Annotated in this window: 53 protein-coding genes and 1 other RNA gene (1 of these 54 running past the window's edge); 15 read left to right on the top strand and 39 right to left on the bottom strand. The window is 58.4% G+C overall.

Annotated elements, in window-relative coordinates:
* Positions 1-255 precede the first annotated feature (255 nt).
* A complete protein-coding gene (locus ACTG3T_RS08385) occupies positions 256-2,430 on the top strand; it encodes a malate synthase G (protein WP_439101818.1) in 2,175 nt (724 codons plus the stop codon).
* Positions 2,431-2,497: 67 nt separating this feature from the next.
* Here the strand turns inward: ACTG3T_RS08385 and ald are convergent, their stop codons facing one another.
* The 5 genes from ald to ACTG3T_RS08410 all read right to left on the bottom strand — a co-directional run bounded on the left by ald (position 2,498) and on the right by ACTG3T_RS08410 (position 8,939).
* Positions 2,498-3,619, bottom strand: a complete 1,122-nt coding sequence (gene ald / locus ACTG3T_RS08390; RefSeq protein WP_439101819.1) for an alanine dehydrogenase — start codon at positions 3,617-3,619, stop codon at positions 2,498-2,500.
* Positions 3,620-3,704: 85 nt separating this feature from the next.
* The gene (locus ACTG3T_RS08395; protein ID WP_439101820.1) at positions 3,705-4,580 is read right to left on the bottom strand and encodes a glycosyltransferase family 2 protein; all 876 of its coding nucleotides are present in this window, start codon (positions 4,578-4,580) and stop codon (positions 3,705-3,707) included.
* 3 nt (positions 4,581-4,583) lie between these two features.
* A complete protein-coding gene (locus ACTG3T_RS08400; RefSeq protein ID WP_439101821.1) occupies positions 4,584-6,455 on the bottom strand; it encodes a hypothetical protein in 1,872 nt (623 codons plus the stop codon).
* 32 nt (positions 6,456-6,487) lie between these two features.
* Complete coding sequence (locus ACTG3T_RS08405; protein WP_439101822.1) at positions 6,488-8,401, bottom strand: hypothetical protein; 1,914 nt, start codon at positions 8,399-8,401, stop codon at positions 6,488-6,490.
* 103 nt (positions 8,402-8,504) lie between these two features.
* A complete protein-coding gene (locus ACTG3T_RS08410; RefSeq protein ID WP_439101907.1) occupies positions 8,505-8,939 on the bottom strand; it encodes a pilin in 435 nt (144 codons plus the stop codon).
* A gap of 379 nt (positions 8,940-9,318) precedes the next feature.
* On the opposite strand from ACTG3T_RS08410, the gene pilB reads away from it, so the two are divergent.
* The 4 genes from pilB to coaE are packed head-to-tail and all read left to right on the top strand — an operon-like array spanning position 9,319 to position 13,838.
* Positions 9,319-11,040, top strand: a complete 1,722-nt coding sequence (pilB, locus tag ACTG3T_RS08415; protein ID WP_439101823.1) for a type IV-A pilus assembly ATPase PilB — start codon at positions 9,319-9,321, stop codon at positions 11,038-11,040.
* Positions 11,041-11,096: 56 nt separating this feature from the next.
* On the top strand, positions 11,097-12,314 hold the full coding sequence (locus ACTG3T_RS08420) for a type II secretion system F family protein (RefSeq protein WP_439101824.1): 1,218 nt from the start codon (positions 11,097-11,099) through the stop codon (positions 12,312-12,314).
* 40 nt (positions 12,315-12,354) lie between these two features.
* On the top strand, positions 12,355-13,233 hold the full coding sequence (locus ACTG3T_RS08425; protein ID WP_439101825.1) for a prepilin peptidase: 879 nt from the start codon (positions 12,355-12,357) through the stop codon (positions 13,231-13,233).
* Entirely contained in the window at positions 13,230-13,838 is a 609-nt protein-coding gene (coaE, locus tag ACTG3T_RS08430) for a dephospho-CoA kinase (RefSeq protein ID WP_439101826.1), read from the top strand. Before ACTG3T_RS08425 ends, coaE begins: the two co-directional genes overlap by 4 nt.
* A gap of 34 nt (positions 13,839-13,872) precedes the next feature.
* On the opposite strand, the gene mutT is transcribed toward coaE, so the two are convergent.
* The 21 genes from mutT to rsmI all read right to left on the bottom strand — a co-directional run bounded on the left by mutT (position 13,873) and on the right by rsmI (position 37,974).
* Complete coding sequence (gene mutT / locus ACTG3T_RS08435; RefSeq protein ID WP_439101827.1) at positions 13,873-14,301, bottom strand: 8-oxo-dGTP diphosphatase MutT; 429 nt, start codon at positions 14,299-14,301, stop codon at positions 13,873-13,875.
* Positions 14,302-14,307: 6 nt separating this feature from the next.
* Entirely contained in the window at positions 14,308-15,537 is a 1,230-nt protein-coding gene (argJ, locus tag ACTG3T_RS08440; protein ID WP_439101828.1) for a bifunctional glutamate N-acetyltransferase/amino-acid acetyltransferase ArgJ, read from the bottom strand.
* 18 nt (positions 15,538-15,555) lie between these two features.
* Positions 15,556-18,276, bottom strand: a complete 2,721-nt coding sequence (secA, locus tag ACTG3T_RS08445) for a preprotein translocase subunit SecA (RefSeq protein WP_439101829.1) — start codon at positions 18,274-18,276, stop codon at positions 15,556-15,558.
* 280 nt (positions 18,277-18,556) lie between these two features.
* The gene (gene lpxC / locus ACTG3T_RS08450; protein WP_439101830.1) at positions 18,557-19,477 is read right to left on the bottom strand and encodes a UDP-3-O-acyl-N-acetylglucosamine deacetylase; all 921 of its coding nucleotides are present in this window, start codon (positions 19,475-19,477) and stop codon (positions 18,557-18,559) included.
* Between the two features lie 100 nt (positions 19,478-19,577).
* Entirely contained in the window at positions 19,578-20,759 is a 1,182-nt protein-coding gene (gene ftsZ, locus ACTG3T_RS08455) for a cell division protein FtsZ (RefSeq protein WP_439101831.1), read from the bottom strand.
* Positions 20,760-20,822: 63 nt separating this feature from the next.
* Positions 20,823-22,055, bottom strand: coding sequence for a cell division protein FtsA (gene ftsA, locus ACTG3T_RS08460; protein ID WP_439101832.1), 1,233 nt, complete (start codon positions 22,053-22,055; stop codon positions 20,823-20,825).
* Positions 22,055-22,870, bottom strand: coding sequence for a cell division protein FtsQ/DivIB (locus ACTG3T_RS08465; RefSeq protein ID WP_439101833.1), 816 nt, complete (start codon positions 22,868-22,870; stop codon positions 22,055-22,057). The genes ftsA and ACTG3T_RS08465 overlap by 1 nt, the downstream gene beginning before the upstream one ends.
* The gene (locus ACTG3T_RS08470; protein ID WP_439101834.1) at positions 22,870-23,817 is read right to left on the bottom strand and encodes a D-alanine--D-alanine ligase; all 948 of its coding nucleotides are present in this window, start codon (positions 23,815-23,817) and stop codon (positions 22,870-22,872) included. The genes ACTG3T_RS08465 and ACTG3T_RS08470 overlap by 1 nt, the downstream gene beginning before the upstream one ends.
* Positions 23,814-25,238 carry a UDP-N-acetylmuramate--L-alanine ligase gene (gene murC, locus ACTG3T_RS08475; protein ID WP_439101835.1) on the bottom strand — a complete coding sequence of 475 codons (1,425 nt, stop codon included), beginning with the start codon at positions 25,236-25,238 and terminating at the stop codon, positions 23,814-23,816. The genes ACTG3T_RS08470 and murC overlap by 4 nt, the downstream gene beginning before the upstream one ends.
* Entirely contained in the window at positions 25,235-26,308 is a 1,074-nt protein-coding gene (gene murG, locus ACTG3T_RS08480) for an undecaprenyldiphospho-muramoylpentapeptide beta-N-acetylglucosaminyltransferase (protein WP_439101836.1), read from the bottom strand. Before murG ends, murC begins: the two co-directional genes overlap by 4 nt.
* Positions 26,305-27,471 (bottom strand): putative lipid II flippase FtsW, encoded by a 1,167-nt coding sequence (gene ftsW, locus ACTG3T_RS08485; RefSeq protein WP_439101837.1) that lies wholly within the window; start codon positions 27,469-27,471, stop codon positions 26,305-26,307. The genes murG and ftsW overlap by 4 nt, the downstream gene beginning before the upstream one ends.
* Positions 27,468-28,817, bottom strand: a complete 1,350-nt coding sequence (murD, locus tag ACTG3T_RS08490; protein WP_439101838.1) for a UDP-N-acetylmuramoyl-L-alanine--D-glutamate ligase — start codon at positions 28,815-28,817, stop codon at positions 27,468-27,470. The genes ftsW and murD overlap by 4 nt, the downstream gene beginning before the upstream one ends.
* Positions 28,818-28,837: 20 nt before the next feature.
* On the bottom strand, positions 28,838-29,920 hold the full coding sequence (mraY, locus tag ACTG3T_RS08495; RefSeq protein WP_439101839.1) for a phospho-N-acetylmuramoyl-pentapeptide-transferase: 1,083 nt from the start codon (positions 29,918-29,920) through the stop codon (positions 28,838-28,840).
* Positions 29,914-31,290: a UDP-N-acetylmuramoyl-tripeptide--D-alanyl-D-alanine ligase gene (locus ACTG3T_RS08500; protein ID WP_439101840.1), complete on the bottom strand. Its 1,377-nt coding sequence runs from the start codon at positions 31,288-31,290 to the stop codon at positions 29,914-29,916. Before ACTG3T_RS08500 ends, mraY begins: the two co-directional genes overlap by 7 nt.
* Positions 31,287-32,762, bottom strand: coding sequence for a UDP-N-acetylmuramoyl-L-alanyl-D-glutamate--2,6-diaminopimelate ligase (locus ACTG3T_RS08505; protein ID WP_439101841.1), 1,476 nt, complete (start codon positions 32,760-32,762; stop codon positions 31,287-31,289). Before ACTG3T_RS08505 ends, ACTG3T_RS08500 begins: the two co-directional genes overlap by 4 nt.
* The gene (locus ACTG3T_RS08510) at positions 32,759-34,483 is read right to left on the bottom strand and encodes a peptidoglycan D,D-transpeptidase FtsI family protein (RefSeq protein ID WP_439101842.1); all 1,725 of its coding nucleotides are present in this window, start codon (positions 34,481-34,483) and stop codon (positions 32,759-32,761) included. The genes ACTG3T_RS08505 and ACTG3T_RS08510 overlap by 4 nt, the downstream gene beginning before the upstream one ends.
* Positions 34,480-34,758, bottom strand: a complete 279-nt coding sequence (gene ftsL, locus ACTG3T_RS08515) for a cell division protein FtsL (protein ID WP_439101843.1) — start codon at positions 34,756-34,758, stop codon at positions 34,480-34,482. Before ftsL ends, ACTG3T_RS08510 begins: the two co-directional genes overlap by 4 nt.
* Positions 34,755-35,681, bottom strand: a complete 927-nt coding sequence (gene rsmH / locus ACTG3T_RS08520) for a 16S rRNA (cytosine(1402)-N(4))-methyltransferase RsmH (protein WP_439101844.1) — start codon at positions 35,679-35,681, stop codon at positions 34,755-34,757. The genes ftsL and rsmH overlap by 4 nt, the downstream gene beginning before the upstream one ends.
* Complete coding sequence (gene mraZ / locus ACTG3T_RS08525; protein ID WP_008294505.1) at positions 35,682-36,137, bottom strand: division/cell wall cluster transcriptional repressor MraZ; 456 nt, start codon at positions 36,135-36,137, stop codon at positions 35,682-35,684. It abuts the gene before it with no gap.
* 468 nt (positions 36,138-36,605) lie between these two features.
* An RNA gene (gene rnpB, locus ACTG3T_RS08530) (RNase P RNA component class A) lies at positions 36,606-37,045 on the bottom strand.
* 89 nt (positions 37,046-37,134) lie between these two features.
* On the bottom strand, positions 37,135-37,974 hold the full coding sequence (rsmI, locus tag ACTG3T_RS08535; RefSeq protein ID WP_439101845.1) for a 16S rRNA (cytidine(1402)-2'-O)-methyltransferase: 840 nt from the start codon (positions 37,972-37,974) through the stop codon (positions 37,135-37,137).
* Positions 37,975-38,042: 68 nt separating this feature from the next.
* Between rsmI and ACTG3T_RS08540 the strand changes: the two genes are divergently transcribed.
* From ACTG3T_RS08540 to ACTG3T_RS08555, 4 genes are all read left to right on the top strand, one after another.
* Entirely contained in the window at positions 38,043-39,866 is a 1,824-nt protein-coding gene (locus ACTG3T_RS08540; protein WP_439101846.1) for a penicillin-binding protein activator, read from the top strand.
* 87 nt (positions 39,867-39,953) lie between these two features.
* Complete coding sequence (locus ACTG3T_RS08545; RefSeq protein WP_439101847.1) at positions 39,954-40,319, top strand: YraN family protein; 366 nt, start codon at positions 39,954-39,956, stop codon at positions 40,317-40,319.
* Positions 40,320-40,370: 51 nt separating this feature from the next.
* Positions 40,371-40,913: a phosphoheptose isomerase gene (locus ACTG3T_RS08550; protein WP_439101848.1), complete on the top strand. Its 543-nt coding sequence runs from the start codon at positions 40,371-40,373 to the stop codon at positions 40,911-40,913.
* 7 nt (positions 40,914-40,920) lie between these two features.
* Positions 40,921-41,538, top strand: a complete 618-nt coding sequence (locus tag ACTG3T_RS08555) for a BON domain-containing protein (RefSeq protein WP_439101849.1) — start codon at positions 40,921-40,923, stop codon at positions 41,536-41,538.
* A 28-nt stretch (positions 41,539-41,566) separates the two neighbouring features.
* Here the strand turns inward: ACTG3T_RS08555 and ACTG3T_RS08560 are convergent, their stop codons facing one another.
* The 7 genes from ACTG3T_RS08560 to zapE all read right to left on the bottom strand — a co-directional run bounded on the left by ACTG3T_RS08560 (position 41,567) and on the right by zapE (position 47,925).
* Positions 41,567-41,962, bottom strand: a complete 396-nt coding sequence (locus ACTG3T_RS08560) for a ClpXP protease specificity-enhancing factor (protein WP_439101850.1) — start codon at positions 41,960-41,962, stop codon at positions 41,567-41,569.
* A gap of 21 nt (positions 41,963-41,983) precedes the next feature.
* Positions 41,984-42,589 carry a glutathione S-transferase N-terminal domain-containing protein gene (locus ACTG3T_RS08565; protein WP_439101851.1) on the bottom strand — a complete coding sequence of 202 codons (606 nt, stop codon included), beginning with the start codon at positions 42,587-42,589 and terminating at the stop codon, positions 41,984-41,986.
* A gap of 283 nt (positions 42,590-42,872) precedes the next feature.
* Entirely contained in the window at positions 42,873-44,903 is a 2,031-nt protein-coding gene (locus tag ACTG3T_RS08570; RefSeq protein WP_439101852.1) for a ubiquinol-cytochrome c reductase, read from the bottom strand.
* A complete protein-coding gene (gene petA / locus ACTG3T_RS08575; protein ID WP_439101853.1) occupies positions 44,903-45,526 on the bottom strand; it encodes a ubiquinol-cytochrome c reductase iron-sulfur subunit in 624 nt (207 codons plus the stop codon). The genes ACTG3T_RS08570 and petA overlap by 1 nt, the downstream gene beginning before the upstream one ends.
* Before the next feature lie 329 nt (positions 45,527-45,855).
* Positions 45,856-46,248 (bottom strand): 30S ribosomal protein S9, encoded by a 393-nt coding sequence (rpsI, locus tag ACTG3T_RS08580; protein WP_008294494.1) that lies wholly within the window; start codon positions 46,246-46,248, stop codon positions 45,856-45,858.
* Positions 46,249-46,256: 8 nt separating this feature from the next.
* Positions 46,257-46,685, bottom strand: coding sequence for a 50S ribosomal protein L13 (gene rplM / locus ACTG3T_RS08585; RefSeq protein WP_439101854.1), 429 nt, complete (start codon positions 46,683-46,685; stop codon positions 46,257-46,259).
* A 142-nt stretch (positions 46,686-46,827) separates the two neighbouring features.
* Positions 46,828-47,925, bottom strand: a complete 1,098-nt coding sequence (zapE, locus tag ACTG3T_RS08590) for a cell division protein ZapE (protein ID WP_439101855.1) — start codon at positions 47,923-47,925, stop codon at positions 46,828-46,830.
* A 153-nt stretch (positions 47,926-48,078) separates the two neighbouring features.
* On the opposite strand from zapE, the gene ACTG3T_RS08595 reads away from it, so the two are divergent.
* Positions 48,079-48,558 carry a YhcB family protein gene (locus tag ACTG3T_RS08595; protein WP_439101856.1) on the top strand — a complete coding sequence of 160 codons (480 nt, stop codon included), beginning with the start codon at positions 48,079-48,081 and terminating at the stop codon, positions 48,556-48,558.
* Positions 48,559-48,606: 48 nt separating this feature from the next.
* On the opposite strand, the gene ACTG3T_RS08600 is transcribed toward ACTG3T_RS08595, so the two are convergent.
* Entirely contained in the window at positions 48,607-49,368 is a 762-nt protein-coding gene (locus tag ACTG3T_RS08600) for a Nif3-like dinuclear metal center hexameric protein (protein ID WP_439101857.1), read from the bottom strand.
* Positions 49,369-49,442: 74 nt separating this feature from the next.
* Between ACTG3T_RS08600 and ACTG3T_RS08605 the strand changes: the two genes are divergently transcribed.
* Entirely contained in the window at positions 49,443-50,537 is a 1,095-nt protein-coding gene (locus ACTG3T_RS08605) for a trypsin-like peptidase domain-containing protein (protein ID WP_439101858.1), read from the top strand.
* Between the two features lie 25 nt (positions 50,538-50,562).
* On the opposite strand, the gene hisD is transcribed toward ACTG3T_RS08605, so the two are convergent.
* From hisD to ACTG3T_RS08630, 5 genes are all read right to left on the bottom strand, one after another.
* Positions 50,563-51,855 (bottom strand): histidinol dehydrogenase, encoded by a 1,293-nt coding sequence (gene hisD / locus ACTG3T_RS08610; RefSeq protein WP_439101859.1) that lies wholly within the window; start codon positions 51,853-51,855, stop codon positions 50,563-50,565.
* Positions 51,855-52,505 (bottom strand): ATP phosphoribosyltransferase, encoded by a 651-nt coding sequence (gene hisG, locus ACTG3T_RS08615; protein ID WP_439101860.1) that lies wholly within the window; start codon positions 52,503-52,505, stop codon positions 51,855-51,857. Before hisG ends, hisD begins: the two co-directional genes overlap by 1 nt.
* 21 nt (positions 52,506-52,526) lie before the next feature.
* Entirely contained in the window at positions 52,527-53,789 is a 1,263-nt protein-coding gene (gene murA / locus ACTG3T_RS08620; RefSeq protein WP_439101861.1) for a UDP-N-acetylglucosamine 1-carboxyvinyltransferase, read from the bottom strand.
* Between the two features lie 15 nt (positions 53,790-53,804).
* Complete coding sequence (locus ACTG3T_RS08625; protein ID WP_439101862.1) at positions 53,805-54,047, bottom strand: BolA family protein; 243 nt, start codon at positions 54,045-54,047, stop codon at positions 53,805-53,807.
* A gap of 128 nt (positions 54,048-54,175) precedes the next feature.
* Positions 54,176-54,877 (bottom strand): MlaC/ttg2D family ABC transporter substrate-binding protein, encoded by a 702-nt coding sequence (locus tag ACTG3T_RS08630; protein WP_439101863.1) that lies wholly within the window; start codon positions 54,875-54,877, stop codon positions 54,176-54,178.
* Between the two features lie 240 nt (positions 54,878-55,117).
* Between ACTG3T_RS08630 and ACTG3T_RS08635 the strand changes: the two genes are divergently transcribed.
* The 4 genes in view from ACTG3T_RS08635 to lptC are tightly spaced (at most 6 nt apart) and all read left to right on the top strand, a layout consistent with a single transcriptional unit that may run on beyond the window.
* Positions 55,118-56,098 (top strand): calcium/sodium antiporter, encoded by a 981-nt coding sequence (locus tag ACTG3T_RS08635; RefSeq protein WP_439101864.1) that lies wholly within the window; start codon positions 55,118-55,120, stop codon positions 56,096-56,098.
* A gap of 6 nt (positions 56,099-56,104) precedes the next feature.
* On the top strand, positions 56,105-57,082 hold the full coding sequence (locus ACTG3T_RS08640) for a KpsF/GutQ family sugar-phosphate isomerase (protein ID WP_439101865.1): 978 nt from the start codon (positions 56,105-56,107) through the stop codon (positions 57,080-57,082).
* Positions 57,079-57,594: a KdsC family phosphatase gene (locus ACTG3T_RS08645; RefSeq protein ID WP_439101866.1), complete on the top strand. Its 516-nt coding sequence runs from the start codon at positions 57,079-57,081 to the stop codon at positions 57,592-57,594. Before ACTG3T_RS08640 ends, ACTG3T_RS08645 begins: the two co-directional genes overlap by 4 nt.
* Positions 57,591-57,671 carry the start of an LPS export ABC transporter periplasmic protein LptC gene (lptC, locus tag ACTG3T_RS08650; protein WP_439101867.1) on the top strand. Its footprint extends 498 nt past the window's final position, so only the first 81 of its 579 coding nucleotides appear in the window; its start codon is at positions 57,591-57,593; its stop codon lies beyond the right edge, outside the window. The genes ACTG3T_RS08645 and lptC overlap by 4 nt, the downstream gene beginning before the upstream one ends.

Raw genomic sequence — 57,671 nt, forward strand, 5'->3', positions numbered from 1 at the left:
ATCCCGCCCCTGGAGCTCAAAATGGCCTGGAGCCCCTTACTTCAGCATAACCCCGGTAACCGCTGGCTGCGCAAACTGATTGTGGAAACGGCAAGACACATCGTTGCCACCGACAAAGCTGACGACGGCACTCATTCAGGCAGTGAATGACGGTGATAAAAACTATCGGCTTTGGGAATTATTACGCAGCGATTAACATCGCTCTTTTTTTAGTGCGAGCCTGAGTTCGCAAACAAAGAGCAAGGAGTTTCCGCCATGACAAATCGCGTTTCACGCGCAGGGTTACAAGTTGCACCGGTCATCGCAACACTGTTGGAAGATGAAATTTGTCCGGGTATCAATGTAAATGCCGATGGTTTTTGGGCGGCGCTTGCGCGCATTATAGAGGACCTTCGTCCACGCAATATTGAGTTGCTGGCCATCCGTGAACGCATGCAGGAACAAATTGATGAGTGGCACCGCGAGCATCCGGGTGCCGACTACGACCGGGCCGCCTACAAAGCGTTTTTGCAGGATATCGGCTATCTCCTCCCCGCGCCCGCGCCGTTTTCCATAGCCACCGAGAACGTTGACCCGGAGGTCGCTACCATCGCCGGGCCGCAACTGGTCGTGCCTGTTATGAACGCCCGCTACGCACTCAATGCCGCCAATGCGCGGTGGGGCAGCCTCTACGATGCCCTTTACGGTACGGACGTGATTTCTGAGGAGGACGGGGCCGAGCGAGCGGGCGGTTACAACCCCGTGCGCGGTGCAAAGGTGATCGCCTGGGCCCGTGATTTTCTCGACAAGCACTTCCCCCTGGAAACAGGCAGTCATCATGACGCTTCACGGTATGCAATTAGTGACGGCGCTCTGGTAGTAGAGATGGATAACGATCGCGAAAGAACCAGTCTCGCTGATGATGCGCAGCTTCGCGGCTACCGTGGAGCAGCGGAAGCTCCTCACGCCATACTGCTTAAGCACAACGGCCTGCACGTGGAGATACAGATTGATCCGTCCAGCCCCATTGGCGCCGAAGATAAAGCGGGTGTGAAAGATCTGCTACTGGAGTCAGCAATCAGCACGATTCAGGACTGTGAGGATTCCGTGGCCGCGGTGGACGCCCAGGACAAAGCCATCGTCTACGGCAACTGGCTGGGCCTGATGCGTGGCGATCTGAGTGAGCAGTTTACCAAGGGGGGACAGAACCAAACCCGTAAACTCAATCCAGACCGTCGTTACACAGCCATTGATGGCAGTGAGCTCGTGCTACCGGGCCGCAGCCTGATGTTCGTACGCAACGTCGGTCATCTTATGACCAACGAAGCGATTCTTGACAATGACGGCAATGAGATTGCGGAAGGCATCATGGATGCCATGTTTACCGCGGCGATTGCTCTCCATGACCTTAAGGGTGACGGAGATATCCATAACTCCCGTTGCGGCAGCGTGTACATCGTCAAACCCAAAAAGCACGGCCCCGACGAAGTGAGCTGTACCGTGGACCTGTTTGCCCGCGTCGAGGACGCATTGGGCATGCCCCGCAACACGATCAAACTGGGCATCATGGACGAGGAACGGCGCACGACAATCAATCTTGAGGAATGTATTTATCGCGCGAAGGAACGCGTGGTGTTTATCAATACGGGGTTTCTGGACCGCACGGGCGACGAGATTCACACCAGCATGGCCGCCGCGGCCATGACACCCAAAGGGGACATGAAGTCCGAACCCTGGATCAGCGCCTACGAGGATCACAACGTCGATGCCGGTCTTGCCTGTGGACTTCTGGGACGCGCCCAGATCGGCAAGGGAATGTGGGCCATGCCCGACCTGATGGCCGCCATGCTGGAGGCAAAAATAGCTCACCCCAAAGCCGGCGCCAGCACGGCCTGGGTGCCCTCTCCCACCGCCGCAACGCTCCATGTCACCCACTATCACGATGTGGACGTCGCTGCTGTGCAGTCACAGCTCAAAGAACGGGAGCCCGCTTCCGTTGACGATATCCTCGCTATTCCCCTACGCGGCGCGGCGGATATGAACGCCGAAGACATCCAGCGAGAACTGGACAATAACGCCCAGGGCATTTTGGGTTATGTGGTTCGCTGGGTTGACCAGGGCGTCGGCTGCTCCAAGGTGCCTGACATTCACAACGTGGGCTTGATGGAAGACCGCGCGACCCTGCGGATTTCATCCCAGCACATCGCCAACTGGCTCACTCACGGGGTGTGCAGTGAAAACCAGGTCCGCGAAACCCTTGAGAGGATGGCGACGGTGGTCGACAAACAGAATGCCAGCGATCCAGTGTACAAGCCCATGGCGCCGGACTTCGACCATAGCGTGGCCTTTCAAGCAGCCTGCGATCTGGTTTTTCTCGGCACTAAGCAGCCCAGCGGTTATACCGAGCCGGTGCTTCATGCGCGGCGGCGGGAGGCTAAGGCGGCAGCGTAGCGCTGCCGTGGCGTGCTATCTGAGGGGTGATCCAGCCTACCGCTCAGTTGCTCAATGAAGGGGAACTTTAAAGGTTCGCCAGCGCCTGCATCGGCGGCAGATATTCGTAGCCCAGGGCTTCAGACACCGCCTGGTAGGTCACCTGCCCGCCATGCACGTTCAATCCGTCTCGAAGATAGCGATCATCCTCGAGTGCTTTTTTCAGGCCCTTGTTCGCGAGAGCCATAATGTAAGGGAGCGTTGCGTTCGTAAGCGCCAAGGTGGATGTTCTCGCAACGCCTCCCGGCATGTTGGCAACGCAGTAATGCACGACATCGTCGACGATATAGCAGGGATCCTGATGGGTTGTGGGACGGCTTGTCTCAAAGCAGCCGCCCTGATCAATGGCAACGTCAACCAGCACAGAGCCGGGCTTCATACGGGAAACCAGGTCCGCAGAAATCAATTTGGGCGCTGCGGCACCGGGAATCAGCACAGCACCCACAACGAGATCCGCCTCCAGAGCATGTCGTTCCAGGGCATCGCGGGTCGAGTAGAGTGTTTTCATGCGGCCCCCAAATAGCGTATCGAGCTCCTTCAGACGGGTGATGGAGCGATCGACGATGGTGACGTCAGCTCCCAGCCCCATGGCCATGCGTGCTGCGTTGACGCCCACCACACCGCCGCCGATTACGAGAACGCGCGCAGGCTCGACTCCTGGGACTCCACCCAGCAACGTACCGCTGCCGCCCTGCGCTTTTTCAAGACTGTGACAACCCGCCTGTATCGCCATGCGCCCGGCGACTTCACTCATGGGAGCCAAAAGCGGCAAGCCACCTTGAGCACTGGTCACCGTTTCATAGGCAATCGCGCTAGCTCCCGACGCCACCAGCAAGCGCGTCTGCTCCGGGTCCGGCGCCAGATGCAGATAGGTAAACAGCAGCTGGCCGGGGCGCAGCATTCGACACTCGTCAGGCTGCGGTTCTTTAACCTTGACGATCATTTCTGCCTCGGCAAACACGGACTGCGCGTCTTTTCCGATGAAGGCGCCTGTCGCCTCGTACTGGGAATCATCGAATCCGATAGAAGCACCACCGCTGGTCTCTATAAGGACTTCATGTCCGGCATGCACCAACTCGCTGGCTCCCGCGGGCGTAAGGCCGATCCGATACTCGTGATTTTTGATTTCTTTAGGAACGCCAATGAGCATGTTGACTCTCTCCGAAAAAGAACGAAAACGGCGCGTATGGTAGTCGCAGCGTGGAAATCGCGCCCTACCTCTTTAGGGTGACTCCCTAATCCTCGTCCAAGCCCACGTCTTTATACTGGAGATTTGTTAATTGCTCCGATAGCAGGCCAAGGAGAAATATGATGACACCAGAAGAAACCAACAGAGCAGTCATATTGGTAAACCGCCAAGAATCACTCACGATCGCGGTCGCAACGTAGTTAAACAAGCCCAGGCCTGCCGTCAAAACTGAAAACGGGAAATACACTTTCAGCGGTGAGTAAAGGGTTCCCACCTTAAAAATAATCAGCAGAAAACGCAGGCCATCGCGGAGTAAATTGATGTGTCCCTTGCCCTGTCTTTTGGCAACTTTAATCGGCAAAAAGCCTACGGAATAGCCCGCGCGATAGAACGCCATGGTGGATGTGGTGGGATAGCTGAATCCGTTAGGCAGCAGGTAAAGAAAACTTAAAAACTTCCGACGATTTACCGCGCGGAAGCCTGACGTAAGATCATCAATAGGCTGCCCGACCATCCAACTCGCAAACTTATTGTAAAAGTTATTCGCGCCCCAGCGCGCAACGCTGGCCTGAGACCCCAATCCTGATCGTGCCCCGACCACCAGATCAAAGCCTTCTTCGTACTTGTAAAGCAAACGCTCCACGTCCGCGGGATCATGCTGCCCATCGGCATCCATAAACACCAAGACGTCGCCATTTGCTGCGCGCGCACCGCGCTTGATGGCAGCACCGTTACCCTTGCTATAGGGCTGGGCTACCACAATAGCGCCGGCGTCAGCGGCGGCTTTGCCTGTGCCGTCGGTGGAGCCGTCGTCGACTACAACGAACTCGTAGTCGGGCTGCAATAAGCGAAGCTTCCCCACTACGGAAGCAATCGTACTGACTTCATTTCGCGCCGGTATGACAATGGATACGCTTAACAAAAACTATTCTCCTGTGCCGTAAAGCATCAACGTCTTACTCTGCTCAACGCTGAGCTGCCCGTCGTCGTCAAGTTTCAACAGTTTTCGCCTCGTTTCCTCACACATGCCTCCTATCTGTGTCGCCCTGCAGAAATGTAAATTCATTAACATAAGCTGAATGTTTTCCGGAGCTAACAATAAAGCCTTCTTTGTGTACCAAGACGCATTCTCATAGCGTTCCAGTGCATTTTCCAAAACGGCCAAGGTCGATAGCAGGGGTTCAAGCTCAACAGCCAACGCTGCGCTGGCAGCCAACGCATAAAGCTGGTCGGCAAGTTTAAGCACGGTGCCACGATCGCAGGTATCGTCGTAAATCCCCGTTATAACTAACTGCATTGCCTCGCGTGCAGCTCTATCTTGCAGACCCGCAAAATCCTCCAGGCTGCCAAAATCATACCCGTCAAGGAGCTGGCCCGAAACGCAGGAAAGAGCCAGTACGTAAACGGTTCTATTTAAATGATAACCCGGGTGGGCCTCGGGGTACGCCCTGTCAGCGTATTTCATTGCAAGCTCAAGATCCCCGTATTTAGCCTGCAAAAGGGCCATGGCTCGATTCGCTCGCGGCGATTCTGGATGCCCGTTCACCTCCAATAACGCAATCATCTCGGGCTTGGACCACACGTGCGCCAGCGCCCCCGTCTGTACCAGCAGCCACGCGCCGTAAATCAATAGCCAGATTACTAAAGGCACTTTTACTGCGGGAGCTTTCTTTATACATGCGCCGACCCCAAACCCCAGCGCGAGGGCGAGACCCACGCTCGGGAAATAATTCCGGTGCTCAAAGTACGGCTCAAGGGCTAGCACCGATGACTCTACTGAATGCCCAAGCAAGAAAACTGCCGCGCACAACAGTACCTGCGCTCCCAGTGGCTTGTGTCTCCACCAAAAGCCCATGACCAGCAAAGCGGAAAAACACAAAATACTCATTGCGGTGGAAGTCGGACTGAACAATCCACTCGACAGCATAAAGTCATCATGGACCAGTCCCATACGTCCGGTATCTGGAGCATAGAATTGAGAAGAGTAGTCAAGCAGTATTCTGGGCTGGCTAAGCACCCGCTCTGCAACGGTGAAGCTACGAACCTCATAGCCCGCCACAATCCAGGACCAGTTAACAGCCAAAACACAGATCGCGGCTATCAAGAAAACAGCAAATGTCCTGGCGGCTGCCACACGCACCGCGTACGCCCGGGCCGAACCCGAAGTCACCGGGCAGAGTGCAAGCAGACTCGGGACGATCAGCATCAGCGTGGCTGCGTTCTCTTTTGTAAAAATTGCGAGGGTCGCGGTGACCAAGGCGGCACAAGCCCAGAAAAAGTGCGTCTTCGAGGCCGCACCAAAGCACCTACGCCACCGCAAGCTCAGCAAAAGAGTTAGAAGCATGAAGGAGCCGGCTAAGAGGGTCATGCGTTGAACATGGTAAAGCACCGTGGACAGCTGCAATGGTGTCCAGCACCAGACCATCGCAACAAGGAGCGCGCAGACCCGAGGCGAGGCCAGCTCAAACCTTGAGAACACAGCTAGCGCAAGAAGGTAAACCAGGACCGTGTTTACGACATGAATTCCAAGGTTAACTGCCTTCCCCGTGGCTGGACCTGCACCAAGAACCGAGGCCTCCGCAACGAAAGACGCCATCGCCACCGGGCGCCCCAGGGGGCCCGACGTATTCCCAAGGATTATGGATAACGTTTCGGCAGTGTCCAGAATGTCGGAATTGATCACCGGGATGTTGGACCGGTCATCAAGAAGAGCGGGGCCCTCGATTCCCGGACCATAGGCCCAAATCACCAAGACGGCGATGAGGCTAACTAACAGAAACGAAAAAGGCTTAGCCAAAACACTGCCCCCGCCAAACCTAAATAAAGCCATTATTCGATAGCCCGAATCATGGGCTTAAGGAAAGTACGTCGCTCGTCAAAGCTCAATAGCTGCAGTATGGCGTCGATTGCTTTTCCGTGCTCTCCCACCTCGCTGTAAACCTCAATCAATCTTGCGTAAACAGCCGCTATGGGAGGCTCCTCCTCAGCCAGCTTTTCGTAAATTTGTTGCACATGCTTGGGACCGCCACCGGTCAATCGAGCCCGGAGGCCTGCCATAAAGGAAGGGTTCCCCATGTCTTCACTAAAAGAGTCCAGCAGACTCGCCCGCTCTTCTGCATTCATAGTGCAGGTAGCGTCCAGCAGACAGTCGGCAAGAAAGCTGAGGGCCGCATAGTCTTCGGCCTGAAGCTGCCCCTTAGCAAGCGCCTGGATCAATAACTCAGCCCATGGCTCGCGACCAGCTAATTGCGGAAAGATGGAACTATCAATTCTCAACAAAAGGGCGAGTGCGGCAATGTCCGGCACATCAGCCCGAGCAAGCTCCTTGAGCCGCTCCCGGGCTTCCACCAGTCGCGCCTGCTTCAGCAAAACGGCGTCAGTGCCGGAATCGTCAACACTGCTAGTGTCAAGGAGAGCCGCAGCGTATAAAAACTTTGAGCGTGGCGATTCTGGCGAATGGCGATAGGCGTGTTCGTAGATGCTTTCCCGCGACGACCAAATCTGGGAGCGCAAGGTCAGTGTCACCAGTGACAAACCCAGCAGGAGCAACATAACCACAAATGTTAGTCGCTCTTTCTCAAAGCGCTGAGCTAATTTGAACGCTGCTGCAACGATGCCGAGAAGCAAACCAGCCGAGGGTAAATAGTTTCTATGCTCATAGGACACCTCGAGGGCCAGCACCGTTGATTCAATGCTGTGTGCCAACAAATAAAAGCTGATTGCAAAAACAAGCTCGCGGCTCTTGAGCGCGATAGCCAGGGCGAACGCAAGCAGCCAGGCGACCGTCGCTGTCAGGAGTCCCCAGGAGTTTTCACGAAGAGCCCACTGACCATCCTGCAGAAACACCAGTGAACGAAGATCGGGCAGAAGAATCCACTGGAGGTATTTCCAGAGCAATGGCACCTGCACAGCTACGCGATCCTCGAGGGTAAAATTTCTTTGGGCATAGGAATCCGTCAGCCACGTTGGTGCCAGGAGATACAGAAGCCATGGAGCGAGCAGGCATAAGCACAAAACACCCGCGCCGAAACGCTGCAAAAACAGCCTTTGACTCCCCGCGACAACGCAGGCAAAGACACCCACCTCAAGGAGAACGAGCAGAGGCAAAAGGACCACAGCATTCTCTTTACTGTAGAGCCCCATTACGAGGCAGAGCATCAGCCACAGGAGCATTGCAATAACATGCTCAACAGTCGGGACCTGTTCGACCCAGCGCTCGCGATAGTGGGCATACGCTCCCAGCCCCAGCAAGACCCACAGCGCACTGAGTTGACTCATCCGCTGCACCGCATACATAACCGTCGAAACATGCAGCGGCGCAGCGCACCACAGTGCAGCCGTTATTAACGCAGCAGCCTTCGATTGCCTTTCGGAAAACCCCCATGCCGCGAATATTTTCAGCGCCAGATACCCAAGAATAGTGGCGACAAGGAAATGAATTCCTAAATTTACGACTTTAACAACGTAGGGATCCAGGATTTGGTTTTCCTGACGTTGTCCGAGAAAACTCAACAGCGAAACGGGGCGCCCCAGGGGGCCGGCGCGGCCACTGACAGCCACGTCGCGAAGATCGTCAAACTGAGTCCAATGAAACTCTTTCAACGCTCTGTTTTCGAGGAGATTGGGGGTGTCGTCGAATAACCACGGACCGGACAGAGCCGGCAGGTAAGCCGCACTGACGACCACGAGAATCAGAACACTGAGCAGGAGGAGCCCTCTGGCATCCTGACCATTTGTCAGCATTTAAACCTTCTTAAGCGAAAGACGACGTGAGGTAAGAAAGCAAAAAAAACCGAGCCGATAAGATCGGCCCGGTTCAGTTTTACCGCTTTCGTATGAAGACGGATTATCCGCGGCAGTTGGCCGGCAGATGGTTGGTCAACACAGGTCCACTAGCGGCTGGCTGGCAAGTCCAGGTAATGGTGCGCGTATCGGGGTCTGTAACTGCGATCAGCTCGAAACTAAGGTCACCAGCTGCGCCCGGCATAACACTCTGTTTTACCAATGCGCGAATCGTGTCCTGATCCTCGTAAATTATCGACTGGATTATTTGCGTTTCTACAGTCTGAACTCCGGACTGAGCGACAGTAGGCATTACTCCGTTGGTCGCGTAAAACTCAGCAATTGTGGTTTTGGCTTCAGCCAGCCGAGCCAAAGGCTCAGCCATACGTGCTCTCACCGTGTAATCCTGATAAGCGGGCAGTGCGATGGCAGCCAAAATACCGACAATCGCAATAACGATCATAAGCTCGATTAGCGTGAAGCCCTGCTGTCGGGCCATGTTTACTTTTTTCATGGTGGTTCTCCAGATTGTTGGCCGCCCCGGGCGACCTAAAGTAACGGTAACTCCCAACTGAATAAGCAGGTTGCAGGCCAACAGCACAATAATTAAAAATAATTCAATAAAATCAGTATTTTGAAGAAAAACCTGCATCTTAAACTCGCAGATAACGCGTTTTTTTCTACAAAAAAATACTCAATTTCCATCACTAACTGACATTTTTTGTCAGTTAGTGCGTCAAATACGACGCTCACAAATCAATTGTGTTGGTTTTGGCATCCCTGACTATCGACAAACCCCCATTATGGATAATGCTGGGGGACTTCAGCCATCGCCACCCTACCGCTATACTCATCGGGTTATCATAGGGCAGCAAAGCATGAACGAACGAGCCAGCGGTAAACCCTCCGGTCTTGCGGGGCGTCTTGTAATAGAAGGCCTTCTCGACGCCGAGCAGGCATCCAAGGCCCAAGCGGAGGCGGCCAATGAGCGAATCCCCTTCGTTCGCTACCTGGTTGATGAGGTTAAGATCGATAGCCATAAGCTCGCGGAACTTGCGTCCCAAGAATTTGGTGCTGCACGTTTTGATATCACCGCTTTTGATGCACAGTTTCTCCCCCAGGGCGTTGTCGAGCCGGAACTAGTCACCAAGCACCACGCGCTTCCTCTCTACAGCCGCGGAAAGCGTCTGTTCATCGCGGTTTCCGACCCCACGAATCTTGCTGCCCTTGATGAAATCAAATTCCACACGGGTCTTAACACCGAGGCGATTCTCGTCGATGAGAAAAGTCTGCAAAAGGCCATTGCCGAATGGAGCGAAGCCCAAGACGACATCGGTGGGGGCCTGGAAGATCTCGAGTCCGACGAATTTGATGACATCGACATCGGTGCTGTCGAAGACCCGGCAACCGATGACGGTGACGAAAACAGCAGCGTTGATGAAACCCCCATCGTGCGCTTCGTTAACAAAGTGCTCGTGGACGCCATCAAACAGGGTGCATCGGACATCCACTTCGAGCCCTATGAAAAAGACTATCGCGTGCGCTTCCGAACAGACGGCGTGTTGAGAGAAGTCGTGCGGCCGCCCCGTAATCTTGCTCCGCGCCTTTCGGCGCGTTTGAAGGTTATGTCGCAGATGGATATTTCGGAACGCCGGCTCCCTCAGGATGGTCGCATCCAGATGAAACTTTCGCGCAACCGCTCCATCGATTTTCGCGTCAATACACTCCCGACGCTCTTTGGGGAAAAAATCGTGCTGCGAATCCTGGATCCCACCAGCGCTCAAATGGGCATCGACGCGCTGGGCTACGATCCGGACCAGAAAGACATGTTCATGAAAGCTCTCAAGCAGCCTCAGGGCATGATCCTGGTAACGGGACCCACCGGCTCCGGTAAAACCGTGTCTCTGTATACGGGCCTGAACATCCTGAATGAGCCCGAGCGTAATATCTCCACGGCAGAGGACCCCGTTGAGATCAACCTTTCGGGTATCAACCAGGTGCATGTAAATGCAAAGGTGGGGCTGAACTTTGCGGAGGCGCTGCGCTCCTTTTTGCGCCAGGACCCCGACATCATCATGGTGGGGGAGGTACGAGATCTCGAGACGGCAGAGATCGCTATCAAAGCCGCCCAGACAGGACACCTGGTGCTTTCCACCCTCCATACCAACAGCGCCGCCGAAACCATCAGCCGCCTTCTCAACATGGGTGTCCCTGCGTTCAACGTGGCCACCTCGGTCAGCCTTATTATTGCCCAGCGCCTGGGTCGCCGACTTTGCAAGGAGTGCTCAGTGCCGGCAGAGATCCCCCGCGACACCCTGGTAGAGGAGGGATTCACCGATGAGATGCTCGCCACCGCGACAGTTATGAAAGCGGTGGGCTGTGATGCCTGCAAGGACGGTTACAAGGGTCGTGTGGGTATCTATGAGGTGGTGCGAATCACTCCCGAGATCGCCAATATGATTATGGAAGACGGCAACTCCCTGGAGATCTCCCGCCAGGCCCGGGCCCACGGCTTTGCAGACCTGCGCACCTCCGCTCTGCGAAAATGTGCCCAAGGACTGATTAGTCTTGAGGAAGTAAACCGCGTTACGATTGACTGATACACGGCCTGGCTTGTCCAGACCGTTCTAGAGCGACAGGAGATAGGTCAAAGATCATGGCGACGACGGCTACCAGCGAACTGTTTACTTGGAGCGGCACGGACAAAAACGGACGCCAGACCAAGGGGGAGATCAACGCTCCGTCGCAGGCTATGGCGCGTGCCCAGCTTCGACAGAAAGGCATCAACCCCCGCTCGGTGCGCCGCAAGTCAAAACCTCTTTTCAGCGCTAGAAAAAAGCCGATTAAAGCGGCGGATATCGCCATATTTACCCGCCAGATGGCGACTATGATGAAAGCGGGCGTTCCCCTGGTGCAGAGTTTTGACATTGTTGGTGACGGCCTCGAAAACCCCTCTATGAAAGAACTGGTAGGGGGCATCAAAAACGATGTCTCTTCAGGAGGCGGGCTGGCCCTGTCACTATCCAAGCACCCCCGACATTTTGACGAGCTCTTCTGCTCATTGGTAGGTGCCGGTGAGTCGGCGGGCACCCTGGAAACCATGCTGGACCGCGTGGCCACCTACAAGGAAAAAACCGAACAACTGAAAGCCAAAATCAAGAAGGCCCTCACTTACCCCACCGCGGTAATCGTTGTCGCGCTGGTCGTGTCGGGGATTCTGCTGGTAAAGGTTGTGCCCCAGTTTGCGGAGACTTTCTCAAGTTTTGGCGCCGACCTCCCGGCATTTACGCTGATGGTATTGGGCCTGTCGGACTTTATGCAGGCGTGGTGGTTCATCATTGTTGTTGGGATTGTTGCAAGCATCTATGCCTTTAAAGAAGCCCGCATTCGGTCGCAAAGCTTCAGTGACGCTATTGATCGACTCATGCTTAAACTGCCTGTTTTTGGCGGTATTGTTAACGACTCTGTGGTGGCACGGTTCTCACGAACCCTGGCGACCACCTTCAACGCGGGGGTACCTCTGGTCGATGCTCTGGAGTCCACCGCCGGCGCTGCAGGTAACGCCGTATACAGTGCGGCCATTCTGCAGATTCGTGATGACGTCACCACGGGTTCCACTTTGTACAACTCGGTTAAGAGCACCGGGCTTTTTCCAAATATGCTGCTGCAGATGATCTCCATCGGTGAAGAGTCCGGACAGTTGGATGAGATGCTGGACAAAGTCGCCACGCACTATGAAGAGCAAGTCGACAATGCTGTCGACAGTCTGAGCTCCCTTATGGAACCCATGATCATGTCGATTCTGGGCGTGCTTGTGGGCGGTTTGATGATTGCCATGTACCTACCAATCTTTATGCTGGGATCTGTAATCTAGTTAATGCCCCGTAACCCCAAGACATCCCCGATAAAGCACGATGACTGAGTCCCCTCTCCTGAGTGAATTCCTTCGCGAATATCCGCTGTATTTCTATTTTTCCGTCGGCGCGCTGGGATTGATCGTTGGCAGCTTTCTCAACGTGCTGATACTCCGCCTCCCGGAAATGATGCAAAGGGAGTGGCGGAACGACTGCCAAGCGCTCCTTGAGCTCGAAAATAGCGAAACCGACGAAAAATTCTCCCTGGCATTTCCCGGCTCCCATTGCCCTCATTGTCAGCACGCCATCAAGCCCTGGGAGAACATCCCCGTCATCAGCTTTTTGGCGCTGCGTGGACGCTGCTCAAACTGTGCCACGGCCATCAGCTGGCGTTACCCTCTCGTAGAGCTGGCAACGGCGGCAGCCTCAGTCACCGTGGCGTTCTCCATTGGTGTCGAGTTATCTCTCATAGCTTATCTGCTGCTGACCTGGACGCTTATTGCTCTTGCCGTCATCGACATGGATACACAGCTGCTCCCCGATGACCTGACACTGCCACTCCTTTGGGCGGGACTTTTGTTTAACGTTTTCACAGGCCCGGTCTCCCCCGTCGATGCCATCCTCGGTGCCGCCGGCGGCTACCTGCTTTTGTGGTCAATCTATTGGCTGTTCAAACTGGCCACGGGCAAAGAGGGCATGGGCTATGGCGATTTTAAACTTCTGGCAGCCCTGGGCGCCTGGCTTGGCTGGCAGAGCCTGCCCATCATCATTTTGCTGTCATCAGCCGTGGGCGCCGTACTCGGCATTCTGATTATCGTTGTGCAGGGGAAAGACCGCTCCCAGCCCTTGCCCTTCGGCCCCTACCTGGCCACCGCTGGCTGGATCAGCCTCCTCTGGGGGAGCACATTATCCACAATGTTCTTAAACGGCAGCCCATGAACGAGCCTCTACGAGTGGGAATCACGGGAGGTATAGGCAGCGGCAAGAGTGCCGTCACCGAGCGGCTGATCAATCTTGGCGTGAACGTTGTGGACGCCGACATCGTCGCCCGAGAAGTCGTTCAGGCAGGCAGTCCGGCACTGGAGAAGATAGCGGAACACTATGGCGATAACATTCTTCAGGAAGACGGCACTCTGGATCGTGCAGCGCTGCGAGAAATCGTTTTTTCCAAACCGGAGGAGCGCGAGTGGCTTGAAGCGCTGACTCACCCACTGATCGGGGAGAGCATCGCGCTGCAGCTCGCTGACGCCACCTCTCCTTATGCTGTGCTGAGCTCCCCACTCCTTCTGGAAGGCTCCCAGCGTGAGTTTGTTGAGCATATCGTTGTGGTTGACGTTCCTGAGTCAGTACAGATCGCCCGCACCACCGCGCGAGACCGCAACAGTGAGGAACTGGTGCGCTCCATTATGGCGGCGCAGATGGCGCGAGACGATCGTCTGGCCGCGGCAGACAGCGTGATCGACAATAGCGGAGCCTTGGTAGACCTGGCTCCGCAGGTCGAGTCTCTTCACGGAAAGCTATTGACACTGGCAAACACCCGCTGAATTCTGCTCGAGCCGTCGCGCTCGGGCTTCGAACTTAGGAGTGGCCTCCGACAATGGCTCGCACGATCGGTCCATTGGCCTCGGGGAATGCGTAGTCGCCCAGCTCAGCGAGACTCACCCAGCGCATAGGCTGCCCCTCACAGGGTGCTGGATGCCCGGCAAACTCCGTCACACAGTGCACGTCCAACAGGACCTGCTTGTCTCCGTAATCGTGGTCGATTCGCAGCAACGGCTCGTGGCGGAGGACCTTGATCCCCAGCTCCTCCTGCAGCTCCCGTGCAAGTCCCTCAACCAGGCCCTCGCCAGCTTCGAGCTTGCCGCCGGGAAATTCCCAAAGGCCGCCCTGATGACTGTCCGGGTGGCGCTGAGTCAGCAATACCTGATCCTTGTCGTTGCGAATCACGGCAACCGCTACGTGTACCGCAGATGGTACCTCTGATCCCGATTCTGAATGGTCAGTCATGGGTGCTTAACTGCGGTACTCGGCATTGATCTTTACGTAATCGTAGGAAAAATCAGAGGTCCACACCTTGGTGTCTGCCGCCCCCCGCCCCAGTTCAATGGTCACGCGTAAATCCGACCCACTCATCAGACGGGCGACTTCGGACTCGTCGTAACTTGCAGCCCTGGATCCATGCTCCGCAATGAGGGCATCGTTAATGAGAATGCGCACGCCGTTGACGTCGAGATCACTCAGCCCCGCCCTGCCGATGGCAGCCAGGAGACGCCCCCAATTGGGGTCCCCCGCAAAAAGCGCAGTTTTTACCAGCGGTGAATGAGCAACGGTAAATGCGACATCCAGACACTCAGTCTCATCGCCCCCGCCGCGCACATCAATCTCCACAAACTTGCTGGCGCCCTCACCATCACGGACCAGACCCTGGGCAAGCTCCAGGCACAGTGCTTCCAGCGCCTCGCCAAGGGCTCGCCCCAGATCGGTCTCAGGGTCGTCACAGGTCGGACCGCCACTGGCTCCCGTGGCCGCAAGGAGTACCGCATCATTGGTAGAGGTGTCACCATCTACAGTGATTCGATGGAAAGACATTTCTACGGCGCGACGGAGTAAATTATCCAAAACCGCTGGAAGGACAGGCGCATCAGTAGCCAGGAAAGCCAGCATGGTCGCCATATCCGGACGGAGCATCCCAGCACCTTTAGCCATGCCGCTAAGAACATAGTCCCTCCCGTTCGCTGAAAACCGTTGGGACGCAGCTTTAGGTCGGGTATCGGTGGTCATGATGCCCTGTGCGGCTCGCTGCCAGCGTTCGGGCGAGAGTCCAGAAAACAATGCCGGCAACGCCGCCAGTAAGGGATCAAGAGGAAGGTCTTCGCCGATGACACCGGTAGAAAAAGGCAGCACCTCATGAGCACTCAGACCGAGCAGCGTCGCCGCTTCCTCACAGCTGCGTCGCGCCGCCACGACGCCCGATTCTCCGGTACCTGCATTTGCATTTCCCGTATTAATGAGCAGCAGACGCGGCATGGAGCTACAGGCAGCAAGATGCTCCCGGGCAACGATAACCGGCGCCGCGCAGAAGGCGTTGCGCGTAAACACCCCAGCAGCCGTAGTGCCTTCATCAAAGCGTAAAGCCACCAGGTCGAGGCGGTTGGCGTAGCGGATGCCCGCCTCTACCGCGCCGACGGTCACCCCAGGCACGGGGAAGGCTTCGCTCGCACCCTCAGCCGAAGAAGCGCTCATGGCGCGAGAAAAACGCTGTCAGAGCGCACCGTGGCACTGCTTGTACTTTTTACCGCTTCCGCAGGGACAGGGGTCGTTGCGCCCCACCTTGGGCTCGCTGCGCGTAATGGGCTGGGCAGGGGCCGCCTCTCCCTGCTCGGGAGCAGGCGCCTCAGCTGCCTGCTCCGGTGCCATGCCCGATGCCTGGGCATGCTGGAAGGCCAGCTTGGCTTGTTCAGCCTCGTTGCGGCGCTGTTGTTCGATAAGCTCGGCCTCGTTCTTCTTTTGAATCTGCACGTGGCTGAGAAACTTCACCACTTCGTACTTCAGACTGGCAAGAAGCTCCTGAAAAAGCTCAAAGGACTCACGCTTGTATTCCTGCTTCGGGTTTTTCTGGGCATAGGCGCGAAGATGAATGCCCTGGCGCAAATGATCCATGGTCGCCAGGTGCTCTTTCCAGAGCGTGTCCAGCACCTGCAGCATGATCTGCTTTTCGATGCGCCGCATGTCCGGCCCAACGTCTTCTGCTTTCTCATCGTAGGCCGTCTGAATTTCCGCCAAGACGCGCTCACGAATCGCTTCCTCATGGAGCTTGTCGTCCTCGTCGAGCCACTGCTGTATGGGCAGGGTTATCGCAAACTCCGCCTCCAGCTGCCGCTCAAGCCCCGGCACATCCCACTGCTCTTCCACACTCATGGGCGGAATAAAACTATCAATGGCCTGATAAACCACGTCGTGACGAATGGCCGTAATGGTGTCGGAGATGTCCAATTCCGTCAGCAGGTCATTGCGCTGCTGATAGATGATCTGTCGCTGATCGTTGGCGACGTCGTCGTACTCGAGCAATTGTTTACGAATATCAAAGTTCCGACCTTCGACCTTACGCTGGGCTTTTTCGATCGCGTTGGTGACCATGCGATGCTCAATGGGCTCGCCCTTTTCCATGCCCAGAGCCTGCATGAAGTTCTTCACGCGGTCCGAGGCAAAAATGCGCATGAGATTGTCTTCGAGGGAGAGATAAAAACGCGACACCCCCGGATCTCCCTGTCGCCCGGCACGACCGCGAAGCTGGTTATCAATACGTCGGGACTCGTGACGCTCGGTGCCGAGAATATGCAAACCACCGGCTTCGAGCACTGCCGCATGGCGCTGCTCCCAGTCCGCCTGCAGAGCGGCGCGCTGCTCCTCGCTGATCTCCCCTGCCTGACGAAGCTCGGCTTCGAGGTTACCCCCGAGCACGATGTCCGTACCGCGTCCCGCCATATTGGTAGCAATGGTAACGACCCCGGGACGACCCGCCTGAGCGATAATTTCCGCTTCCTGCTCGTGGTACTTGGCGTTGAGCACTTTGTGCGTGACGCCTGATTTCTTGAAGCGGGCAGACAGCTCTTCAGAGGTTTCCACCGAAGCGGTGCCTACCAATGCCGGCGCACCGATCTCCATGCAATGTTTGACGTCTTCGACGATGGCGTCGAACTTCTCTTCGCTGGTGAGATACACCAGATCGTTCGTATCCTTACGGACCATATCTTTATTGGTGGGAATGACCACCACTTCCAGACCGTAGATCTGCCGGAACTCAAAGGCCTCGGTATCCGCGGTACCGGTCATGCCGGCGAGCTTGTCGTAGAGCCGGAAGTAATTCTGAAAAGTGGTCGACGCCAGGGTCTGGCTCTCACTTTGAATTTCAACGCCCTCTTTAGCTTCGATGGCCTGATGAAGACCCTCAGAGAGTCGGCGCCCGGGCATGGTACGCCCAGTGTGCTCATCGATAAGCACCACCTGCCCGCCCTGCACGATGTACTCCACGTCGCGATGAAACATGACATGGGCACGAAGGCCTGTGTGTACATGATGCAGAAGCGACAGATTGGTAGACCCGTAAAGGCTGTCGCCCTCTTCCAGCATTCCCTCCTTCACCAGCATTTCTTCCACAAACTCATGACCCGCTTCGGTGAGTTCTACCTGACGCTGCTTCTCGTCAACGGTGTAATGCCCTTCCTGTCCTTCGTCCTCGCGTTCCAGTCGAGGCACGAGCTTATTAATACGCTTATAGAGCTCGGAGCTGTCCTGCGCCGCACCGGAGATAATCAGTGGCGTGCGCGCCTCATCGATGAGAATCGAGTCCACCTCATCCACAATGGCAAAGCTGAGATCCCCCTGCATTTTGTCTTCCAGGGAAAAGACCATGTTGTCGCGCAAGTAATCAAAGCCGAACTCGTTATTGGTGCCGTAGATTACATCTGACTGATAGGCCGCGCGCTTCTCCTCCTGCGTCTGGCCGGAGCGCACCACACCGACACTAAGCCCCAGGAAGTTGTACAGCGGAGACATCCACTGGGCATCCCGTCCTGCGAGATAATCGTTCACGGTGATGAGATGCACCGCGCTGCCGCCCAGAGCATTGAGGTAGGCTGCAAGCGTAGCCACCAGGGTTTTACCTTCACCGGTGCGCTGCTCCGCGATGCGCCCCTCGTGAAGCGTCATACCGCCCACAAGTTGCACGTCAAAGTGCCGCATGCCCATGACACGCTTGCCCGCTTCCCGGGCAACGGCAAAAGCTTCCGGCAGAATCTTGTCCAGCGCCTCCCCGGCGTTCAGGCGCTCGCGAAACTCGCCGGTCTTCGCGGCAAGCGCCTCGTCATCCAGCGCCTCCATACCTTCTTCCAGGGCGTTGATTTGACGCACGACTTTGCGCATGCGCTTGAGCTCACGATCGTTGCGCGTGCCAAAAACTTTCTTCAGAGCAGAATTAATCATTCAACCATTGCGCCGCGGCAGACTTTGAGTCTTCGCAGTCCATCAGTGTGTGGTTCCCGGCGAGTCCCTCGGGACGGCAGTGATGCCGGGACCCGAAAGTGCCCTGGCAGCGCGTGAAGTCACGCTTCGTAACGCGTCCGGAAAAATAAAAAGTACGTTGGCTAGTCATGGGGCTTACGGCCCATAAAACAAGCCTTACCGGGAATAAGTGATACAAAAACCGGCGCGAAAGTGTCTCATAGACACGGTGTTTTTTCCATCGGCCACCGCAACGGGTGAACTACATGGCGGCAGGTGCTGCGGGGGCAGTCACGTAAGAAATAGGCGCTGTATCGGGGTCATCGAAGGTCACCATCTCCCAGGCATCGGTTTGGGCGATCAACGCCCGCAGAGACGCGTTGTTAAGGGCGTGACCCGACTTGTGAGCACGAAACTCCCCGATGAGGCTATAGCCCAGGAGATAGACATCGCCAATGGCATCAAGCACCTTGTGCTTGACGAATTCGTCCTCGTAGCGAAGGCCGTCCTGATTCAGAATTCGGTACTCGTCTACAACGATAGCATTATCCACACTACCGCCACGGGCAAGGCCCTTGGAACGGAGGTATTCGATTTCGTGCATGAAGCCAAAGGTTCTTGCACGACTGATCTCACGTACAAAGGAGGTGGACGAGAAATCTATCTCGGCATGGGCCTTGCGATCACGAAACACAGGATGATCAAAATCGATAGTGAAGGAGACCTTGAAGCCATCAAAGGGAAGAAAGCTGGCTACCTTGTCTCCGTCCTCTACCGTCACCGGACGCTTGATGCGGATGAATTTCTTAGCCGCTGGCTGCTCCTCAATTCCCGCAGACTGAATGAGGAAAACAAAAGGACCGGCGCTACCATCCATAATCGGCACCTCACTGGCACTGACATCGACATAGGCGTTATCAATACCGAGACCCGCCATGGCCGACAGCAGGTGCTCTACCGTGGATACCCGGTGGCCATCATGCACCAGTGTGGTCGACAGCGTTGTATCACCCACATTGGACGCCTTGGCGTGAATCTCAACAACGGGGTCAAGATCGACACGGCGAAACACGATACCGCTGTCTACCGGCGCAGGCGCCAGCGTCAGGTATACCTTTTCACCTGTATGCAAACCAACGCCTGTTGCCTTGATGGCATTACGCAACGTCCGCTGTCGAATCATACAACCTCCTTGTCAATAGCCATTCACGCAAAGGGCGCGAAGACCCCTGCCAGGCGCCGGAGCGCCTGTCACACGGTCGACAGGATGACAGTCGTATCGATCAGTCGGCCTGTCTTCGCAAAAACGCCGGGATATCGAAATAATCGTCTCCCAGTTTTTCCGCGGTAGCGGCGGCTGCCGAGCCCCCTCGTGCAGAGGCACGTCGAGCCGGCGGCTTTTCGTAATCCCGATAGTCGGGCGCAGAAAGGGGGTCCGCTACGCTCTGGGGCTCTTGAGCAACCACCGCTCGCGGTGTTTCCACTACCTGCAACTTTGCCCGGGACGCAGCGTTGCCGAGCCCCGTGGCGACTACCGTCACTCTCAATTCGTCGTTAAGTTCGGGATCAATGACCGTCCCGACTACAACGGTGGCCTCTTCCGAGGCGAACTCCTCAATGGTGTCGCCCACTTCGGAGAACTCACCGAGCGACAAATCAAGCCCGGCAGTAATGTTGACCAGAATCCCGCGTGCACCCTCCAGATCGATGTCGTCCAGAAGCGGGCTATTGATAGCGCGTTCGGCTGCCTCACGCGCCCGGTTCTCGCCGCGAGAGCTTCCAGTGCCCATCATGGCCATACCCATTTCGGACATCACTGTTCTTACGTCCGCAAAATCGACATTGATCATACCGGGACGAATTATCAGGTCAGCAATACCCTGAACCGCGCCCAACAGTACATCATTGGCTTCTTTGAAGGCATCCAAGAGACTGGTATTTTTTCCCAAAACCTCCAGCAGTTTTTCGTTAGGAATGGTGATTAGAGAGTCAACATGCTGCTGAAGTTCCCCAAGACCTGCTTCCGCGAGAGAAAGTCTTTTTCGACCCTCAAAGGTGAAGGGTCTGGTAACCACCGCCACGGTGAGAATCCCCATCTCCCGGGCGATTTCTGCAACCACCGGCGCGCCGCCGGTACCGGTTCCACCACCCATACCTGCGGTGATAAAAACCATATCGGCGCCCCTCAGGGACTCCGCGATACGCTCTCGGTCCTCAACGGCAGCGGCCCTGCCGATCTCCGGATTGGCACCCGCGCCCAGCCCCTTGGTGATTTCGCCACCGAGTTGCAGAATCGTGGGTGAATCCACATCAGACAAAGCCTGGGCATCCGTATTGGCGCAGATAAAATCGACGCCTTCCACGTTGTTGCTGATCATGTGCTTGACGGCGTTACCACCGCCGCCTCCAACGCCGATCACTTTGATGACAGCGCTCTGCGGTACGTTGTCTACGAGTTCAAACATAGCTTTCTTCCCCTTTATTAACGTCACCTCACGGTGACCTCTCTTCCCCAAAAAACCTGTGTCTTAAAAACTGTCGCGAAACCATCGTGACAGTCGTGTCCACCACGGCTCTCCTGTGGCCCGCGGCGCACCACCGTGCCCTTCTCCTGCATGGCGACTGCCATAGAGGAGTAAGCCCACCGAGGTGGAATAAATCGGATTGCGAACAATGTCAGCCAGCCCATCAATGCTCTGCGGATAACCCACGCGCACGGGCATGTGAAAAATCTCCTCGGCAAGCTCCGACGCTCCCTCCATCTTGGAAGTACCACCGGTTAACACGATGCCCGAGGGAATGAGATCTTCGAAACCAGAGCGCCGGAGTTCGGCCTGGATGAGCGTGAACAGTTCGTCGTAGCGGGGCTCCACTACCTCGGCGAGGGACTGCCGTGACAGGTCCCGGGGCGGACGGTCGCCCACGCTGGGTACCTTGATCGTTTGGTCCGCACCCGCGAGCTGGGTCAGTGCGCAGGCGTAGCGAATTTTTATTTCCTCAGCGTACTGCGATGGCGTACGCAGGGCCATGGCGATGTCATTGGTCACCTGATCCCCCGCGATGGGAATGACCCCCGTGTGCCGGATTGAGCCCTCGGTGAAAATGGCAATATCTGTTGTGCCGCCGCCAATATCTACCAGACACGCCCCCAGCTCCCGCTCGTCGTCAGTGAGCACGGAATAAGAAGATGCGAGCTGCTCGAGAATAATGTCCTCGACCTCCAAACCGCATTTACGGATGCATTTTTCGATGTTCTGCGCAGCGTTCACGGCACAGGTCACCAGGTGAACCTTGGCCTCCAGCCGCACACCGGACATACCCTGGGGCTCTTTAATGCCCTCCTGGCTATCAATGACGTACTCCTGGGGCAGCACATGGAGCACCTTCTGATCCGCGGGAATCGCAACAGCGCGAGCCGCATCGATCACACGCTCGAGATCCTGACTCACCACCTCCTGTTCCTTGATAGCCACGATGCCGTGAGAGTTGAGGCTTCGGATATGAGATCCCGCGATACCCACATACACGGAATGAATCTGGCAACCCGCCATGAGCTCCGCTTCATCAACCGCCCGCTGGATGGACTGCACCGTGGAGTCAATATTGACTACGACACCCTTCTTCATGCCCTTTGAAGGATGAGACCCGATACCGATCACTTCGATGCTGCCATCGGCCAGCACTTCGCCCACGATCGCAACCACCTTAGAGGTGCCGATATCCAGTCCGACAATCATTCGTCTGTCTTTTGCCGCCGCCATTACTGTCTACCTACCTGGGGGTTTTCCGTCAGCCCCGCCAACTGCGGGGTCTGGTCAAACGCTACGGCAGCGCCGCCGTCGTAGCGCATATCGACGCGCCGCACCAGGCGGTCGGCATCCTTGAGATCGTTTTTCCACAACAGCAGAAAGCGCTGCAACCTGAGAGAAAAGTCATGGTCCCCAAGTTGCAGCTCAAGCCCGTTATCCAAACGCGCATAAAGCTGCCCATAAGCATCTTCACTAAGAGCCGTGGGCGTCAGCTGCAGAGGCCGCAAGCGCTCAAGGAGACGCTGATAGTGATTCATGAGTCGTCCTTCACTACCTTCTGGGCCGCGGATCTCCGGCAGATCCTGCCAGCGCTCCCCATCGGTTACGCCAATAATGCGCGCCTCGTGATTCAAAAAGGCCTCATCACCCCAACGCGCTATGGGAAGTTGCTCTACGACGCTCACCTCCAGAGTGTCGGGAAACCGGCGGCGAAGCTCGGCGGTGTAAACCCAGGGCAGGGCTTCAAGCGTTCCCTGGAGGTCACTGAGACTGAGAAACAGAAGTCCGCCATCCAGATGGCCGGAAAGCGCGTCACGGAGGGCCTCCTGGCGCAAATTCTCAATTTTTCCAGTGACAACAATGCGCTCTACGGGAACACCGCGCAGCGCCTCCATACCCAGATAGAAAACCACCGCAAGGACCATAAGCGCACTGAAGGGCAGCAAAACGCTCACCCCGCTTTGCAAGCGCGTAAGAAGCACCCTGAGTCGCGAGGACACAGTTATCTTCTTCTGCCGACGACGGGTGTTTCTGCGCGATGCCGCCATCAGCCTTCCCTCCCCTTGAGCGATGTCCCGGCTTGCCAGGACAGCAGTAAAATCTCTTCAACAAGCTCCAGTAGTGACAGACCCGCAGCGGTGGCTGCCATGGGCACCAGGCTATGGTCCGTCATGCCCGGGATGGTATTGACCTCGAGAAGCTGAAAGTCGCCCCTGCTGTCACGCATAAGATCGACCCGCCCCCAGATGGAGCAACCGAGAGCCGCGAAGGCCGACCGGGCAAGGTTGCAAAGCTTCTTTTCTTCGGCGTCGGTGAGGCCGCAGGGAATGTGGTACCGCGTACTGCTGCCTTTGTATTTGGCTTCGTAGTCGTAGAACTCCCGGGTGGCCTCAATGCGAATAGGAGGCAAGGCTCGCTCGCCGAGAACGGCAACGGTGTACTCCGGCCCGTCAATAAACTGTTCGGCAAGAATCCGTTCACCGTAAACTGCGGCAGAATCACGAGCTGCTGCAAAGGCATCTGGCGTAGCAACCCGCGTCATTCCGAGACTGGAGCCTTCAGCGCTCGGCTTGATGAATGCGGCACCCCACTCCGACAGCAGAGCGGCTGCATCAGTGTGCCCATCCACCGAAACAAAATTCGCCGTGGGCAGCCCCAGGGATCGCCACAACTGCTTGCTGCGCAGCTTGTCCATGGCCAACGCGGACCCGAGCACATCGCTGCCTGTTCCCACGACACCCATGCTTGCAAGGAGGCCCTGCGTCGCACCGTCTTCACCGCCCACGCCGTGTTGGATATTGAAGGCAATATCCATGTCCTCGAGACGCGCCCACCAGCGGGGCTCACCGGTATCCAGGGCAAGGGGCTCGTAGCCACCGTCCCGAAGGGCATTCAGCACAGTATCGGCACTGGCGAGGGAAACCACCCGCTCGCCGGAGGCTCCGCCGAAAAGCACAGCAATCCGAAGTTCACGGAGACGAGCGAGGGCACTCACAACAACACCTGCGCGTCGCGAAGCTTGTTCGCCAGTCTCGCAATGTCACCGGCACCCTGGGTAACCAGGATGTCGCCCGGCTCCAGCACGTCGGCCAGCAGGGTGGGGACTTCCAGGGCGGTGGGTGCGTACAGCGGATCCAGCTGCCCACGCTGGCGAATGGAGCGCGCCAGGGAGCGACTGTCGGCACCCGCGATGGCCTCTTCCCCCGCCGGATACACCTCCAGTAGCAAAAGAAAATCCGTCTCGGACAGCACGCTCACAAAGTCGTCGTAGAGATCTCGCGTGCGGGTAAAGCGATGGGGCTGGTACACCATGACTACCCGGCGGTCCGGCCAGGCCTGCCGTGCCGACGCCAGGGTGGCCGCGACCTCGGTGGGGTGGTGGCCGTAATCGTCTACCAGCGTCACTTCATGCTCGCCGATCTGTATGTTGTCAAACACACTGAAGCGCCGCCCCACACCGCCGAAGTTCGCAAGAGCATCCTGAATTACCGCATCGTCAATACCCTGATCCGTCGCCACAACCACCGCCGCTGTGGCATTGAGCACGTTATGAGGGCCCGGCATATTCAGGCTTATTGCGAGCGGCGGATGGGAGTCAGGGCGCTCGACCACAAAGCGCGTCGACAGCCCGTCCGGCTCCAGGTCGCTAATGCGGTAATCCGCGTGTTCACTGAAGCCATAGCCAAGAATGGGGCGACCGAGATCCGCATCCAGTCCGGCCAGCACAGGGTCGTCCACACAAAGCACAGCGAGACCGTAGAAGGGCAGGTTATGAAGAAACTCAACGAAGGTGCGACGGAGCTCTGCAAAGTCACCACCGTAGGTTTCCATGTGGTCCGCTTCAATATTGGTCACCACGGTCACCATGGGCTGCAGATGCAAAAACGATGCATCACTCTCATCAGCCTCAGCGATGAGAAAGCGCCCCGTGCCCAGCTGCGCGTGGGTGCCGGTGCTGTTAACACGCCCGCCAATTACAAAGGTGGGATCCAGATCCGCGGCGGCAAAGACCGCGGCGATCAGACTGGTTGTTGTGGTTTTACCGTGCGTACCCGCTACCGCAATACCGTAGCGATGGCGCATCAATTCCGCGAGCATTTCCGCACGCCGGACAACGGGGATGCGCTGCTCCCGGGCGGCGACCAGCTCGTCGTTGTTCTCGCCCACGGCGCTGGAAATCACCACCACATCGGCGTCGCTCACAGCTTCCGCACGATGGCCAATGGTCACGGAAACGCCCATGGTTGCGAGATGGCGGGTAACCGCACCCTCCATAAGATCAGAGCCACTCACAGAGAAACCCAGATTGACCAGCACCTCGGCAATGCCACTCATTCCACTACCGCCCACACCCACCATATGGATACGGCGTACCCGGCGCATTTCAGAGGATCCTGGAACAACGGCTGCCGTCATCGCGTCAGGGCCTCCGCACGATCGGCAATGGCCGCCGTGGCATCCGGTCGAGCGCAGGCGGCCGCAGCACGGGACATGGCTGCCAGCCCCTGAGGGTCATCAAGAAGTTTTTGCAGCGTTGACTCCAGCTCTCCCGCCAGGTCCGCCTGTGGCAGCAATACCGCTGCACCTGCATCAGCCAGAAACCGGGCATTGGCACTCTGGTGATCATCAATGGCATAGGGCAAGGGAACAAGAATGGATGGCCGCGCCGTTACCGCAAGTTCGGCAACGGTTAAGGCGCCGGCACGGCAAATCACCAGCTGCGCCCAGGCGTAGGCCTCGGGCATGTCTTCCAGATAAGGCTCCACCTTCCACCGGGTGTTCGTGACCGCTGCGTAGTTGTTCTGCGTTGCATCGGTATGCGTGGGGCCACACTGGTGACGCCATTCGCACTTGTCGCCCAGGGCCGCTGCCACGGCGGGAATCGCATCATTGAGGGGGCGCGCGCCGAGACTTCCCCCAAGCACCAATACCCTTAGCGGCGTCGCGGAATTGGGCATCCACGGAAATTCCTTCGCCACAGGCAGTAAATCCTTGCGCACCGGGTTACCCAGATATTGCGCCTTGGGATACTCCGTGAGCACCTCGGGAAAACCCGTCACGATCGCCGAGGCCATCCGCGCCAGTGCGCGATTCGCGCTCCCGGGCACCGCGTTCTGCTCCTGAAGAAGTAAGGGTCGCCGGGTCAACCATGCGGCGCAGGCAGCAGGAAAGGACGCATAGCCTCCCATACCCACCACCAACGCCGGCCTGAAGCGCAGCATTAACCACAGCGACTGCAGCAAAGATATCCCCAACAGCACGATGGCCAGCAGTTGCTGAAGGAGGCCCTTGCCTCGCAATCCTCGCATGGGCAACGGCACAAACTGTATTTCAGCGCCAGGTACCACCCGCGCCTCCAGGCCACGGCGGGTACCCACCCAGGCCAGCCGAAAACCGCGCTCGCGCAAATCCAGCGCCACGGCCAGCGCGGGATAAACGTGTCCTCCCGTGCCGCCAGCGAGCATCAAAGCCAGAGGAGCGCTCATCGCTTGCGTCCCCGCTTTGGCTGCTGGCGCTCGTGAGCAACGCGGAGCACCATGCTCAGAAGCACACAGGCGGTGATGAGGCTGGTTCCGCCATAACTGATCAAAGGCAAGGTCAAACCTTTGGTCGGCAAAAGCCCGGCACTCACCCCCATGTTGACAAAGCCCTGCCCAGAGAACATCAGCGCCACGCCGAAACACAGATAGGCAGAAAACAGCTGCCCGTCCTTTTGCGCCTGACGACCGAGATAAAAGATCCGCAGCACCAGCGCCAGAAACAGACTGATCAGAAGGAAGGCGCCCACAAACCCCGTCTCTTCCGCCCAGATAGAAAATACAAAATCTGTATGGGCTTCAGGCAGGTAAAACAATTTCTGCACACTGTTGCCCAGTCCTACGCCGAACCACTCGCCGCGACCAAACGCAATGAGCGACTGGATCAGCTGAAAGCCCGAGCCGAAGGGGTCTGCCCAGGGGTCGGTGTAGGCAATGAGACGTTGCAGCCGGTAAGGCGCTGCCTGAATAAGTAAGGCGCCCAGAACACCGGTGGCCGCAATGATCAGGCTGAGATGGGTCAATCGCATACCCGCCAGGAACAGCATCCCGAAGGCCGTAGCAAACATAATGACCACCGCGCCAAAATCCGGCTCAGCCAACAGCAGTACCGCAACCAGACCGAGAATCATGAGCGGGCGCAAAATGCCCTGCCAACTTTCCTGCAGGGTTTTGCCCTGGCGAAGCAGGTATCCAGACAGATAAACGATCATCGCCGCTTTGGCGAGCTCCGAGGGCTGGAGGGTCATGGAACCCAGGGCCAGCCAACGCTGGCTGCCGTTGACGTTGCGACCTACGCCGGGAATCAGTACCAGAATCAGCAGCAGACTGGAGAGGAGCAATAGCAGCCAACCGCTGCGGTACCAAAACTCCACCGGCACCTGGTAGCACACGAAACCGCTGATGAGGGCCAGCGCGAGGTAAATAAGATGGCGGATACTGTGATGCCACATATCGCCGTAGCTGGCTTCGGCATAGCCCACGGAGGCGGAGCTAATCGCAATCAAACCGATGAGCAGCAGAGCCGCAGCAATAGCCATAAGCATCAGGTCCGGGAGGCGCCCGGTATCAACGGAGACGCTTACAGTGGAGGTGGCAGCGGCGCTAGTCATGCCGGGCCCTCCGCCAGGACCAACGCCTTGAAGAACTCACCGCGGGCCCCGTAGCTTTCGAATTGATCGAAACTCGCGCAGGCGGGAGACAACAGAACGATATCGCCGGGCTCCGCTGTCTTCCTCGCCAGATCCACCGCGGCGTCAAGCGTTCCTGCGTGCACAAGATCGCTCGCATCACCCAGCGCATCGGCCATGGTCGCAGCCGCCTCGCCAATAAGCAGGACCTTGCCACAGTGAGCCGCGACAGCGGATTTAAGCACCTGAAAATCCGCCCCTTTATCTCGGCCACCGGCAATAAGAATGAGGCGATGGGATGCACCCAGACCCTCGATCGCCGCGAGCGCCGCCGCGACGTTGGTCGCCTTGGAATCGTTAATCCAGCGCACACCATCGTGCTCCAGTACCAGCTCACAGCGATGCTCCAAACCCGGGAACTCACAAAGCACGGTGAGCATCGCGGCTCGTGGAAGATCGATAGCCGAACCCAACGCCAGCGCAGCGAGGGCATTGGCGAGATTGTGACGACCGGGTAAAGCGAGCTGTGAGGCTTTCAGCAGAGGCTCAAAACCTTTTACCAGGGTCAGCTCACCATCGATGTCGCGGAGGCCAAAGCCTTGGAGGTCGGGCTCGCCCAGACGCCAGCTTAGCTGCTGCCGCCCCGCTGCGAGGGGAGGAATGGTCAGCGGGTCATCAAGGTTAAAGACCACCGTATGACAGCCATTAAAAATTCGGTGCTTGGCCTGGTGATAGCGCGGCATGCTGCCGTGACGATCCAAATGATCCGGTGTCACATTGAGCACCGTCGCCACCTCAAGATTCAGCGCACCAGCACGCTCCAGCTGAAAGCTCGACAACTCCAGCACGTAGAATTCATTGTCGTCGTCCAGGAGATCCAGCGCCGGCACACCCAGATTGCCGCCAACGCCCGCCGTGTATCCGGCAGCCCTGACCATCGCCCCCAGCATCTCGGTGACCGTAGACTTGGCGTTGGACCCCGTAATACCGATGACCGGCGCTTTCGCCGCAGCAACAAAGAGATCGATGTCACCGCAGAGATGTGCGCCTGCTTTCACCGCCTCCTGCAACCAGGGCTCATCAGGCGATATCCCCGGGCTCACAATTAACTCTGCAGCGGTGTTCAGAACATCCTGCGCGTCGCTGCCGACCATCACGGGCACCTGGGGCAGCTCAGCGCGAAGCTCCTTGAGTCCCGGGGGTTGCTCCCGGGTATCAACAATGGTGAATTCCTCTTTGCTGCGGGCAAGGTAACGGGCTACGGACAGGCCCGTAACACCAAGACCCACAACCACCTTGCGACGCGTACTGCTGATAAGAGACGACATGTTTTTCGCTATCTCCCCCATTACCGCAGCTTCAAAGTGGCAAGACCGAACAGCACCAGCATTACCGTAATAATCCAGAACCGGACGATAACGCGGGGTTCGGGCCAGCCTTTTAATTCGTAATGGTGATGAATCGGTGCCATGCGGAAAAGGCGCTTGCCGGTGAGTTTGAAAGACGCCACCTGCAGAATCACGGAGACAGTCTCCAGGACGAAGATGCCGCCCATAATGAAAAACACTATCTCGTGACGGGTAATCACGGCGACGGTTCCCAGAGCTGCGCCGAGGGCGAGAGCGCCCACATCACCCATAAACACCTGCGCGGGGTAGGTGTTGAACCACAGAAAACCCAGACCAGCGCCGGCAATACCGCCGCAGAACACCGACAGCTCACCGCTGCCCGCTACGTAAGGGATCTGCAGGTACTCCGCGAAGTTCACGTTACCCGTCAGATAGGCGATGAGCCCCAGCGCCGTTCCCACGAGCACCGTCGGCAGAATCGCCAGACCATCGAGACCGTCGGTGAGGTTCACCGCGTTGCTGGCGCCGACGATGACGAAGTAAGCCAGCACAACAAACGCCGCGCCCATGGGTATCGCGATATCTTTAAAAAAGGGAATGAACAGCTGGGTTGTCACCGGACTGTCCGCGTTCAAAAACAGATACAGCGCGGCAGACAGGCCAGCCACCGACTGCCACAGATACTTCCATCGCGCCGGCAGCCCGCGGTGATTGCGTTCCACGACCTTGCGGTAGTCATCCACCCAGCCCACGGCCCCGAAGGCGGCGGTTACCAATAGAGCAACCCATACGTAGGCATTGGACAGGTCCGCCCAGAGCAGGGTGCTCACAGCGATGGCAACGAGGATCAGCGCACCGCCCATGGTGGGAGTGCCGGATTTTTCCAGATGGGACTCAGGGCCATCACTGCGCACCGACTGCCCCACCTGGTAATAGCTGAGACGGCGGATCATCACGGGACCCACGAGGAGGGAAATCAGCAGTGCTGTTCCCGCCGCTAGAATGCCCCGCAGCGTCAGATACTGGAACACCCGGAACGCCGATTCGAACTGCGCCAGATAGTCCGCCAGGATCATCAGCATAAGCCGCCCTCCCCGGCTGTCTCACGAATGGCCACCAACACTGACTCCATGGCCGCGCCCCGCGATCCTTTCACCAGCAGGATGTCACTCTGCAACAGCAATGCCGGGAGAGCCGCTGTCAGCGCATCTCGCGTCGGGTACCACTGCGCCGTCGATCCAAAGGCCTCTACAGCCGGCTTCAGGGCTTCGCCGATACCGACAAAACGGGTCACGCCCTTCTCCCTCGCCCGTGCACCCATTTCCCGATGCGCCTCGGCGCTCTCGTCGCCCAGCTCCAACATTTCGCCAAGAATCAGCACGCTGTTTCCGGCGGTTGCCGACAAGAGATCTATTGCCGCTCTCACGGAACCGGGGTTGGCGTTGTAACTGTCATCGATAAGCGTTTTATCCGTGCCCAGGCTCTCGGCATGCAAACGACCAGGCTCCGCTTCGGCACTCTCAAGACCCGTTACGATCGTCTCGAGACTGAGATCAGCCGCGGTTGCCAGCGCCGCAGCCGCGAGGGCATTGGCGACGCTGTGGCGACCGGGAAGCGAAAAATGCACGGCCTGCTGCTCACCGTTAATTCGCAGCGTGAATTCACTACCGCGCAGCCCAAGGTCCTTGAGACCGGCAATGGTGATATCGCCGCCCTGACCGAGGGAATAGCTAAGAGTGGCGGCGCCGGCACTCGCGATACGCTCTCGCCACATGGGCACCCAGGACTGATCGAGATTCAAAATAGCCGTGCCCTGCTTACCAAGGCCGTCAAAAATTTCCGCTTTGATGTCTGCCACATCGGCCACGCTGCCAAACCCTTCCAAATGGGCTTCCATGGCGTTAAGCACGGTAGTGACCGATGGCCGTGCGAGGGCGCAAAGGTGGGCGATGTCCCCGCGTCGCGTGGCGCCCATCTCAACGATGGCGTAGCGGGTTTCATCACCCAGCCGTGACAGTGTCAGCGGCACGCCAATTTCATTGTTGTAGTTGCCAGCGGTTGCCACCGTGGGCCCCGCCTGGCTGAAGATGCTCTCACAGAGATTTTTTACCGTGGTTTTGCCACAACTGCCGGTAATGGCTATTACCAGGCTCTGGGAAAAGTCGCGACTCGCCCGGCCTATTTCCGACAGCGCCGCCAGGCAGCTCGGGACCAGCAGGCAGGGAATGTTCGCATCCACCGGACGTTCCACCAGAGCTGCAACAGCGCCGTTGGCCACCGCCGCGTCAATGAAACTATGACCGTCGACACGCTCACCCGGGAGCGCCACAAAGAGACCGCCCGGCGTTATTGCACGGGAATCGATGGCGACCCCAGAGACTGCCAGTGCCGCGCCCTCGTAAGGCACACCGAGACGCTCTGCGATTACAGGCAATGTCAGCGCTGACATCATGCGGCTGACCTCGCAAGGACCTGCCGGGCAACAGAGCTGTCACTGAAGGAGAGACGCTGATCACCAATGATCTGGTAGTCCTCGTGGCCCTTACCCGCGATGAGTACGCAATCCTCTGGACCGGCGGACTCTATAGCCAGGGCAATAGCATCAGCGCGATCGGCACAGACGCGATATTCACCCTCCATCGCCGCTTCGATGTCGGCAATAATCGCCAGCGGGTCTTCGCTGCGGGGATTGTCACTGGTAATCACCGCGCTGTCGGCTAGCGCAGCAACCGCCTCAGCCATCAATGGGCGTTTACCTTTGTCGCGATTACCCCCGCAGCCAAACACGGCGATGAGCTTGCCCCCGCATTGCTCCCGTAATGCCAGCAGCACCTGACGAAGAGCATCCGGTGTGTGCGCGTAGTCCACCACCACAAGGGGGCCTCCGGCACTATGCAATGGCTCCATGCGCCCTGGCACCGGCTGCAAACTTTCCACGGCCGTCATCACCGCATTAAAGGGCACACCCGCCTGCAAGGCTGCTGTGAGTGCAGCGAGAAGATTAACAGCGTTGAACTTGCCCAGAAGAGGACAGCTCAAGGATGCATTACCCCAGGGGCTCTCCAAACGCAGCTGCATTCCGACGCTGTTCAGGCGAAGATTGCTCAGGCGAACGTCTGCCGACGCGTTGTTCAGGCCATAGCGGAGCACCGCGACCCCCGCGGGAACCTTTTCTTCAAGGACATCGCTGAAAGGATCATCCCCATTGAGAATCGCTGTGCGCAGTGAATCGAAGGCAAACAGCCGGGCTTTTGCCGCCCCGTAGGACGCCATGTCCCCGTGGTAATCAAGATGATCCCTCGTGAGGTTGGTGAAGATGGCTGAGTCCACATCCAGCCCGGCAACACGACCCTGATCCAGGGCGTGGGACGACACTTCCATACTGACAAAGGGCACCGCCTGTCCCGCCCAGGCTGCCAGAATTTCCTGCATGGCGATGGCATCGGGGGTCGTGTGAATACTGTCCCGCACGCCGACAGAGAGCGATGCTCCCAGGGTGCCAATCACTCCACAGTCGTAACCCGCACTTCGAAGTAGCTGGGCAAAAAATTGACTCACAGTAGTCTTGCCATTGGTGCCCGTGACTGCCGCCACATGCATTTGACGACTGGGATCGCGATAGTAACGCCCGGCGATTTCGCACAGCCGGTGACGTAACCGGGGGATGACCACGCAGGGAAGGGGCGTCGATGCACCGGGCAACTGGTCTTCCACCAGCGCAGCCACTGCCCCCGAGGCCGCCGCCTGCTGGAGATACGCTCTGCCGTCATGGGACTCGCCACGGAGCGCCACAAAGAGCTCGCCTTTTTGAAGCTTGCGGCTATCCAGGCACAACCCGGCGACATCAATGTTAGGCACGTCAGCCGCCATACCCTCAAGGAGCGCGGGCATCTCGCGGCAGGTATTGACGATTACAGGCGTCATGCCCCCCCTCCTGTGGCGACTGCCAGCATCGCCTCGGGCGCTTCCAGGGTCGGGGCCACGCCAAGGAGGCGCAGCGTCTCTGCCGCGACCCGGGCAAACACCGGTGCAGCCGCGGAGCCGCCGCCGTAGTTATCACCCTTGGGGCGATCCAGAACCACTACCGTGACAAACCGGGGGTCCTCAATAGGGGCCATGCCCACAAAGAGCGCCACATATTGATCATCAAGGTAACCGCCGGCGCCCACCTTGTGCACGGTGCCGGTCTTTCCGCCCACCTCGTACCCCGGCACTCGCGCTTTACGGGCAGTACCCTGGGAGCCGGTCACCTCGTGGAGTACACCACGGACCTTTGCCGCAATATCCGCATCGACAACCCGTTCGCGTCGCACATCAACGGCTTCGCGCTGCAAAAGAGAAAGCTCCGGCAGCATGCCGCCATTGGCGAAGACCGCGTAGGCCCGTGCGATTTGCAGTGGTGTGGCCGTCAGACCGTAGCCAAAAGCCAGAGTGACCTGCTCGATGGGACGCCAGCGGGGACGCTGGGGAAGGAGGCCCGCGCTCTCGCCGGGAAAACCCGTGGCAGTCGCCTGCCCCAGGCCAAAACGGTTAAACACGTCCCAGATAGGCTCATGGCCGATATCCAGGGCGATTTTGGTTATGCCCACCTGACTGGATTTCTCCACCACGCGCGACAGGGTGATCTCACCGTAATTGCGCGGATCGGGGAGCACCTTGCGGCCGACGCGAATACGCCCGGGGCTGGTATCAATAAGCGTATCCGTGTCGTAACGCCCGGACTCCAAGGCTGCTACCAGAGTGAGCGGCTTCATGGTGGAGCCGGGCTCGAAGATATCGGTGAGCGCGCGATTGCGCGTCTGACTCATGGTCACGGTACTGCGATTGTTGGGATTGAAATCGGGGTAGCTGGCGCTTGCCAGCACCTCACCCGTGTGGCTATCGATGGTGACGATGACGCCAGCCTCGGCGCCGGTCACAGTAGCGGCGCGATTCAACTCCCGGTGAAGGAGGTACTGAAGACGCAAATCAATGGAGAGTTGCAGATTGCGTCCGGGGCGCACGGGATCGATCACACCGATATCGCGCACCGCATCGCCATGGAGATCCTTGATGTAGCGTTTTTTACCCGGATACCCGCGAAGCCAGTCGTCATAGGCAAGCTCCAGCCCCGCCACGCCAGCGCCATCCACATTCGTCATGCCCACCAGTTGCGCCGCAACCTCTCCCGCAGGATAAAAACGACGGTACTCCCGCTCAGCGCGCACCCCGGAAATATTCAAGGCCAGCACTTCACGGGCGCTGTCGGGAATCAGGTGCCGGCGCAGGTACATGAACTGCTTGCCGCTGTAGCGTGCCAGCCGGTCTTCCAACTCAGCCGTAGTCAGATCAAGCGCCGAGGCCAACTCGGGCAGACGCTCGCTGCTCCCAAGCACCTTGGGGTTCGCCCAAAGGGAAATCACCGGCGTGCTCACTGCAAGGGGCTCGCCCCGGCGATCAGTGATGAGCCCACGATAGGCGGGGAGTTCGGCCGTGCGCAGCATACGCATGTCTCCCTGGCGCTTGAGGAACTCAACGCCCCGACCCATATCCAGAACCTGGAGAGACAGCACCCGCCCGATCAGCGCAATAAACATCAACACCAGCAACGCAATGACGACATTCGCCCGCCAGTGCTGCACCTGCACTTTAGCCGCCTTAGTCATTGAGCCACCAAACGGGTTTGCTCATGGCCAGGGGCGACGAGACCGAGGGTCTCTCCTGCTTCACTCTCAATGCGATAATGGGATGCCAGAGTGCTCTGCTCGAGGAGCAGACGGCTGAACTCTTCCTCGAGGTACCACCGTCGTGCTTCCAGGTCCTGGAGCTGGGCATAAAAGCCACGACTGGCGTGGGTGCTGGCGATGATCGAGAAGGCGCTGCCAAGCACCAGCACCAGTAACACCACTGTCCACCAGGGCCTGATGACCCCGGCGCTCATGCGAGCTTCTCCGCACAGCGCATGATGGCACTGCGCGATCGCGGGTTGGCTGCGACCTCACTGTCACTGGCACGCACGGCTCTACCCAGCAGGCGCATGGGCACGCCCACATCCACATCTCTCACCGGCAGGTCCCGGGGTAGCTGTGGACCGCGACTCATGTCACGAAGATGACGCTTGACCAACCGGTCTTCGAGGGAGTGGAAACTGATCACCACCAAACGACCACCGACGGCGAGCACCGACAGCGCGAGCGACAAAAGCTCGGCGAGATCATCAAGCTCACGGTTGACGTGGATACGGATAGCCTGAAAGGAACGAGTTGCGGGGTGTTTGTGTTTTTCCCAGCGCGGATGCGCCTCGCTGACAATGGAGGCAAGCTGCGCGGTTCGCGTAAGAGGTTTTTCTGAGCGTGCCTTGACGATGGCCCCAGCAATGCGTCGGGCGTAGCGTTCCTCGCCGTATTCCCGAAGCACATCGATGATTTCCTGCTCCGGTGCGGTGGCAATCCAGTCCGCAGCGGATTCCCCGCGACTGCGATCCATGCGCATATCCAGGGGCCCGTCCTGCTGAAAACTGAAGCCGCGTTCCGCCTGATCCAGCTGCGGACTCGAAACCCCGAGGTCCAGGAGGATGCCATCAACGGCGCCGTGACCCCGCTCCTTTAAAAAGGCCGGCAATGCAGCAAAAGAACCCCGGGCAAAACTGAAACGATCATCCTCGGCAAGAAGCTCCTGCGCATCCCGCTCCGCTTCTTCATCCTTGTCACAGGCGAAGAGACGACCCCGGTTATCCAGTCGACTGAGGATCTCCCGGCTATGCCCACCGCGTCCGAAGGTGCCATCAACGTAAAGGCCGGCGGGGCTGCCTACCAGCGCATCCACCGCTTCGTGCAACAATACCGTTTCATGGGAGGCCGCCATCTAGAGGGGCAGATTCATCAGCTCGTCGGGCCATGGCTCATCCGCCCCGACATCTTCCAGCGCCTTGTCGCGCTCGACAATCCAGAGCTCTTCGCTCCAGAGTTCCATCTTGTTGCCCTGCCCCACCAGCACCAGCTTTTTTTCCAGGCGGGCGTACTCGCGCAGAGACGGCGGCAGCAACATACGGCCATTACTGTCGAGCTGTATATCGGTGGCATAGCCCAGCATGAGACGCTGGAAGCGTTTTACCGCCGGGTTCAGAGAGGGTAGCTTTTGCAGGTCTTGTTCAATCTGCTCCCAGGCGGGCAGCGGATAGATACACAAACAGGAGGTCTGGGTGTCGATAGTCACAACAATCTCGCCAGCACACTGCTCAAGCAATGGCTCACGCTGACGCGCGGGGATCGCCAGGCGACCCTTCGCATCCATATTGATGTGCTGCACACCACGGAACACTTTTTATAAACCCCTTTTTTCCAGCGAATTCCACAAATCGCCAGAATTATCCACTTCTCTCCACTTCTCGACACTATAGGTGCGCGGGAAAGGACAAGTCAAGGAACAAACAGTAAAAAAGCCTGTTATTTCAGGGGTTTGGGCGCAGTTTAGGGAGGATCAGGAGGCGTTTCCAGACATTTTTCGCCGCGGTAAAAAATCACAAAAACAGCGGCCTAAGGCCTTAACCTAAGTTTTTACTTTAAGTTAAAGCTCGTTTACTTATTTTACAGCCAGGTTTTAGGCAAATTCCGTCTAAAAAGAGCTGAGGTCACCGCACGAGAAGCCCAGCGCGGCCTTTTCCGTCGCATCAGAGCCAGGATTGTCGCTGGGAACTCGCCAGGCTTGACCTAGAACGGGGTTGCAGGGGCAGTAGAGCGGCGTCGAAAAGAAAAACGGCTGCCCTAAAGGGACAGCCGCTGGAAAATTTGAAGAAGTTGGCCGATAAGCCGGGTTCTGTCGAGAACGATCATTCATCTGGGACGAGCGTCACCGCCCGCCTCTAGCGACCTACCCGAATCCACTGCGGGCCGCAGCTGATGGATTCCTATTTGGTCTTGCTCCAGGTGGGGTTTACCATCGCCACGCCTGTTACCAGCCGCGCGGTGCGCTCTTACCGCACCTTTTCACCCTTACTACCCTAACAATAGCCCTAAGCCGCAGGAACAGCCTCCAGCTGAGAACAGCCTTCAGCGGTCACACCCACAGCCCTGAGCGGTTGTATTAAAGAGAAGCGGTTTCCTTTCTGCTGCACTTTCCGTGGGCTCACACCCCCCAGGCGTTACCTGGCACCCTGCCCTATGGAGCCCGGACTTTCCTCCGTATCCTCTGTGCAAGACAGGGAATACCGCGATCGTCTGGCCAACTTCGAGCGCAGAGTAGCTGCACCGGGGCCGGGGCGCAAGAAACATAGGAGACGATGAATGGAGGAGCAATGAGCGGTGAGCCCAACTGCCCGTCAATCCTCTTTGTGCTGCAATAGATAATCGTAGAGCTGACGACTGCGCATGCCTGCATAGGCAGCAACCAATTTTGCCGCCTGACGTGCCGGCATATGCTCCGCCATCCCCCGCAGCAATTCCCCCAGGGCAGGATCCACCTCCCCACCCTCCTGATCCGGCGCGGGAGCCAACAGCAGGACAATCTCTCCCCGGGACTGATTTGCATCATCGCGTACCCAGTCACAGAGCTCCTCAAGGGACGCCCGACGGATCGTTTCGAAGCTCTTGGTCAGCTCCCGCGCCAAAGCGCCCTCGCGCGATCCACCCATCACCGACTTGAGGTCCTCCAGGGTCGCCAGGATGCGATGAGGCGCCTCATAGAAAATCAAAGTGGCATCCGACGAAGCGAGAGCCCCCAGGCGCCGCCGGCGGGCCTCAGCGCGATTGGGCAAGAAGCCCTCAAAAGCGAAGCGATCACTGGGCAGTCCTGAGCCAGACAGTCCCACCACGGCAGCACAGGGTCCGGGCAGGGGAACAACTTTCAAGCCCGCATCCTGCACGACCCGCACGAGACGGTAACCGGGATCCGATATTGTGGGCGTGCCGGCATCGGACACCAGCGCCACGGACTCTCCGGCGGCCACACGCGCTGCCAGCTGCTCCGCCACCTGGGGTGCGCTGTGCTCATGGTATGCGAGCATGCGCGTCTTGATACCCTCGCCGCTGAGGAGTTGCCCCGTGCGACGGGTGTCCTCCGCCGCGATGCATGACACCTGGGAAAGTACCTCCACCGCCCGCCGGGAAATGTCACCGAGATTACCGATAGGCGTGGCCACGATGTAGAGCGCCGGTTCCAAGAGCGACTGGCTTCCTTATAATGGGGATATCACCGCAGCAATTATCGCGGTCCAATAGCGAGGATAACATGCTGAGCTCGCCTCACTGCTGGCGTACCGGTCTTACCGGGGCTATGGCCGCCGGCGTTCTGGTTGCCTGCGGAACCACCCCGGGAAACCTTCCCAGCCGCGCCGGGTTTCCGGGGGGATCTGATGCTCCTGCGGCCACCGTGCCCCCCGCCGCGGTGGAAGCCTATCTGCCAGCGGTTACAGGGGAACCCCTGGATGATGAACTGTTTGCAGCAACGCGCGCTGCTCTGGCCGACGGCGACTGGATGGCCGCAACCCTGGCCCTTCCGAAGCTTGAATCATCCGACGATGAAAAGGCTGAAGCGTCCGATACCCCAGCCCCCGAAGACGTCATCATCACCGCGCTGTGGATTGACTATTACCGGGCGCGGATTGCCTACCTTCGGGGCGACACCGGGGACCACAGGGCCATCATGGCCGCCCTTGAGGCCCGGCCGCTTCCGGATGCGCTGCGCCGCGCCGTCCTGAGCCACCAGTTAGCTGTTGCCCGACGACAGGAAAACAACGCCGCGCAATTGCAACTGGGACTCCGTCTGCTGTCCCAGGGGAAACAGGATGCCCCGCCCGACCCGTGGCTCCTCGAAGTCGTCTGGAGTGCAGCGCAGCGACTCGAGGAAGAGGGAAGCTCCTCCCCCTCCTATGACACGATTACTCAGGGGTGGCTGGATCTTGCCGCTGCAAACACCGCCGACAGCCCTCTGGCGACAGCCGCAGCGCTCTCGGCCTGGAGCACACAGTACCCGCAGCATCAGGGCCGGGCGCATGCTGATGCGCTAAGGGAAGCCGCGCTGGAGGACGCAAAAAGCGCCAAACTCACGCTGGTGCTGCCCCTGTCGGGCCCTCTGGAGAAAGCAGGCGCAGCTGTAAGCGAAGGCTTTATTGCGGGCTTTTTTGCCGAGCAGCAAGGGGGGCTCACCGTCGACGTTTTAGACAGCCGGCGCTTCGACACCATTGGCGCTGCTTATGCGGAGGCCCAGGCAAAAGGGGCAAGTGTGATTGTGGGCCCCCTGGGCAAGCGGCAGGTAGGAGAGCTCCTGGCCCAGCCTGAGCTGAGCGTCCCCGTGCTTGCACTCAATCGTCCGCTGCCGGGTGGGGACAACAGTCCTGGCGCCCTTCTCCTGTCCCTCGCGCCGGAGGATGAAGCCCGGCAACTGGCGGAAGATGCCTTCGCCGATGGCGCGCGACGAGCGCTGGTGATTCGGCCGGAAGGTGAATGGGGCGAACGCATGGAGTTGGCGCTTGCACGACGCTGGCGGGCCCTTGGCGGCCACATCCCGACCACAGCAATTTATGGCAAGCCCGACACTCATTCGCCCAAGCTACGCGACGCCCTCGGCCTGGGCGAGAGTGGCGCCCGCAGCCGGGCGGTACGGTCACTGTTCAATGAACCGTTAGAAACCGCGGGGCGCCGCCGGGAAGATCTGGATACGGTGTTTTTGCTGAGCAAAAGCAGCGACGAGACCCGGGCGCTCAAACCCCTCGTCAACTACCACTACGCCGGGGATCTCCCGGTGTATGCGCTGTCTACAGCAGACAGCGGCACTGGCAACACCGGACTCAATCGAGATCTGGGAGGCCTCAGGGTGCTGGCGATGCCCTGGCGCCTGGCCCCACGCCCATTGGACGCTGACGGCAGTTCAGCCGCGCTCCACGCTCTGGGCATGGATGCCTATGCCCTCGCGAAGCGGTGGTGGCGCATGCGCAGCGCAGCCTCGCCGCTATATTTTGGTCTCACCGCCGAATTACAATCAAACGATGACGGATTCCTCGAACGCCGATTGAATATGGCTGAATTCAACCGAGGCGAACTACGCCCCCGCTGATCTAGACTTCCCCTGAGCCTCTTTCTCATCTGCGGCAAGAAGAGGCGGCAGCAAAGCACCTTTTTTGGGGACGGGGAGACAGCAGCAATGACGAGCACCGCAAGTGGTGATGAGTTTGAGGCGCGAAGCGCAGCCCTACTTCGGTCCTATGGCCTGCGTATCTTGAACACGCAATACCGATGCAAAGCCGGCGAAATTGATATCATCGCCTGCGATGAGCACCGCTTGTTGTTTGTGGAGGTCCGCGCCCGACGCCATCGCAGCCATGGCGGTGCCGCCGCTTCGGTGAACCGGGCAAAGCAGTGTAGAATCGCGCTGTGCGCAGCTTATTTTCTCAACCGTCACCCCCAGTGGGGTCACCTGCCCTGTCGCTTCGATGTGATTGCCTGGGAACCGGGCGGCGTCGGACAGCATTTCGAGGCGCGTTGGATTCAGGCCGCTTTCATCACCTGAGAAAACCGCTTTCCCCCAAGTCGGTCGTCCCGCGTTTATGAGCCCGAAGCCATGATCGACGAAAACTACGAGCGCACAGCCGCGAGCTTCCACCGGCGCATCGAAACCATTGCCAACGCCGTGGACAGCATGGCTCCCGGACTTACAGCGGCTACCAGTCTCCTGGCCCAGGCGATGTTGGACGACAGAAAAGTACTGGTCTGCGCCTGTGGCAAAGATGCTGCACTCGCCGCTCACGTCGCCGCGACCCTGAGAACTCCCATAGAACCCGGGCCCGCGTTACCTGCCCTGGCATTTTGCAGTGACAGCGCAGGGGGAGACACCCAGCTGTGGCGGGACCTTCGCACGCTCTCCCGGGACGGAGATGTTTTGCTGTGTATCGATCGCGGTGCGGGCGCTGCCATTGCACAAAAATTTATTCAATTTGCCGAGACCCGAAACCTCGTGACCATTGCGCTGTCAGACAACACGGAGGTACCCGGTGGCAGCTGTATTGCGCTTCGCGCTGCCGATGAGGACCAGCGCAGCGAGCTTGCCCTCATGGCCATCCACTGCCTCAGGGAACACATCAAACAATTTTTGTTGGGAGAATAAACTGACCATGGCGTGCCGCGAATCTTCAGCGACCCTGTTTTCTGCCGTTTTTTCAACGCGCCTTGCCGGCACATTGACGGTGCTAAGCCTGCTCTTACTTCAGGGCTGTGGCTCTCTGCTCGCCACCTTAGAATCCGATGCCATTGAGGATGATCCCGGCGAGCGCACCTTTGCCCAGCGCATTGCCGATGAGTCCATCGAGACAAAAGCCATCGTCAATCTCCATGCAGCCGACGATCGTTTTGACCAGGGACACCTGGTCGTCCAGAGCTACAACGGCTATGTACTGATCGCCGGCCAGGTACCTCAGGAAGAGCTTCGTCAAAAGGCCAACGACGTCGTGCGGAAGATTCGTGACGTCCGGCGCATATACAACGAACTGGAGGTCGCTGCAGCCAGCTCGGCGATGACACGGGCTTCAGACACCTGGATCGCCAACAAGGTTAAAACATTTCTTCTCACCGGTAGCAAAACCCCGGGACTGCGCGTGAAAGTTGTCGCGGAAGATGGGGTGGTGTATCTCCTGGGCATGGTGACCCGGGAGGAAGGAGATCGTATCGCGGAGGAAGCTGCTGACACCTCAGGAGTCCAGAGAGTAGTGCGGCTTTTCGAGTACATCGATTAGGGTTTTGATTCCCTGCGGCGGTCGCCCCCTACTTTACAACGGTGAGACTGGGTTTTCCGCTGCGCCGGAACGGCGTGGGTTCGTTACCGCCTTCGGGAGAGGGGTCGTCATCGCCCTCTTCCGGTTCAAAAGCCATGCCCTGGCCGTTCTCCCGGGCATAAATACCCAGAATTGCCGCCATGGGCATAAAGACATCGGTAGGCTTACCTCCAAAACGGCCGTTGAAGCTCACACAATCATCGGCCAGCTGCAGCTCGATCACTGCGGAGGGAGACAGGTTGAGGACGATTTGTCCGTCCTTAACGTACTCCTCGGGCACGTCGACACCGGGCGCCGTCGCATCAACGATCACATGGGGCGTGCAGTCGTTATCAACAATCCACTCGTAGAGTGCTCTCAACAGATAGGGACGACTGGAGTTCACTATTGAATCCTGCGGCTGCGCCTAGAGGCGCATCTCGCGTTCTTGCTCCGTCAGGCTCTGCTGGAAAGACTCCCGCTTGAACAGCTGTTCCATGTAGGCAAACAGCGGCTTCGACTGTTTGCTGGGGCGAATATCGATACCCAGTGTAGGCAGACGCCACAAGATAGGCGCAATACAGCAGTCCACCAGGGTGAATTCATCGTTCATGAAAAATGGCTTTTCCGCAAAAATGGGCGCAATGGCCAAAATACCCTCGCGCAGCTCTTTCACCGAACGCTTGACGACATTGTCGCTGCGGGAGTTCTGAATTGAGTCAATCAGCGCACACCAGTCCTGCTCGATGCGGTGCATGAAGAGACGACTCTCGGCGCGGGCCACGGGGTAGACGGGTAACAATGGGGGGTGAGGGAAGCGCTCGTCCAGATACTCCATCATCACGCGCGTCTCGTAGAGTGACAGTTCCCGGTCGACCAGTGTCGGAAGGGAGTTGTAAGGGTTGTGCTCGGACATTTCCCGCGGCGGATGCGCTGGATCCACATCAATAATATCGGCAGTAACGCCTTTTTCAGCCAGTACGATGCGTACACGATGGCTAAAGTGTGAGGTCGGATCTGAATAAAAAATCATGGAGGTCGATGCGCCTGTAGTTTAGGTAAAACTGGTTACTTGGAATGGAGAGCTGAAAACCACCCGCTTGCCTTTGTGAGCTCCAGGTTTTGAAGATTCCCGGCCCGCCCGCTCTGGTGAGGTTTAACAGTCAGCGATTCAAACACGCTGTTCCATTGTTCATTCCGTGTCGTGTACTCAAGCCTAATTGTACCTGAGCCTAAACGGACAAACGGCGGCGTAGAGTTTTCACTCTATTCGCCACCGTTTTCACCGGCAGGATTCAAAGAATTCTGAATCTTGATCAGTGTACGTCTTTCCAGTACTCGCGGTTAAGCAGGGTCGCAAAGACAAAGAATACTGCAAGGAACAGTAGCGAATAAATGCCTATGCGCTGGCGATCGGCCTTAATGGGCTCCGCCACGTACGCCAGAAAATTCACGAGGTCATAGGTGGCCTCATCGAACTCTTCCGGAGACATCAACCCCGCCTCAACCACATCCATGGTCCCGCAGGGGTCACTGTGATCTGCCATCTGAGTGCCGGACAGGGGTTCCATATCACCATGAACCGCCGTGGGCGTGCAGGCCATCAGGCCCTGAAGCTCGATAAGCGCGTGGGGCATACCAACATTGGGGAAGACCCGGTTGTTGACGCCGTAGGGGCGCGTGGGATCAGCATAAAATGTTCGCAGGTAAGTGTACAACCAGTCAGGATTTCGCGCCCGGGCGACCAGTGTGAGATCCGGCGGCGCTGCGCCAAACCAGACCTTGGCGCGGTCAGAATCCATGGCGTTCTCCATTAACGCACCCACTTTGACCTCAGGATCCGCGATGATGTTTCCCCGCATCAGATCGTCGGGAATACCCAGGTCCGTAGCAACCCGGTTGTAACGGGCGTACTGAAGGGAGTGACAACCCATGCAGTAGTTCATGTACACCTTGGCACCATTCTGCAACGAGCTTTTGTTATGGATATCCAACTCCACCTCGTCGCAGGGCATGGTCCCGCAGTTGTAGGCTGACTCGGCGCCGACGACCTTCAGCGGAATAATCGTCAGTGCGAGTATCAGCACCAGCCCCGCAAGAGACCCTATTGCCCCCACACCACCGTCCATGGTCACCCGCTCGGGCACCGGCTTGGCCTTATCCATACTCGACCAGATAGGCATGAACAGGAAGAAGGAAAAGTAGAATATGGAACAGATTTGCGCCAGAACTGTACGCGCGGGCGTCGGAGACTTCACCCCCAGCACACCCAGAATCAGGAAGGACGCGACAAACAGCACCAGCATCACCTTATTCAGGTTACCGCGATAGCGCCAGGACTTAACTGGCGAGCGATCCAGCCACGGCAGTACGAAGGGAATCGCCACACTCGCTGCGAAGGCGACAAAGCCCCAGAACTTGTCGGGCACTGCACGCAGTACGGAGTAAAACGGCGTGAAGTACCAGACAGGCGCAATATGGTCCGGCGTCTTGAGCGCATTGGCTTCCTCGAAGTTGGCATACTCCAGGAAGAAGCCTCCCATCTCCGGTGCAAAGAACATAATTGCGCAGAACACGAACAGGAATACGGCAATGGCCTGCACGTCGTGCACGCTGTAGTAGGGGTGGAAGCGAATCCCGTCAAGAGGTACGCCATCCGACCCTTTGTTTTTCTTGATCTCAACACCATCGGGGTTATTCGAACCCACTTCGTGCAGCGCCAGGATGTGCAGCACGACCAGGGCGAGAAGTACAATCGGCAGCGCAACCACGTGCAGGGCAAAGAAGCGGTTCAGGGTAATGCCGGAGATCAGGTAGTCACCGCGGATCCAGGTAACGATGCTTTCACCCACAACCGGGATCGCACCGAACAGCGAGATAATCACCTGGGCACCCCAGTAGGACATCTGGCCCCAGGGCAGCACATAGCCCACGAAAGCCTCAGCCATCAACAGTACGAAGATCAACATCCCGAAGACCCACAGCAGCTCCCGGGGCTTCTTGTAAGAGCCGTAAATCATCGCGCGGAACATGTGCAGATAGACAACAATAAAAAATGCAGAAGCACCGGTAGAGTGCATGTACCGGAGTACCCAACCGTAATCCACGTCGCGCATGATGTACTCGACCGACGCAAAAGCCTCCTCTGCGCTGGGCGTGTAGTTCATAGTCAACCACACACCGGTGAGCAGCTGGTTAACGAGCACCAGCAGGGAAAACACACCGAAGTAGTACCAGAAATTGAAGTTTTTCGGCGCATAGTACTCACCCATGTGAGTGTTCCACGCACGCGTGATAGGTAGACGCTCGTCAACCCAATCGCGCAATCCGATGAGCATGTTGGCCATTACACTGCCTCCGCATCAACGCCAATAACAAGGACGCTTTGTGATTCAAAAGAGTAAGGGGGAACAACCAGGTTGGATGATGCCGGCACACCTGAGTAAACACGTCCCGCCAGATCAAACTTAGAGCCATGACACGGGCAGAAAAACCCGCCTACCCACTCGTCGCCGCCCAGGTCCGCAGCACCCACTTCGGGGCGAAACTTCGGCGCGCAGCCCAGATGGGTGCACAAGCCCTCCACAACCAACAGCTCAGGGCGAATACTGCGCTCTTTGGACGAGATGTAGGCCGGCTGCTTGGAAATAGCCGAGTCTGGATCCTTGAGATCCCCGTCGACCTTGTCCAGATTTGTGATCATCTCTTCGGTGCGGTGAACGACATAGACAGGTTTGCCTCGCCACTCCACAACCACCATCTGACCCGGCTCCAGCTTGCCAATATCAGCTTTTACCGGAGCTCCCGCCGCCTTTGCTTTGGCAGAAGGATTCCAAGAACCAAGAAAAGGTACTGCAACAGCGACGGCACCCGCCGCGCCTACAGCACTCGTGGCAACCGTCAGAAAACGACGACGGTTGTTGTCGACTTCTGACTCAGCGCTCTCGCTGGCCGTTGTGACACTGGACATATCGATTGGTCTCCTGTTTCTTCGATGCCAACACACTGGACTGCGGATGATTGATAAACGTTTCACCTGCGGCCTGAAATTACCCGCGCGCCAGAATCATGGAAAATAGCAGCGTCAGGGACAGCTGGAATCCGGGCGCACGAATGGTAAAGACTTTAGCTGCTCCAAACAAGGAAAGTGCCGTCTTTTTACAAGCCAAACCCTTGATTTGTCTCAAAACTTGGACAAATCTCTCGCATAAAAAAACCCGACCGGTGATGACCGTCGGGTTTTCCTGCTGCACCTTGCGCCCCTGCAAGGAGCGCCTGGTGATCGTCCTGACGCTAAACTTAGCGCTTGGAGAACTGTGGCCGCTTACGCGCTTTGCGCAGACCCACTTTCTTGCGCTCAACTTCACGGGCGTCACGGGTGACAAACCCAGCCCCGCGCAGAGTACCGCGAAGCGCCTCATCATATTCCATGAGCGCACGGGTAATGCCGTGACGGATAGCGCCGGCCTGCCCAAAGCTACCACCGCCTTCCACGGTGACTTTGATATCGAACTTCTCCACCAGGTCCACGAGCTCCAGCGGCTGACGCACGATCATACGTGCCACTTCCCGTCCGAAGTACTGGTCCAGGGGACGCTGGTTGACAGTGATATCGCCGCCGCCACTGCGCAAAAATACGCGCGCTGTGGAAGTCTTGCGGCGTCCGGTTCCGTAATACTGAGTTGCGCTCATTGTTTCTCCTAAACCTGCAGCGGCTGAGGCTGCTGCGCGGCGTGCGGGTGCGCTTCGCCGGCGTATACCTTGAGTTTGCTGAACATTGCACGACCCAGAGGGTTACGGGGCAGCATGCCCTTCACCGCGCCCTGAATGACACGCTCAGGTGCTTTGTCGATCAGCTTTTCGAACGACATGGACTTAAGTCCGCCGGGATATCCCGTGTGCCGGTGATACATTTTATCGGTGCGCTTGGCTCCGGTGACATGTACTTTCTCCGCGTTGATCACAACGATGTAATCGCCGGTATCCACGTGAGGGGTGTACTCTGCCTTGTGCTTGCCGCGCAGGCGGTGAGCAATTTCACTGGCCAGACGGCCAAGCGTTTTGTCGGTGGCGTCAACGACATACCAATCGTGGCTGACTTCGCCAACTTTGGCGCTATATGTTTTCATGGGTTTCGCCTCAAAAGGGCCAAAAAAAGAGCGCGAATACTACTTAAACCCCGGGGCGTTGGCAAGCCGGAATTCCAATAAGATTTCGCATTGCCGCGAATAGAGCGACTGGGGGCCCCGCCGGCCCCTAGGCAAGGTCCTCTCAGGGCCTGTGCTCCTGTGCCAGATACTCGTGGGACTGCATTTCGAACAACCGGGACTCTGTTCGTGTGAATTCGAAGGTCAGGCGGGTGCCGTGGTAAAGCTCCGATGCCGGTACTTCGGCGGCGATCACGAGTTTTACGCACCGGTCGTAGAATTCATCTACCAGATTAATAAAGCGTCGGCACAGATCATCCTGCCCGGCACCCATCCGGGGAACTCCCGAGAGGATCACCGCGTGAAACTCCCTGGCCAGCTCGATGTAATCATTTTGCGAGCGCGGTCCGTCACACAGCTCCGGAAATTCAAACCAGGCCACGTCGTCCGCAAGACAGCGACAGGTCAGATAGCGCCCATTGATCTCGATGCGCTGCCAGTGCTGGATCGCATCGGGGGCCAGACGCTGAAAGCTGTCCTTCAAACTGGCATCGGCCTCCGCACCCAGAGGATAATGATAGAGCCTGGCCTGTTCCAGGGTCCGCAGCCGATAGTCAATGCCTGCATCGACCGTCAGCACCTCGGTGTGCTGCTTTACAAGCTCAATGGCCGGCAGGAATCGCGCACGCTGAAGTCCGTCTTTATACAGTCCATCCGGGGCAATATTGGAGGTTGCCACCAGGGCAATCCCCCTTTGGAAGATAGCGTCGAGAAAATTAGCCAGAATCATGGCGTCAGCGATATCGCTGACAAAAAACTCGTCAAAGCAAATGATGTCCGCCTCGGCGGCCAACCGGTCCCCCAGAAGCTCAATGGGGTTTTTTTCCCCTTCGAATTCGGCAAGCTCGCGATGCACGCGCTGCATAAAACGATGAAAGTGCACCCGGATCTTCTTATCAAAGGGCAGGCTCTCGTAGAACGCGTCCATGAGATAGGTTTTACCCCGCCCTACCCCGCCCCAGAAATACAAGCCTTTTTCAGGCTCGGCGCTACGGCGGAAACGGCGGCCCAGGCGGCCCGCGAGGGTCTCGCTACGGGCATGACGCGCCACGACGCGGTCGAAGAGATCCTGCAGGCGACGCACCGCAGCCTCCTGCGCCACGTCGTGGCTGAAGTCGTCCCGCTTCAGGTCTTCTTGGTATCGCTGCCAGGGTGTCAGCACAGTGTCGTTGCGGGTCGGGGTTCCCGATCCTCCGGTGGGGGAGTTAAGGCGCGCTACCTTACTCGCGGAGCTCCGGTTTTGGCAATCTTGCTACCAAGCTGCTGCGTAGCAACGTTATACTTCCCAACCACTCGAGATGTAGAGGACTTGCTTGTGAACACCGGTACTGTTGACCCCGTCGTAATAGCGATCGCAGCCGCGATTCTAGGCCTGTTGATAGGTTACTTTGCGGGCAGACGCACAGCGCCCGGCAGTGAAGAAGCGAGGGAACTCACCGAAAAACTTGAGCAGGCAGAGTCCGCCCGGGCACGCTATGAGCAGCGGGTCAACGCGCACTTTGCAGACAGCGCCGACAAGCTCAACACCCTCACGGCAAATTATCGGGATATCTATGCGCACATCGCCGGCGGCGCGTCAGAACTATGCTCCGAGGAAGAGGCCGCGCGTTTTCAGTCCCTGGAGGCCCCAAAGGATTCCGGGCATGACACCATCGAGGCAGACAGCGTAGTGGTAGAGCCTCCCCGGGACTACGCGGCAAAAACATCCCCCGACGATCCTGGCGTCCTGGACGAGCGTTTTGGGCTGGATGGCGAGGAGAAGCCGCCAGAAGACTCCACCACACGCAACGCATAGCCCTGATGTCTGGCGGTCGTTTCTGGCCGCCGCTCCAACCGGGGCTTGTCAGACCGGGTTATCGCAGTCGAGAAAGGTCCACTCCAGGTCGAGGCTATCAGCCAGCGACCCGGCGAGCGCCTGCACACCGTAGCGCTCCGTGGCGTGATGCCCGGCAGCCATGTAGGCAATCCCCAATTCCCGCGCCGTGTGTACCGTAGGCTCTGAGATCTCACCAGAGATATAGAGCTGGGCGCCGGCTGCCGCGGCCTTGTCAATATAGCCCTGAGCGGCGCCGGTACACCATCCCACGCGTTCAATGGACGCCTGGCCATCACCGATCACCAGTGGTTGTCGGTCAGTCAGAGACTGCACCTGCGCAGCGACCGAATCCAGAGACATGGGGGTCGCCAGCTTTCCGATACTACCCACGCCCTGGGCATCGTCCCGATCAAGGGGCTCGACGTCCCGGAAACCCAGAAGTTGGCCCCAGCGGGCATTGTTCCCCAACACCGGATGGGCATCCAAAGGCAGATGATAGGCCAGCAGGCTCATATCAGACGCCAACAGCGTTCCCAGCCGCTGTCGTTTCATGCCCACAACCTCCGGCGCCTCGCCGCGCCAGAAATAGCCGTGATGAACGATCAGGGCATCGGCGCCCCAGGCGACGGCCGCTTCCAATACTGACTGATTGGCGGTCACCGCCGCCGCAAGCCGGGAGACCGTGGTACGACCTTCCACCTGAAGACCATTGGGGCAATAGTCGCTAAAACGTGAGGACTCCAGCGTTATATCGCAATGTTTGACTAAATCTTTAAGAGCAACGGGCATTTGATGGTCCGGGATCGGTGTCTGGAGCGGGGGCATCATATACAATCGCTTTTCTTTCTGGCTAGAGAGGGCGCATGAGCGCTTTCCTTAAATTTTTCACCTGGCCCGCCATCGCCGGCTTACTGGGTGCCCTTCTTATCCTCCAGCAGTGGGTACTGCCGACGGCCAGTCCCGAGCGCAGCGCGGTCGTGCGGGACAGCTTCCGGCAGGCGGTGGCCAGCGCCACGCCTTCAGTGGTCAATATCTACACGGAGAAACGCGTGGCGTCGGCAAACAGTCGCATGCTCAACAATCCGTTTATGCCTATCCCCCGGGGGGCACCGCGGCAACAGGTGGAGCGCTCCCTCGGTTCTGGCGTCATCATGCGTGAGAACGGCTACATCCTGACCAACAATCACGTCATTGACGGGGCCGACGCGATTCAGGTGCTCCTGAGTGACGGCCGCTCCGCCGCGGCGCAGGTCGTCGGTCTGGACCGGGCTACGGACCTGGCGGCGCTGAAAGTAGATCTTGAGGGCCTCAGCGCCATTAACGTTGCCGATTCGGACCAACTGTCGGTGGGCGACGTGGTCCTTGCCATCGGCAATCCCCTGGGGTTCGGACATTCGGTAACCCAGGGCATCGTGTCGGGACTGGGGCGCTTCGGGCTGAGTCCGGGCACCTACGAGGGCTTTATTCAAACCGACGCCGTCATCCATGCGGGCAACTCCGGTGGAGCGCTGGTGGACGTCAATGGCGCTTTGGTAGGTATCAACAGCTTGATATACGCATCCAGCGAAGGCAACAGCGGTGGTTCCGTAGGCATCGGCATTTCTCTGGCAATTCCATCGAGCTTTGCAGAGTTCGTTATGGATGACTTGATCAGCTTCGGACGCGTCATCAGAGGTTGGCTGGGTGTACAGGTAGAACAAATACCCGGCACCGTTCTGGGCGATCAGCGCTTACTGGTTCGCGGTGTGGCGCCCGATGGGCCCGCAGCCAGGGCTGGCCTGCAAGCAGGAGACGTTATTACTCATTTTAACGATGAAGCGATCGACGATGTTCGCCTGGCGATGTACGAAGTGTCCCTTTTGCGACCGGGCGACAAGCTGATGATGAGCGCGTCGCGGGACGGATCTACCGTAGAGCTGAGCGCGATCATCGGCGCACAGCCCGAAACCACCGAGTAATGTCTTTCACCGATCGAAGTGCGCGTTACTTGCCTGAGCGCATCGCCGCGCTACGCGCATGAGCCGTCAGTGACTCCCCCTCCGCCAGCACCGTCGCGATGCGCGCGAGAGGCTCGGCGCCCTCGGCACTGCAATGAATAATGGAGCTGCGCTTCTGAAAGTCGTACACACCCAGGGGTGAGAAAAACCGTGCTGAGCCCGAAGTCGGGAGCACGTGATTAGGGCCGGCGCAGTAATCACCCAGGGCCTCACAGCTGTGAATGCCCATGAAGATAGCGCCCGCCGCATCAATCTGCGGCAGCAAAGCCTCGGGGTGAGCCACCGCCAACTCCAGATGCTCCGGCGCCAGGCGGTTACTGATAGCGGCGGCGTCAGCGATGTCCTTTGTTTTGATCAACGCGCCGCGCCGGGCCAGGGAGGCCTCGATGATCGTTGAACGCTCCATCTGCGGCAGCAATCGATCGACAGCCGCATCTACCGCGTCGATGTAGGCGGCGTCCGGGCAGAGCAGCAGCGCCTGGGCGCTCTCATCATGCTCCGCCTGGGAAAACAGATCCATGGCCATCCACTCGGGATCGGCACTGCCGTCGGCAATAACCAGAATCTCCGAGGGGCCGGCAATCATGTCGATACCCACCTGACCAAACACCTGGCGCTTGGCTTCAGCGACGAAACGGTTGCCGGGGCCCACGATCTTGTCCACGCGAGGCACAGCAACCGTGCCATAAGCAAGAGCTGCAACCGCCTGGGCGCCACCCACGCAAAAAACGCGATCCACGCCCGCAAGCGCTGCGGCGGCCAGCACCAGGGCGTTGCGTTCGCCCCCCGGGGTCGGTGCGACCATCACGATCTCAGACACGCCGGCAACGCGAGCAGGAATGGCGTTCATCAATACCGAGGACGGATAACTGGCCTTACCACCGGGGACGTAGACACCGACGCGCTGTAGCGGCGTAACCCGCTGCCCCAGACGGTTACCCAGACCATCGTCATAGCTCCAGTCCTCGCCGAGCTGCTTGCGATGAAAGGTTTCTATGCGATTAGCGGCCTCGCCAAGGGCGGACCGCTGCTGCTCCGGCAGTTCCCGCAGAGCCTCCTGGAGCTCCTCCCGGGAGACTTCCAGCGCCACGAGCTCTTCCGCTGCTAATTGGTCAAAGCGGCGGGTATATTCGAGGAGTGCTTCATCTCCGCGCCGGCGCACATCGGCAATAATCTGCGACACCGTTGACGTCACATCGCTGTCACCGCTTTCCATGGGCACTTCGAGTTGCGCCAGGGCCGACTCAAAGTCCGCCGCACTGCTGTCGAGACGGCGCATCAGGCGGCGGGGGCCAGGTCGGCGACAGCAGCGCCGATGGCATCAAGGAGTTCGTTAAGAGCGCCGTGACGGGAGCGCATGGACGCCTTGTTCACGATAAGCCGCGAGGTGACCTGGGCGATTTCATCCAGGGGTTCCATGCCGTTGGCCCGGAGCGTGTTCCCGGTATCAACGATATCGACAATCATGTCTGCCAGGTCCATGGCGGGTGCGAGCTCCATCGCACCGTACAGTTTTATGAGTTCCACCTGTACGCCGCGACGGGCAAAGTAATCCCGGGCAACATTGACGAATTTGGTGGCCACCCGTACGCGGCGAGGTGGCCAGGCGAAATCCACTGGGGCGGCGGTCATAAGTCGACAAGGAGCAATGCCCAAATCAAGGGGCTCGTAAACACCTTCACTGCCCTGCTCAAGCAAAGTGTCCTTGCCCACCACGCCAAGATCCGCGGCGCCGTGACGCACATACACGGGCACGTCCACGCCGCGCATGACCACCAGTTGCACATCGTCCCGCGTGGTCGGGAAGACCAGTTTGCGACTCTTCCCCATATCTTCCAGCGGTTCCACGCCCGCCCGCGCCAACAGCGGCAGCGTTTCTTTCAGAATACGCCCCTTGGTCAGCGCCAGCGTGAGTTTGCCCGTCTCCATGCAGTCAGCCCAATCTTTCCGTTAATCCACAACCCGCCGGATGTCGGCGCCCAGAGCCTGAAGCTTTTCTTCAATACACTCATAACCACGATCAATGTGATAAATGCGATCGATGAGGGTCTCGCCGGTGGCCACCATGCCCGCGATCACAAGGCTGGCAGAGGCACGGAGATCCGTAGCCATCACCGGAGCGCCGGCAAGAGACGCCTGCCCGACAATGATTGCCGTGTTCCCTTCGATAGTGATCCTGGCACCCATACGGTTCATTTCATGGGTTTGGATGAGACGGTTTTCAAACACCGTCTCGGTAACCGTCGCGGTACCCTCGGCAATGGCGTTCATCGCGGTGAATTGCGCCTGCATATCAGTGGGAAAACCCGGATAGGGCGCCGTGCGGATACTCACCGCTTTCGGGCGTCGCCCGTGCATATCCAGGGTGATCCAGTCCTCACCGCAACTGATGTCCGCACCCGCTTCTTCGAGCTTCTGCAGTACCACCTCCAGATGCTCGGCGCGAGCCTCCCGAAGATGCAGCTTGCCCCCGGTCGCCGCCGCAGCCACCAGGTAGGTGCCGGCCTCGATGCGGTCCGGCATTACGTCAAAATGACAGCCGTGAAGTTTGTCGACACCGTCAATGACCATGCGATCTGTACCGTGTCCGGTAATCCGGGCGCCCATGGCAATAAGGCATTTCGCCAGATCAACGACCTCGGGCTCTCGGGCCGCGTTTTCAAGGACGGTCTGTCCGTCCGCGAGGGCCGCCGCCATCATAAGGTTTTCCGTGCCACCAACGGTGACGGTCTCCATAACAATGTGCGCGCCGCTGAGTCGTCCCTCCACGGTGGCGTTGATGTATCCGCCCTCCACTTCGATGGTCGCGCCCATGGCCTCAAGACCCCGCAGATGGAGGTCCACGGGGCGGCTGCCAATAGCGCAGCCACCCGGGAAGGACACGCGGGCCTGTCCAAAACGCGCCACCATAGGGCCCAGCACCAGAATCGACGCTCGCATGGTCTTAACCAGCTCATAGGGCGCAGAGCAGTCACTGAGACTGCTGGCGTCGACCTCAATGCTCATCTTCTCATCGATGGTTAAACCGACACCCATGCATCCGAGAAGCTCAATCATCGTGGTGATGTCGTGGAGATGCGGGAGATTGCCAATGGTGACGAGCTCGTCGGATAACAAGGTGGCGGCAAGAATCGGTAACGCCGCGTTTTTAGCGCCGGATATGCGCAGTTCGCCCTCGAGACGGGCGCCGCCCTTGATAAGAAGCTTGTCCATGGGTAAGGGGCGCTGTCAGGCGCCTTCTGACTCCCATTCCGCCGGCGTAAACGCGCGAATGTTCACGGCATGAATACTGCCCGATGCAATAGCCTGATTGATCGTGGCGTAGACCGTTTGCTGTCTGCGCACGGCCCGCATATCTGCAAAGACATCGCTGACCACCGTAATGTCGTAATTTGCGCCGGCGCCATCAACGCTGACCGTCGCATCAGCGAGGGCCTCGCTGACCATCGCTTCAACAGTTTTGGCATCCACTGCTGTACTCCTGTTCCCGGCAACCGGGTGACTGATAAAAAAGGCTGGCGATTGTAGGGGAAAGCGCCGAAAAAAGCCCGAGGGCCGGGTTTGGAAATTGCGGCCCAAAAAGGGCCTGCGCGCCGCCGCTAGTCCGTTGCGGCTTCCACTGTCCAATTTTCGATCACCTGATCAAGGTCGCCGTCATAACGACGGGCGGCAGACTCGAACTGGCTGCGGTAGATTTGCCCGAGATTCACGTTCTCCACCACCAGATTGCGCATTTTCCAATCGCCGGACTTGTCCCGCGCCATGAGATACACCACGACGTAGGGCTGCGCCTCATCGCTGTAAATGAGCTGCTTGAGCATGGCCCGGTTTGGGGAATCTTCGGCGTCCGCGCTGTCGCCAAGCTCGACCCGGGAACCACCAAAGGCAAGAAGGCCCTTGCTGTAGGTTCTTACCAAACCCACGCGCATGGTTTGCGTAAAGCGCTCCAGCTGATCTCTGAGCTTCTCCCGGCCCGCCTCGTCAAGACTGCGGTATCGCGCTCCCGTTGCGTATTCACCCATAACGCCCCGGGCAAACCCCCGAAAATCGACAATGGGATCCAGCACCTCATGCACGGCCTGGTAATAGCGGTCAGTATCCTCATCCACATAGGATCTTGCCTCTTCGATCACCTCCAGCACTTTGTCCGTGGTTTCCCGCAGTGTTTCCTCGGCGGTTTTCCCCCGGACTTCTCCCTCGCTCTGGGCATGCAGTGCCGGCGTCAGATACAGCATAAAAAGTCCCGCCAATAGCGCGACAGCGGGCGTGATCGAATGTGTCCATTTGCTGCGCAAAACCATGTTTCCTTCCTTAGGATTGCTGGCCTGAATGATCAGAGCGGTTATACTCGCCGCCCCTCACCTTGGACCGGGCCATAATTGGGCGAAATGAGGCGAAAAGTGTACACGCTTTTCTCCCTATTCTCTCTGACTCGTATGACAGCATCGACACCCTGCAGGTTCAACTTTCAGAGCTTTTTCCCCCGGCGATCACCCTTGAAGCCCGGGGCCCATGGCGCGTAAGCTGATGTCTTCTATCCCATGCTGATACCTCTGCTGACAATTCTCGTCGCCTTTGCCGTATTGATGTGGAGCGCGGATCTTTTTGTAGCCGGGGCTGCCTCCATCGCCAGTAACCTCGGAATGTCCCCGGTGATCATAGGCCTGACCATTGTTTCTCTGGGCACCTCTGCCCCGGAGATCCTGGTATCTGTGACCGCGGCACTCGCCGGATCCGGGGGGCTGGCAATCGGAAACGCTGTGGGTTCCAACATTGCCAACATCGGCCTTGTTCTGGGTATCACTGTGCTGGTGGCGCCCATTCAGGTACATCCCGGCTGTATGCGCTCGGAGCTCCCTACACTCCTGGTGGTAACGGCCGGCACGGGCTTGCTGCTGCTGGACGTGGAGCTGGAGAGGAGCGACGGGATACTCATGATCACCGCGCTGGTACTCATTCTTGCGCAAATGATCCGCTCCCAGATTAGGGATCCGGAGGTCGCTGAAGATGCGAAAGCTGAGGACGAGGATCTCCCCCATCACGGCCCCGCCAAAGCCTGGATTTCCTTTGCCATAGGCCTGGTGTTGCTCGTGGGCAGTTCCAAGGCGCTGGTGTGGGGCGCAAGCGCTATTGCCATGCAGTTTGGCGTTCCCGAACTGCTTATCGGACTGACCATCGTGGCCGTGGGCACAAGCCTGCCGGAGTTGGCAGCGACCCTGGCCAGTGCCCTTCGCGGTCACGCCGAAATCGCCATGGGCAACATCGTCGGTTCCAACCTGTTCAACCTTCTTGCAGTGATGGCCATGCCAGGTCTGCTGGCCCCGGAACAGCTCCCCGACAACTTTCTCTTTCGTGATTACGGCGCCATGTGTATCGCCACGATCCTCATGGCGGCTGCCGCCTACAACGGTCTCCGATCAAGCCGCGCCCAACCCGGATATTCCTATCTCGGGCGATCGGTGGGGACGCTGTTCTGCCTGGGGTATGCGCTGTACTATTACGGGCTGTACACCAGTTTGTAGACTGCTATGACACAACCTGCCCGCCACCTGCTCTCAGCGCAGCGCACCATCCGCATGGAAGTGGAAGCCGTTGCGGCCCTGGAAGCCCGCGTTGGTGAAGAGTTTGAGCGCGCCTGCGAACTTATCCTGCAAGTGCCAGGTCGCACGGTGGTCACGGGCATGGGCAAGTCCGGTCACGTGGGCGGAAAAATAGCCGCCACGCTTGCCAGCACCGGCACGCCGGCGTTTTTTGTACACCCGGGCGAGGCCAGCCACGGGGACATGGGCATGATCACCGCCGATGACTGCGTGATTGCCTTGTCCAACAGTGGAACAACGCCCGAAGTACTCATGCTCGTTCCCCTGCTCAAACGCCTGGGAATCCCCCTGGTCAGCATGACGGGCGCGCCGGAATCGGCTCTGGCCCAGGCGTCCGACGCCCACATCAACACCGGTGTTGCTGTGGAGGCCTGCCCTCTCGATCTGGCCCCGACCTCCAGCACCACCACTGCCCTGGTCATGGGCGATGCCCTGGCCATAGCACTGCTGGAAGCCCGGGGTTTTACCGCAGACGATTTTGCTTTCTCCCATCCCGGCGGCGCGCTGGGGCGCAAGCTGCTGCTGAAAATTGACGATGTGATGCGTCACGGTAAAGCGATTCCCCGGGTTACCGAAGCCACCCCCCTGTCCGATGCGCTGCTGGAAATCAGTGCCAAAGGGCTCGGCATGACGACGGTGGTCGCTGCCGACAGTGATCAGCTTCTCGGTGTCTTCACGGACGGAGACCTTCGCCGGGCGCTGGATGAACAGGTCGACATCAAGGGCACGCGCATCGGTGACCTCATGACACGCTCCCCCGCCACCGTGCACACGGGTATGCTCGCGGCGGAGGCGCTGCGCATTATGGAAGAGCGCCATATCAGCGCCCTCGTTGTGCTCGACGAAGAACAGAACCTTGCGGGCGTGGTGAACCTCCTCGCCTTGCTGGAGGCCGGTATCGCATGAATCCAGCGACTGCCCGGAACATCAAGCTGCTTGCGCTGGACGTCGACGGCGTACTCACCGATGGTCGCATTACCTATGGCAATGACGGTGAAGAGTTCAAATCCTTTAACATCAAAGATGGACTGGGAATCAAACTCCTCCAGGGCGCGGGCGTCGAAGTCGCCATCATTACCGGACGGCAATCCAATATCGTTGACCGCCGCGCCGGGGAGTTGGGCATAGGAACTATCATCCAGGGACGCGAAGACAAGCTCATCGCTCTACAAGAGTTGTGCAACATCCGGGGATTCGAGCTCCGTGAGTGTGCCTACATGGGCGACGATCTCCCGGACCTCGGGGCGGTGCGCGCAGCAGGCCTGGGCCTGACGGTAGCCGATGCCAGCAGCGCCCTGCTCAGCGCGGCCGACTGGCATTCAAAGCAACCGGGAGGCCATGGCGCTGTTCGCGAAGCCTGCGAAACACTCTTAAGCGCCCGCGGCCAGCTCGATGCCGCGGTCGCCGCGTTTCAATGACCGCCGCCAAAGGCCGTCGCCGGGTCCGAAAACGGCTGTCCATCCCCCTGCTGCTCTGTGCAGCGCTGCTGCTGTAC

The organism is Congregibacter sp., assembly GCF_965660375.1.
In the GTDB taxonomy this organism is placed as follows: Bacteria; Pseudomonadota; Gammaproteobacteria; order Pseudomonadales; family Halieaceae; genus Congregibacter.

Coding starts and splice junctions, on each gene's coding strand:
- mutT (WP_439101827.1), bottom strand. CDS start 14,301: ATGACTGACCATTCAGAATCGGGATCAGAGGTACCATCTGCGGTACAC.
- ACTG3T_RS08465 (WP_439101833.1), bottom strand. CDS start 22,870: ATGGCGGCATCGCGCAGAAACACCCGTCGTCGGCAGAAGAAGATAACT.
- ACTG3T_RS08605 (WP_439101858.1), top strand. CDS start 49,443: ATGAGCGCTTTCCTTAAATTTTTCACCTGGCCCGCCATCGCCGGCTTA.
- ACTG3T_RS08385 (WP_439101818.1), top strand. CDS start 256: ATGACAAATCGCGTTTCACGCGCAGGGTTACAAGTTGCACCGGTCATC.
- rpsI (WP_008294494.1), bottom strand. CDS start 46,248: ATGAGCGCAACTCAGTATTACGGAACCGGACGCCGCAAGACTTCCACA.
- murA (WP_439101861.1), bottom strand. CDS start 53,789: ATGGACAAGCTTCTTATCAAGGGCGGCGCCCGTCTCGAGGGCGAACTG.
- rplM (WP_439101854.1), bottom strand. CDS start 46,685: ATGAAAACATATAGCGCCAAAGTTGGCGAAGTCAGCCACGATTGGTAT.
- lpxC (WP_439101830.1), bottom strand. CDS start 19,477: ATGATTCGACAGCGGACGTTGCGTAATGCCATCAAGGCAACAGGCGTT.
- hisD (WP_439101859.1), bottom strand. CDS start 51,855: ATGCGCCGTCTCGACAGCAGTGCGGCGGACTTTGAGTCGGCCCTGGCG.
- ACTG3T_RS08500 (WP_439101840.1), bottom strand. CDS start 31,290: ATGATGTCAGCGCTGACATTGCCTGTAATCGCAGAGCGTCTCGGTGTG.
- ACTG3T_RS08420 (WP_439101824.1), top strand. CDS start 11,097: ATGGCGACGACGGCTACCAGCGAACTGTTTACTTGGAGCGGCACGGAC.
- ACTG3T_RS08550 (WP_439101848.1), top strand. CDS start 40,371: ATGATCGACGAAAACTACGAGCGCACAGCCGCGAGCTTCCACCGGCGC.
- mraY (WP_439101839.1), bottom strand. CDS start 29,920: ATGCTGATGATCCTGGCGGACTATCTGGCGCAGTTCGAATCGGCGTTC.
- ACTG3T_RS08425 (WP_439101825.1), top strand. CDS start 12,355: ATGACTGAGTCCCCTCTCCTGAGTGAATTCCTTCGCGAATATCCGCTG.
- ACTG3T_RS08565 (WP_439101851.1), bottom strand. CDS start 42,589: ATGATTTTTTATTCAGATCCGACCTCACACTTTAGCCATCGTGTACGC.
- murD (WP_439101838.1), bottom strand. CDS start 28,817: ATGTCGTCTCTTATCAGCAGTACGCGTCGCAAGGTGGTTGTGGGTCTT.
- ACTG3T_RS08555 (WP_439101849.1), top strand. CDS start 40,921: ATGGCGTGCCGCGAATCTTCAGCGACCCTGTTTTCTGCCGTTTTTTCA.
- hisG (WP_439101860.1), bottom strand. CDS start 52,505: ATGGAGACGGGCAAACTCACGCTGGCGCTGACCAAGGGGCGTATTCTG.
- ftsW (WP_439101837.1), bottom strand. CDS start 27,471: ATGACTAGCGCCGCTGCCACCTCCACTGTAAGCGTCTCCGTTGATACC.
- pilB (WP_439101823.1), top strand. CDS start 9,319: ATGAACGAACGAGCCAGCGGTAAACCCTCCGGTCTTGCGGGGCGTCTT.
- ACTG3T_RS08405 (WP_439101822.1), bottom strand. CDS start 8,401: ATGCTGACAAATGGTCAGGATGCCAGAGGGCTCCTCCTGCTCAGTGTT.
- secA (WP_439101829.1), bottom strand. CDS start 18,276: ATGATTAATTCTGCTCTGAAGAAAGTTTTTGGCACGCGCAACGATCGT.
- murC (WP_439101835.1), bottom strand. CDS start 25,238: ATGACGGCAGCCGTTGTTCCAGGATCCTCTGAAATGCGCCGGGTACGC.
- ald (WP_439101819.1), bottom strand. CDS start 3,619: ATGCTCATTGGCGTTCCTAAAGAAATCAAAAATCACGAGTATCGGATC.
- ftsZ (WP_439101831.1), bottom strand. CDS start 20,759: ATGTTTGAACTCGTAGACAACGTACCGCAGAGCGCTGTCATCAAAGTG.
- ACTG3T_RS08505 (WP_439101841.1), bottom strand. CDS start 32,762: ATGACGCCTGTAATCGTCAATACCTGCCGCGAGATGCCCGCGCTCCTT.
- ACTG3T_RS08570 (WP_439101852.1), bottom strand. CDS start 44,903: ATGGCCAACATGCTCATCGGATTGCGCGATTGGGTTGACGAGCGTCTA.
- argJ (WP_439101828.1), bottom strand. CDS start 15,537: ATGAGCGCTTCTTCGGCTGAGGGTGCGAGCGAAGCCTTCCCCGTGCCT.
- ACTG3T_RS08630 (WP_439101863.1), bottom strand. CDS start 54,877: ATGGTTTTGCGCAGCAAATGGACACATTCGATCACGCCCGCTGTCGCG.
- ftsA (WP_439101832.1), bottom strand. CDS start 22,055: ATGGCGGCGGCAAAAGACAGACGAATGATTGTCGGACTGGATATCGGC.
- ACTG3T_RS08540 (WP_439101846.1), top strand. CDS start 38,043: ATGCTGAGCTCGCCTCACTGCTGGCGTACCGGTCTTACCGGGGCTATG.
- ACTG3T_RS08640 (WP_439101865.1), top strand. CDS start 56,105: ATGACACAACCTGCCCGCCACCTGCTCTCAGCGCAGCGCACCATCCGC.
- ftsL (WP_439101843.1), bottom strand. CDS start 34,758: ATGAGCGCCGGGGTCATCAGGCCCTGGTGGACAGTGGTGTTACTGGTG.
- murG (WP_439101836.1), bottom strand. CDS start 26,308: ATGAGCGCTCCTCTGGCTTTGATGCTCGCTGGCGGCACGGGAGGACAC.
- ACTG3T_RS08600 (WP_439101857.1), bottom strand. CDS start 49,368: ATGCCCGTTGCTCTTAAAGATTTAGTCAAACATTGCGATATAACGCTG.
- rsmH (WP_439101844.1), bottom strand. CDS start 35,681: ATGGCGGCCTCCCATGAAACGGTATTGTTGCACGAAGCGGTGGATGCG.
- ACTG3T_RS08410 (WP_439101907.1), bottom strand. CDS start 8,939: ATGGCCCGACAGCAGGGCTTCACGCTAATCGAGCTTATGATCGTTATT.
- coaE (WP_439101826.1), top strand. CDS start 13,230: ATGAACGAGCCTCTACGAGTGGGAATCACGGGAGGTATAGGCAGCGGC.
- petA (WP_439101853.1), bottom strand. CDS start 45,526: ATGTCCAGTGTCACAACGGCCAGCGAGAGCGCTGAGTCAGAAGTCGAC.
- ACTG3T_RS08545 (WP_439101847.1), top strand. CDS start 39,954: ATGACGAGCACCGCAAGTGGTGATGAGTTTGAGGCGCGAAGCGCAGCC.
- ACTG3T_RS08510 (WP_439101842.1), bottom strand. CDS start 34,483: ATGACTAAGGCGGCTAAAGTGCAGGTGCAGCACTGGCGGGCGAATGTC.
- ACTG3T_RS08645 (WP_439101866.1), top strand. CDS start 57,079: ATGAATCCAGCGACTGCCCGGAACATCAAGCTGCTTGCGCTGGACGTC.
- ACTG3T_RS08635 (WP_439101864.1), top strand. CDS start 55,118: ATGCTGATACCTCTGCTGACAATTCTCGTCGCCTTTGCCGTATTGATG.